This is a genomic window from Pseudoalteromonas rubra (genome assembly GCF_004212645.1).
GTDB classification, from domain to species: domain Bacteria; phylum Pseudomonadota; class Gammaproteobacteria; order Enterobacterales; family Alteromonadaceae; genus Pseudoalteromonas; species Pseudoalteromonas rubra_G.
Genome location: NZ_PPUZ01000032.1, coordinates 115,344 through 173,014 on the forward strand (window position 1 = coordinate 115,344; position 57,671 = coordinate 173,014).

Below are 57,671 nucleotides of genomic sequence, written 5' to 3' on the forward strand. Positions count from 1 at the left end.
CCAAATCTTGGTAATATCCGGACAGGTCAGCTTTGATAACTTCTCCGGCGGCATTACAATGACCGCCAGAGAAGTCTGCACCATAGCTCAGGCCCGCGAAAAGCGGATCAGTGCGATAAAAATGACCCTGAATATGGTGCAAATTGACACGAACTTCATAGATAATCTGAAAAAAGTACTGGAACCGTACAAATTCGGTACATGTCCGGTCAAAATCCAATATCAGCGCCCGGACGCGATAGCGGAAGTGACATTAGGTATGCAATGGTGTGTGACGCCCAGTGATGATCTCCTCAGACGATTATCCAAGATGGCGGCGCAGGAAATAGAACTAGAATTTAATTAAACAGGTAGTTTAGAGCATGAGCCTCAATTATCTTGAATTTGAGCTTCCGATTGCAGAATTAGAAGCAAAAATCAATGAATTACAAAACGTAAGCCGCTCTGGCAGTCTTGATCTCAGCCTTGAAGAAGAGATCAGCCGCCTCAAGGAAAAAAGCGTAGAGCAAACGAAAAAGATCTTCGACAACCTGGGTGCCTGGCAGGTATCTCAGTTGGCGCGTCATCCGCTTCGTCCTTATACACGCGATTATATCGAGCGTATTTTCACTGAATTTGACGAGTTTGCGGGCGACCGTACATTCGCAAATGACCCGGCTATTCTGGGTGGGGTTGCACGTCTAGACGACAAACCCGTTATGGTTATCGGCCAGCAAAAAGGCCGCGACACGGCTGAAAAAATCAAGCGTAACTTTGGTATGCCAAAGCCTGAAGGCTATCGTAAAGCCCTGCGTCTGATGGAAATGGCTGAGCGTTTTAAAATGCCAATCATCACTTTCATCGACACCCCGGGTGCCTATCCGGGTGTTGGCGCCGAAGAGCGTGGCCAGAGTGAAGCAATTGCACGTAACCTTAAAGTGATGGCTGCACTGAAAGTGCCGACCATCTGTACCGTGATTGGTGAGGGTGGTTCTGGTGGTGCACTGGCCATTGGTGTGGGCGACCGCGTTAACATGCTTCAGTACAGCACTTACTCTGTAATCTCACCGGAAGGGTGTGCCTCTATCCTGTGGAAGAGTGCAGAAAAAGCTCCTCTGGCCGCAGAAGCCATGGGTGTATCTGCAGCACGCGTTAAAGAGCTGGATCTCATCAATACCATTATTGATGAGCCTATGGGTGGCGCACATCGTAACTACGACACGATGGCGAAGAACCTCAAAGCACAGCTTAAGCGTGACCTGGGCGAACTGGAAGCGCTGAGCACAGAAGAAATGCTGGAGCAACGTTACCAGCGTCTGATGTCATTTGGTTATTGCTAAGCCACTGTGACACAGCAAGACTGAAAAAAGCCGCATTGCGGCTTTTTTTGTACCTGCGAAACCGGGATAATACGACCTAAGTACCGACAACGTCCGTGATTATGATTCAGACCCCGCTATATAAACGTTTTGCTGCCAGCCTGGATAACTTACTGGCTGATGAGTCAGCGCATGCTAAAACGCAGACGCTAACGCGTGGCCTCACTGTGGCGCTCTCCGGCGGGGTAGACTCTGTGGTGCTGCTGCACCTGTGCCATCATTATGTGCAGTGCAATTCTCGGCTGGCGTTGCAGGCAATTTATGTTGATCATGGTTTGTCGCCTAATTCTCTAAAGTGGCAGGCGTTTTGTAAGGCACAATGTGAGGCGCTGGCCATCGACTTTACCCCGGTTTCGGTCAAGGTGGTGGCACAAAGTCGTCAGAGCCTTGAAGCGCAGGCCCGTGCAGCACGTTACGAGGCACTGGACAGGCAGGCTTATCCGCATCATGCATTGGTACTGGGGCAGCACGCAGACGATCAGGTTGAAACCTTTCTGCTGCGCCTCAAACGGGGCTCTGGTCTTAAAGGACTGGGCGCCATGCAGGCACGCACTGAGTTGCCATCCGGTCGGGTGTGTCTGAGGCCCTTGCTCACATCCCAGCGTGCAGACATAGAAGCGTTTGCCCAGACATTTGGGATTTCTCACATAGAAGATGAGTCAAACCTCAGCGACCGCTTTGACCGCAACTTCTTGCGTAACCAGATATTGCCCCTGCTAAAATCCCGCTTTACGGGCTTTGTTCCCAGCGTTATGCGCACCATCGAGCTGTTACAAGGGCAGCAGGCATTGCTGGATGAAATCACCCGGGCCGATCTTTTGCATTGCCTGGATGAGCAAAGCTTGTCTGTTAAGCGCCTTGCAGAGTTTGCGCCATTACGCCAGCAAAACCTGGTGCGTGCCTGGCTGGCCGAGCAGGGCGTTCAGATGCCGTCGCAAAAACAGCTGGTTCAGATCCTGACACAGGCATTGAATGCCAAAGCGGACGCACAAATGGCAGTTACTTTGCCTGCCGGGCAGGTTAGGCGTTTCAGAGACAACTTATACTGGGTCTGTGAGCAGGCACCCAGGCAGTCGCACAGCAATATCGCTCTGACGCCTGTGATGCTGGATGAAAGCACGACATTATGTGTTATTGAGGGGAAGGGGGTTCGCCATCCAATGCCCGATGAAGAGGTGTCGGTGCGATTTAACTGCCTGAGCGAGAAAGTTAAACCGCTTGGGCGTAGTGGCCGTAATACCCTCAAGCACTGGCTAAAAGATTATGGTGTCCCCACCTGGGAGCGTGGCCATGTGCCGCTGATTTATTACAACGATGAATTAGTGCAGGTGGTGGGATTTTTCGTCAATGAGGCGTATGCATCGTCTCAGGGACTCAATTGGAAGTTAGAAGATGCAAGAAACACACAAGATCGGTGAATCGCTGGCAAACAAAGCTATCTGGGCAGTGCTTGGCTGCGGTGCTTTGTTTTTTATTCTGGCAATGAATGGTGGCCTGAATATCGGCAATCTTGTGCTCAGTCTGAGCGTGGGCGGGCTGAGTGCGGCGCTGTTACTGGCCTACTGGCACGGCAAGGGGGGGAGCTTTTTTATCTTTGGCCTGGGTGCCCCTATGCTGGCCGTTATTTTCAGCGACCTACCCAACTTTTTGTCACTGGCTTGGGTGATCAACAGCTTCTTCGCGGGTTTTGCACTGCTACTGTTGCTGTATAAGCTGGTTTTACTGCGTAAGTAAGGACCATATTGCGTTAGGGGACGCAATATGGTCAGGCAGTTTGTTGTTTAGATTGTCCGGGCGCAGTCTCTGCCGGCGTCCTTAGCGCGATACAGCCCCTTATCCGCCCGCGAGAAAATTTCATTCGGGCAATCCTGGCTGGTTGCCAGCGTAAAGCCAATGCTGGTGGTAACATTATGGCTCTTCATGATAGTACAGCATCTGACAGACGCCATGATGCGCTCCGCAATCACTTTATTGGTGGTAAAGGCCGGGTCGTCAATCAGGATCGCAAACTCATCGCCGCCAAAACGAAACACGGTGTCTGTTGCCCGCACGGACGACTCCAGAATGCGCGCAAATTCAATTAAAACATCGTCACCCATTTTATGGCCGTACAGGTCATTCACTTGCTTAAAGTTATCCAAATCCAGCAGCATCAGGCTAAAATTGCAGTGATGACGGCGGCTGCGTTCAAGCTTTTTGGCCAAAAACTCATTAAACTGGCTGCGATTAGACAAGCCAGTCAGCGAATCTTTGGTGGCCAGCTTGAGTACCCGCTGATACATCAAGGCGTTTCTGAGTGGATACAATAAGCAGGTATGCAGCTGAATAAGCCGTGCCTGCAACGCCTCGCTCAGGCGATATTTACTAAAATACACAATTTGACCCAGATGCTGGTTGTTTAACTCCAGATCAAAAGTATAAGGGCTCAGTTGGTTGTTGCTTTGCTGCATCTGAAACACGCCTTCACTGGAGTGAAACTGCAATCCGGCGAGGTTGATAATGCGCTTAATATAACCAGCAAAGATGTCGAGTAGTCCATTTACATCGAGCGTTGTTTGTAATTTTTCAGTCAGGCTCATTGGGTTTTCGGGGACGTGCGACATTTGCATTTGCGCGTTAAACGGCAAAAAATCCCCGCGCGTCGGTGCCCGCTGTGTCAAAATATGGACATTTTCCATCTAGTATTCCCCTAAAGTACAACATTCAGTCTGTTCTAAGCGAGTTTCATGCCAAAAATTTAAACTGGCTGAAAAACAGCTGCTTGCTATATTTAGTAGTGAATAAAAAATGCTCACCACTATTTTATTGACGCTTGGGAGGCGCTTTGCAGCAAAATTTTGCCGGGTTTTTAGGTGAGGATGTCACCAGTACGCTAGTTGCCGCCCTGGAGGGCCAGTTTACCGGGTTGATAGCCTTATTGCTCTGTGCCGTGGCGCTGGTATGGTCGTTTAAGCGGGTTGGATTGCCGCCTATTCTGGCTTACTTGTTAACCGGCCTGCTGGCGGGCAGCTATGGCTTTGGCTGGATCAACAATAGCCATGAGATCCAACTGATAGCCGAGCTGGGCATTGTGTTTTTGCTGTTTAGTCTGGGGTTGGAGTTTTCGATCCCCAAACTGATGGCAATGCGCAGCGTGGTATTTGGGCTCGGCAGCTTACAGGTGCTGGTCACCACCGTTGTGCTGGCGGTGATCTTAAAGTATCTGGGATTTAACTGGATTGAAGCCCTGATCATTGCCAGCCTGATAGCCTTGTCTTCTACAGCCGTTGTGGTGAAAGAGCTCAAAGAGCGGGGCATATTGAATATTCGCCGTGGTCAGCTGGCAGTGGGGGTTTTACTATTCCAGGACATTGCGGTGGTCCCGCTGTTGATCACCATTCCTTTATTAAGCCAGTCTGATAACCAGGTATTAGTCGGCGCGCTTATTCTAGCGCTCGCCAAAGGCGCGTTTGTCTGTATGTTGTTGTGGGCCATTGGCAAGTGGGTGTTGCCCAAAGTCTTTAACGAAGTGGCGATGGCCCGCACCGATGAGCTATTTGTACTGACCACTCTGGTGGTGGCGCTGTGTGCCGGGGCGCTGACCTATGCGTTTGGCCTTTCCATGGCGCTGGGCGCATTTCTGGCCGGAATGATGCTCGGCGAAAGCCAGTTCAGGCACCAGCTCGAAGCTGAGATACGGCCCTTTCGCGATATTCTGATGGGGCTGTTCTTTGTGACTGTGGGCACACAGCTCGATGTATCGTATGTGATCCAGTCGTTTATCTATATTGTGCTGGTTCTGGCGCTGCTGATTGTACTGAAACTGGCCATTATTTTCCTGCTGGCCCAGCTGATGGGCGAGCGCCGTAAAGATGCCTTTGCAGCCGGTGTGTTGCTGTGGCAAATGGGCGAATTCGGCTTTGTACTGGTGGCGCTGGCCGGCAAACACCAGTTGCTCAGTGCCGAGGTAGCCTCGTTCCTGATAGCGCTGGGGGTGTTGTCTATGGCATTAACCCCGTATTTGATCAGCGAAACAGATCGGCTTATCAAGCTGTTTGGTATCGACAGCGACGGGCGCCCAGAGCCACACGAGCAGGGTTTTATAGACTCCAGCAAGGTTAAAAACCATGTGGTGATCTTTGGTTATGCGCGGGTGGGGCAGACCATTGCCCGGTTTTTGCGCCCGGAAGCCATTCCATATATTGCCGTAGAGCGTAACCCGGCCATTGTTCAGGAAGCGATAACCGCCGGCGAACCCGTGGTATTTGGCGATCCAACCCAGCAGGAAGTACTGAAATCCGCCAATGTCAGTGAAGCTCGCCTGGTAATTGTGTCACTGAATGATTTCGATAAAGCCCAGGCCGTGATAGACGCCGTGAAGCGCTTTGCCCCTGAGGTAAAAATTCTGGTGCGAATGAAGGACGATACCCACCTGGAGGCACTCAAAGAGCTCGGTGCCACCGAAGTTGTGCCAGAGTCGCTGGAGGCCAGCTTGATGATGGTATCGCATGTGTTGTATATGTCTGGCGTGCCGATGCGCCGGATCCTCAAGCGGGTCAGTATTGAAAGGCAAAACCGCTACGAATATTTGCACGGCTTTTTTACCGGCGACAGCCAGGAAATGAAAGAATACGCGGGCGCAGACGGTGCCAGCTACAGCTCAGACAGGCTGGAGTATTTGCATGCCATAGCACTGCCGGACGATGCCTTTGCGGTCGATAAGTCGATTGCCGCGCTGGACCTGGCACGTCATAAAGTGGTGGTAAAAGCACTGCGGCGTAACGGCGAAGAAATCTCTATGCCGGATGAAGAGATCACCTTATGTGCCAGCGATGTATTACTGCTTAAAGGCAAGCCGCGGCGAGTGGAGCGGGCCGAGCAATTCCTGCTAGACGGCCTGCCTTAGCGCAGGCCGTGGGTTAATCCAGCTCCAGAAAGGCACGAATTTCGTCCAGCCGGGCAAGCCCGTCCTGATAACCATACTCGATCAACTCCCGGGTATAGGCTTTTTCGAACAACAAGTAACTGGTCAAACTCGATGGCGAGTGCCGCCTTACCCCGATAGAGCGCAGTAAGAGCTTAATAGCCATCGGCAACTCATCGTAATAATGTAAAGCCAGCTCATTGAAATTATGAGTGGGATTGACCACTAAGGTTTTAATGTGTTTCAGCTCTTTGTGTTTATCTCTGGCGGGCAGCAACCCGACCGTGCGGTTTACCCGCTCCAGCCGTTCCAGATCCGATTGTAAGGTATCGCTGAATACGCTATCGAGCAGGTGACCCGCAACCACCGACATGCCGGGAAAGTGCGGCTCGTAGCCAAGCGGGGTCGGAATTTTTGGCTGCTCAACACCAATGACGAAAATCTTCTCGGCCCCCAGATGGATTGACGGGCTCAGTGGCGACAGCTGGTGGATTGAACCATCACCGTAATAATGATGCCTGACCCGCACACTGGGAAACACCATAGGAATGGCACTGGAGGCCATCAGGTGATCCAGGGTGATATGGTCGGGCACACCAATGCGCTTGGCGCGTTGCCACGGGCGCGCGTCCTTTGCCTGATAAAACGCCACAGAGCGGCCGGTTGAGTAGCTGGATACGGTTACCGACAAGGCATCCAGATAGCCGCGCTGAATGTTACGGTCGATCCTTGACAGGTCGAGCACCTCGCGCAGCAGGTGGCGCAGAGGTGTGTTATCCAGCAAACTGGCTGGTGGCTGATTGATATATTCAGCCTGAAAACTGCGCATCATATTACCCAAAATGTGGCCAAACGCACCGACAAAACCACTCTCGTACACCATATCGGTATGAAAGTTTTTCCAGATTGACTCTATTTTACGGATCGCCAGATGCATATTCGAGGCATAACAAGCCAGGCCCGCGGAGTTGATGGCGCCCGCCGAGGTGCCGTTTATAATCCGAAAGGGCAGCGGGGCGGTTCTGGGCAGGCTGTGCGCCAGCGCTTTTAGCACGCCAACCTGGTAGGCAGCCCGGGCCCCACCACCGGTTAATAACAGTGCTGAACGAGGACATGAACGCGAACTGTGCTGCTGACTCATATGCTTCCTTAACCACGCAATTTACAAAGGTTGATTTGAGAAAAAATTTCAGGCCTTGAGAAGCCTAACACACTTACTATAACGATTTGTTTAACTTAGTAAAACAGCAATACATCGCGATTCAGAAACAAATTCATTGACGATTCATATTGCGCCCATATGCTCACTAAGCAGTAATTGATATTGCACCTTGTCGCGGATGCGATATCTTTTAATGAATACTCACCAATATTGGATGCATTTGTGAGTATACGCGTTTAAAGAGACTAAAAATGCCATAGGTTGCAAACGCAAAGGTCGTCAAAGGGCCCAGCGATAAGCTATAATCTTTTGTATATTATAGATTATTTTTGTTGCCTGAGACGCGGCCAAGCGCCCAATCTGGCACTTTAATCACCGTAAGTGCAACTAATTCGTTTAGCAAATTTAATGGAGCTTCCATGTCAGAGCACAACTCAGCAGAATCAAGGAACAGCAAGCCGTCTAACAGCCACTTATTGCTTGCCGTAAGCGTGGTCGTGGCCCTCGTTATTGTGGCCATATTTGTGCTTTCAAACCGGGACAATCAGCAGGAAAACGCCAAGTTTAAACAAGACGTTGTGGTGCCGGAGAAAACCCCAGCGGAAGTGGTCAACACTGCACGCCCAGAGCCAGCTACTGAGGTTGAAGAGCCCGCAGCGCCTGAACCAATTGTAGAGCCTGAGCCTGTAACGGAACCTGAGCCACTGCCACAGCGTGAACCCGAGCAACCAGTAGCTGCGCCGCTTCCGTCACTGGATGAAAGCGACGTAGCCCTGAGCGAGCAGATTAGCAACTATCTGAACGACACAGCCATGGATTTGGTGGTCACTGACGACATGATCCGCCGCAGCGTGGTATTTGTCGACAACCTGGCACAAGGTAAAGTGGCTAAAAATCACTTCCCGGTTAGCAAGCCAAAAGACAGCTTTATGGTGATTGAAGACGACATCATCATTACAGACCCAAACAGCTTTGAGCGTTACACGCCTTACGTCAACATGCTTAATGCCATGAGTACTGCGCAGCTGGTACGTACGTACAATAAATTCAGACCATTGATAGGTGAAGCCTATGAAGAAATAGGTTACGACGGCGGCGAATTCGACCTGACCCTGCAAGAAGCCATTGGCGAGCTGCTGGAAACACCTATCCCGGAAACCAGCCTGCCACTGCTGCAAGAATCCGTGACTTATAAGTACGCTTATGCAGAGTGGGAGCAACTGTCTGATGCGCAAAAGCTATTCCTGCGCATGGGCCCGGAAAACATGAAGAAGATGAAAAAGCGCCTGCAAGATCTAAAAGTTGCGCTGGCAAAGTAAGCTAACAACCCAAGAAAAAACCAACCAAAACAGCAAAGCCCGTCTAATTGTATACTCACTAAGCAGTTAGCCGGGCTTTTTCACATTTACCCTTGCAACCCAACGCGAAACTCGCGATAATTCATCCCGCGCCAAACAAGGCCCTCAATGGTAGTCTTATTGGTCCTCTCGCAACGATAGTTCGTGAACCTGGTCAGGTCCGGAAGGAAGCAGCCACAGCGGATGACTCGTGTGCCGGGATGTGGCTGGTAAGACTGCCACCCAAACTCCAAGTTTGCGGTGTCAGATTTCACTCCAAAATCAAAACTCTTATAAAGCTAAAAATATTTTCCAGTCACCCTTTTACTTTGTCCTCATATTTTCTGTGTTGGTTTCGAACATTCAGAAAGTTCATCTAGTGTAACTCAGAACCAGATCCGCGAAAAAGCAGGGATCTCGAATTTGTTGGCTGACATATGGTTGGCAGATCAAATTGCCGAAGAGTCCAATGCCTGTCTCGCATACTTATCTGCGATTAAACAGGGTAGGTTGGATGCAGAGACTCAAATTGCGTGCTCCAATCTATATCAGTAGGTTCTAGTTTGGCCAATGCTGATGACATGACCTATAACGAGACATTGTGAATCGGTGTAAGGCGCTAGGGTTCTGATGGGGCGTCCTATTAACTAGTGGCTACCTACCACATTGAATGTTGCAAAATAGTTTTTTTTTAGTTACTTTTGCATTTGTGGTTAAGCTCCCTATTTACATTTATTCCCTAGTTCAAGGCCTATGAATAGGGCTTTACTGGTCACACATGAGAGTCAGAAGGCGTTTTACTCTCATTATTGGAAAAACAATAAAAACGGGTTGATTCGGTGGCGCAAAAAGCAGATACATGAGTTTTATTTTTAGTATTAAAATCGGGACGAAGAAAGTGCACAAACCGTTTGAATTACTGTGCTCAAATAATTCACATAATGTGGTAAAAATCAAAAGTACCGTGTAAGTACTTGCATCAATAGGGATAAAGGATAGTGACAGATAGGAGCAGACCAAATATGATAACTGGAGAAGACTTAAAAAATATGCGTCTTCTCGCCGGGAAAACTCAACAGGAAATGGCTGATATGGTCGAGATTTCCAGAGATACATTTATTAACTACGAAAAAGAAGTCAGCAAGATACCATTGGAGTACTTCATTGTGTGGAGCAAGGCATGTAAGATTGACTTCACTTCTATCTTTAGACAACTAGCTGATTGCAAAATTAGCGTTGCATCGAAGGGTATTTTAGTCGGGAAAAGACGCTATAAGGGAAATCAGAATGAAGAAAAATCCTAGGCCATCACTTAAGAAGCGCAACCTAAAAAAATTAACGAGCACAGAAGTCAAGCAAGTTGCTGCTGGGACCGGAACGGGGAAACCAGATGACCCTTTTCAAGCAAGAATCAGTCCCCCACGGGTAACTACACAATGTAATATATAAGGTAAAGGAATGAATGCGTTAAATTTTCTGATTGTGGCTGTAGCTGCAACGGCATTTACAGGGATACTATTTGCGGATGCAAATGCATATGTGCTTGCTATGTTAGCTTTAACAGCAGCAGTTATGTATATAAAAAGAAAGAACATCAATGTGCTCCACATAGGTGGGATCGTATTGATAACAGCACTCTTGGAGTACGTCATCATATTGCTTGTACCACTTCGGGGTGATATACCTACGGTGTACTGGGGGACCTTTATTTTTGGGGCGCAAATTTTAATATGCTACATCACCATAAGGGTATTAGTACTCAGAACGTATCTATCAAGAAAGTACCTCATTAAGTATAATAGCGACAAAGTTGGTGATGTTAATTTGACTCATGCTGAAGGGATTCTTGCTGGAACATACCGAATAATCACGATAGTGATGTGGCTGGCACTTGCAGAATATATCCTTAGGAATCTAGACCAGTTGGGTATAAACAATGAAATATCTAATCTATTTCAAAACTGGAGGTTTGTCTATGATAATTATGAGTTCGCTATATATCCACTTCGAGCATTTGTAAGTGGTGTCGTTTTATCCATGCTATTTGTGACAAAGCTGGATACAGAGCGCCTGGAAAAGAAGCAGCCTGCATAAGGTGGGCTGTTCAATATTCTGTTTCTACTAATTTAAATCACAGATCTAGGGCGTTATTAAGATGCCCTTCTAAGTGAGTCGCAACTGAGATAGAGTAACATTCCAATTTTGGATTGGTATCGTCCACTGTCCGAAGCATTCAATATCCCACGTACAGTAGCTTTAGCAAACTGCGTTCATTGGGGAATCCTCCTTTCACTTAGGTCAACTTGCGTAATTGGCGATGTAACGCTTAAGCGGCATTGGTCGTATAGATTGCTTTTCTGATGTACTCTGGATATTTGAAGAAGACCGATAAATTCGCCCACTTAATGCGTCAAAAGCGCAGCACTATTGAGTATTGCTCATCCCATTTTTCTTCCAGCCTGCCCAGCTCAATCTCTGTCGTTACCTTGCTGACAGCTAGGTTATCTAGCTTTAAATCTGCCATGAATTCTTTTTGATGTTTTAACACAACATATTTCAGTGAGTGACGAGCTTAGTGGCTTACTACATTGCTGCACTTCGGTGTCCGGGTAAATGCTTGCAACCGTTTCAGACTGCCCACACAAGCAGTCGGACGAATTCACACTGATTTGCTTGATGTTAAATATTTTGATTCTTTTATGTTTTGAAAAAGGACCTTTATATGAGACTTAAAACATCTGGTTGGTGGCATGATGCTAGGTAGCTGTTTTACGGTTTGTGCATCCGATAACTTAGTTGCGAATGTTTCTTATGTTGGAACATATGGTAATGGTGAGCTTTTTATCAATGTAAATAGATCGATAAATCAAAGCGGGTGTTAAAGCGATCGCATTTTTGTCAGGGCAAATCATCCAGAACTTACCAATTGGCTGAATATTGCAACAAAAGCTTATTTAAATAATGTTGCGATTCAATTCAGGACAAATGGCTGTTACATGGGGAAATCTACCTTAGATAGCTCTGATAGAAGTTGGCTACATTTAGCGCCGAAGTAGTTTTATCAATTATTGACTCAGGTCCCGTTATTTGAACAGGCTCAGCCTCATATGGTCACAAGCCACAGTTTGAATTATCGACCTTTCAATTATCAGCTCAAAAAACGCACTTGCCCTCCAAAGAACAAGTGCGCCATTTAGCTCCATCAATAGAGCATATTAATCAAGTGGATCAATAACACTCAACTGCAACGGTATTCCAGGTATTCGGGCTACCATCGACGTACTTGTTACAAATGCCTTTGGCAAACAGGTTTTCCAGGTGGTAACCGAAGCTGGTGAAGTGCACCAGGTTGCCGAAGAAAGGGAACTGGCCATAGAATTGTAGCTCGACGAGCATGTCGTCGAGGTTATAATTCGTTTGCTCTGCAATAAAGCTTTGGTCAATGGCCTGCAGGTTGATGATGGTTGGATCCGGGAAGCCGGGGACGACGACATGCAGGTATTCTTCATCGTATTTACCGTCGTAAAACTTCACTGGCTTCATCATTTCAGTTGGTGACAGCTGAGTCATGGCCAGTCTGAAGTCGGTGACTTCAAACACTTCGTGCGTCAGGTTACGGTTCACGTAGATTTTGCCAGGCAGAATGTCATGCAGTGCGCGCATTACGCCTTGCTCATCGTCCGTGACGGTTTGCGCCAGTGCATAGTCTGGGAATCTGGCATTGGTAAAGCGCTCATAAGACTCTTTGACCATCCCCATAAAGAAGGCAACCGTTTGCTGGCGCGCGATGATGTGAGCCTGCTCTTCAGTAACCGTTCTGGACATCAACAGTGCGGCTTTTTTACCGGCATAAAAGCTCACCAGATTCTGAGTGATTGAATACACCGCAGCATTCGATGAGTTTTTAGGGTTACCGCCTTGGTGAATTCGGGTGCCATCGGCGTAGTCAAAAATTGTACTCAGGTCAAAACGGCCGTTTTCTTCATTTTCGCGGGCTTGGGTATTCCACTGGAACAAATCGTGTGAGGCGAGCCCCATCACACCCACATCAACAACACGGATGGGTTTTTTAGCAAAAGCCGGCAGTGAGCACAGCAAAAGCAGCAGGACAGAGAGTATTTTCATTTTGTAATGTTTCCTTTTATGCAAATGAGAATCATTATTGTATTGTGTTTGTCTGTGAGGATCAATCCAAGCGCCTGAGTAAATGCAAAGTTAATTTAGGCTTATGTATAAAGTTAATCGATCTCCTGCCTGGCTGCGGCGCTTTCTGCTGTAGTCATTGAAAAGTCTTAAAAACGTCATGCAGATAAAATTAAAGTTTAATAAAAATAAAGGTTTGTAGAAATCTGAGTGTCACTTATTGTGACTAATGTGTGCTGCGAAATTTTTTACTCACAGGTACTGATGTGCAGAAGTCAGGTGTAAAAAATTATTAACAACACAAAAATAACAATGAGATTTCGGAGACGTAAAATGAAAGCTAAGCACGCGCTGCTTTGTGCACTGATGCTGATGAGCACCCACAGTATGGCCGATTCGCTGAAGGTGATGGCATACAATATTATGCAACTTAACGTACAGGATTGGGATCAGGAGAACCGGGCTGAACGTTTACCTTCGGTGTTAGCGTCTATGAGCGACCGCCCGGACGTGATCCTGATCAGTGAAGCCTTTAACAGCGATGCCGAGCAGGCGCTGGATGCGCTTTCGGCAATATATCCTTATCAGACGCCTAACGTTGGCCAGGACTGCAGTGGCAGCGGCTGGGATGGATTAACGGGCAACTGCTCGAACAGTCCTTTTGTGATCCGTGGCGGCGTGGTTATTTTGTCTAAATACCCAATCATCACCCAAAAAGCCCACGTGTTTAAAAACAGCCTGAGCGGCAGCTGGGACTATCTGTCAAACAAAGGGTTTGCCTACGTAGTGATAGAAAAAGACAATCAACGTTATCACCTGATAGGCACACATTTGCAGGCAACTCACGACGGCGACACCGCTCAGGAGCACCGTGTGCGCATGGGCCAGTTAAGTGAAATTCAGTCGTTTATTAGCGCCGAAAATATTCCTGCCAGCGAGCCGGTCATCATTGGTGGCGATATGAACGTAGAATGGAGCAAGCAAGATGAAGTGGCCGATATGCTTGCAACGTCACGCGCAGTGCTAAACTTCGAAACACCACAGATAGGCTCATTCCCGGCAAAGTACAACTGGTTCACCAAAGCCAACGCCTACTACTTTGACTACAGCCTGGATTACAACGACACACTCGATTACGTTTTCTGGCACCGCGACCATAAACAGCCAAGCAACACACCCAGCATGAAAGTACGTTATCCCAAAGCACAGCAAAACTGGTACTGGAGCTACCTGCGCGGTAACTGGAACCTAAGCAGCGGCCACCATTATCACAACGGCTACTACAACGAGTTGTCTGATCACTACCCGGTACAAGTTAACTTTGAGTTTTAATGCATGTTCGAAACTGCCCTACTCAACGTTTTATTGAGTAGGGCAGGCCAAGCAAAGCCAAGCACACTACACTGTAGTGCCTCGTTGCAAGCAAGCCGGATAAATACAACGTAATCCCGAGCTCTTCTCAAATACAAGCCAGTTGTATCCACAAAATGCAAAACCTACAGCTTCAACCGTCATCCCGGACGCTTGCGAGCCGGGATCTACCTACAATCACGCAGTTGTAACTCGTTTTAAACGAACCTTACAAACCACTCCGTCATTCTGGACGTGTGCAAGCCCACCAAGCTGGCCGTGCAAGTGTTGCCAAACCGGGCGAGTGTACTTGATGTCGGTGTTGCTGGTTGAGAGGTGCAATGGGCGCGAAGATAACTGGCGAGAAGGAGAACCAGAGCGAACGAGATAGCGACCCGACGTGGTTGCCTGACAAATGAATATAGCGGTGAAGCGACTCTGCCAATGCAACATGCAAGGGGGAGTGAGCCGTGCTGTGTCGAAATCACAACACCTTGCCAAATAGGAAAAAAATGGGTCTAATAATAGGCATAAATAACGTTGTTCAGGCAGGGAATGAGTCAGGTTGTAACGGTTTAAGTCACAAACGGTTCAGAACAGAAGTTACTCATCAAAAGCAAATGTCCATAGCATAAACCACACCAGCCGGATACGGCGTGCAGGTAGCGGCCCAGTTCAACAAACGATTATGCGTACTGCGTACGCATGAATACTAAAGCGTTAAGTGTCCTGAAATCTGAATGCCGTAGTAAATTTAAGAAGCGATATGAGTATCAACTGGAAAGAGTACCAAGAGGAAGCCGCCGAATTCTTTAGATCATTAGGCTTGGAAGCGGAAACGGATGTCACTATTGAGGGCGTGAGAACAAAGCATGATATCGATGTTCTAGTGAAGTCACATCATGCTGGTTTTGATATTACTTGGATTGTTGAGTGTAAGCATTGGCAAAAACCAGTTTCCAAACTTCATGTATTAGGGCTTCGTGAGATAGTTTCAGACACAGGAGCAGATCGAGGAATCTTACTGTCTGAATCTGGGTTTCAAAGCGGTGCGATTGAGGCAGCCAATTTAACAAATGTTCATGTTACATCTCTTGAAGAGTTCAGATTGTCTGCAAGTAGTGATATATACTCGATGCGGCTTAGAGAGCTTTATGACCGTGTAGAGAGCTGTAAAGAGCGGTACTGGGATATACCAAAAGGAGTGAGAATTGAACATGGATTACGACCTGAGGTAGGAGCGTGGGATTTTTCAGGCGCCAGAGTTGTTGAGTTGTGCAGTGATATATTGATGAGGGCATTTAGAGGGGTATATCCACTAATAAGCGACCATTTGGCTGCTCTGGTTACTCCTGGGTTTTCCGATGGCTTCAAGTCTCCGAAGGAAGTGGCTGACGCCATTGAACCATTAGTGGTTGAGTTTGAGTCTCGATTAGATGCTTACGATGAAGCAACAAAAAACACTTAACAAACGCAAGCACGCGGACCAATTTTCCGCTGCGCTCCAATTTGTCCGGTGTTGCGGGCGTTAGCATCCGATTCATGACACTACTAGCTTTATCATTGGATAACCATGTTACAGGTAATAAGAAGGGGGAGGTTACGGTTTGGACGACATACTGAGTGAATCAAACTGTTTCAAACGGTGGTTTTACAAGTATCTGTGTAAAGGACTATATCCTAGCATTTTTGGTGCGATTTCGTTTGGTTATATTGGCATTCCCACAAATATTCAAGAGATGATACGTCGTCAATTGCCAGAGGGGTGGCGTTCTTATCTTTTGGAATTATTGAACCTCGAACAATGGTTTACATTGTTGCTGGGACTGGCGGTTTTGGGGGTAGTTTGGGGAGGAGTCGGGTCACACCTGAGGACTTCTTTGATTAAGAAACACTATGAAAAGGTCAAAGAAGAAAATAGAAGAGTTAAAGAATGTAAGGGAAGATTGAAACAGGAAATTGATAGCAAAGTTGTAAACTGCTACGATTTTTTTAGTTACTATTTGCATAACAATTATTTTTCAAAGTTAGGTTTGAGCATTGACGAACGGGTTAGTCTTTATAGGCTAGATTTAGATCTTTTTGTGTGCGTAGGTAGGTATTCTGACAATGAAGAATATAAACAAAGACCAAGCAGAGTTTACTCAAGAAACGAAGGTTGCATTGCAAAAGTCTGGCAACGAGGGGTATATCAAGATGTTATTCCTTTTGATCCTTCATTAGATCTAGAAGGTTGGGTTAGTTACAACGTTGAAAAGCATAGTTTTGATGAAGAAACGGTGAGACAAATCAACATGAAGAGTAGAGCTTTCTTGGGAATTAGAATACAAAATTCTAAGCAAGAAACGATTGCTGTTCTTATTTTTGAGTCTATAAATGATAATGGGCTAAAGTTTAGTAAGATACAAAAATCAGTCAACACTGTCGAAAAAAATAACCTATGTCACTTGTTTGAGTCTCTTGAAAGTCACATGCCTAACCTACAGATTGCTCGTGCGGAGGGCTTCTAATGAAAAATCCTACAATCAATATAATTAAGTATATTCTGCTGAACTACCCCCACAAGGACGAGCTCTCGGCCTCAAGGCTTACTAAAATGTTGTATTTAGTTGATTGGAAGAGTTCTCTTGATAGTAATCGTCAGATAACAAATGCTAATTGGTTTTTTAATCACTATGGCCCATACGTTGAAGATTTTATTGAAATGGCCAGGTTGGATAGAGATATTGTAATAGAGGAAGCCACGACGTTTTATGGTGGGTATAAGCAGATGCTAAGGCTTGAACAATATTCATCTAATGACATATACATAGGTGTATTTGAAAGGGGTGTAGTTGACTTTGTTATTAGTGCGACTAAAGACAAGCATTATGATGAGTTTATTCAACTTGTATATTCAACTTATCCCGTGGTTTCAAGCCAAAGGTATAGTCATCTTGACCTAGTTGCTAAAGCTAGGGAGTATAAAGCCCATTTGAGCAGGCAGTAAATGCTAACAAACGGCTCCAAGCGACAACCAACCGCCGCGTCATTTGTGCCTATGGCGCGAGTGCCAATTTTGGCACAAATCCCGCTCTGGTTGTTTGCGCCTGAGCCGGGCGTTAGCACCCATATTAAGTATGAAGTACCTTCTAATTATTACATTTTTGATTCCGCTGATAGCTTTGGCTGAAACTAGTACATGCTTTGGGACGACTTCCAATGGCAGTCTTACTAATGGAGTGAAACTTCCATCAGAAGGAAAAAACTATGTCGGCTACAGTACAGTGGCGAGATTGGCTGGCCGCACCTATGTTCATTCTGAAGTGAGAGATATTGTCGTATCAGCATATAAAGACTTAGAGATTGAACAGCCAACAAAGGTCTATAAATATGCACAGTATTTGAAAGAAAACATCCAGTTTTCTAAAAAAAGGTCATGGGTCAGGCATGATGAGCACTACCATGTTGATTTTGCAATACCGTGTAAATAATAATGCTAACAAAGCGCTGCAACTGACAGGCAAACTTGTCACTCGTTTTGCGTACCGCAAAACCAGCGCCATTATTGTATGCGGGCTGAGTGCCGCGTTGTAAAGATTGGAGGAATTGGTATTTTAATTCGGGGTATTAGAAGTCAGCTAAATCTAAAACCACACTTTTATGCTGAGTCTACAAAAGTAGGTGGTGTTGGTTGTTTGCTTGGTGGCAGTCTTGCATTCTATCTGATGTTTGTCATTAACTCGTATTTTGGTATAGAAAGTGATGTACCGATGAGGCAATATGAGCAATCGGTTATAGTTGTACTTTTTGTGAGTTACTTCATCACATTGCTAGTTTGCCTTTACGTATTTTGTGCACTTACAGCATTACTCTATTATCGAAATAAATACAAAAAAGGTTATATAACTAAGTCAGAGCTAAAAGACATTGCATTTAAGAGTTTATATCCGCAGCGCTGGCAAAAAGGACTTTGAAAATCTGTATAAAAAGTGCTTCACCCGAGGACGCAAAACACTTAGCTTGCTCACCGTCGTCGCCAATTTTAACCTGCAATTTTGTGACGTTTACGGAAAGAACTATATGAATGGATTGATATGAAATTGAGATTGCTACTTCTTATTATAGCCTTAAGCCCATTGGCTCTTTGGTTTGGTTACAAACCGATCCGTATATTGGCTCCTGAGCTCAATGGGTTGGACTGCGTCAGCGCCACTATCTGCATAGATGATATTTCTCAGCTTGATACTGCATCAGAGCTTTATTCTTCAGCGCATGTTTTCGTTGAGAAACATGTGGCCCCGTTTGAGACAAATCCCAGAGTTATTTTTTGTTCCAGCAAATCCTGTTTTAACTCTTTCGGTCTTAACGATATGAGAGCTGTAACGGTCAGTACATTTGGCGTTGTGCTTGGCCCCAGGGGCTGGGAATCGAGTTTTCTTGCTCACGAGTTTGTTCACCACTTACAGCATGAAAAACTTGGCAATTTGGAAGTCTGGTTTGATACGCCTCAATGGTTTATGGAAGGTATGGCTTATTCGCTTACTGATGAGCGTGAGGCTTTAGGCGAGCCATGGGAAAGCTACCGTGATGAGTTTGAGCGCTGGAACAAGGACTCTGGCACTGACAATTTTTGGCAAAGGGCGCGCTCGTTGTAGACTCACATATCGAGTCAATAAAGTGGTGTGACAAAAAACAGTTGGTTTGTTGCTCTCACCTCGTTAAAGTATAACCAGCCGATTTTTAGCCTCTTATTTGGGCTTTGGTATTAAAAGGAAGTTAAATGTATGAAAAAGAAATCTCAACGAACTTTAACCTACTGGTAACGGGTACATTGTTGTTTGTTATTTTTGTGTTTGAGTTTTTCACTATCGATGTGTCGGGTCCTTATGAAGACAACTCTTTAGTTGGACTAATGTTTACCCAAGCAGAATATAAAATTATATTTCTTTTGTTTTTACTTGTGGGGTTAGCTATAACAGCCTCTTTTATATTTAAAGAAATTTGGAATCGGTTGATTTGTGATTTATTTGAAATAAGGGAAATCAATCTCAATGAAGCTTATTCGATTTGTTTCCTTATGGTTCTTTTACTATCAACTTAGTGCTGGCAAGGCCTTAAATTCTGAACCGTAATAATTGGCTCGGTTCCTCTTTGTTTCAAATTGTCGTCAACAATCACTTATCGCTTAAGTGGTTTTTAATATGATGTCAGTTGTTTTTAAAAAGGAGTTTTCAATGTTTATTATTTTACTTAAGTTTTCAGAGAATAAGTCGCAAGCTAGTGAATATATGGCAAGCCATAATGATTGGATAAAACAGGGCTTCGAGGATGGCGTTTTCCTGTTGGTGGGCTCACTTCAACCTGGTCTAGGTGGCTCAGTCATTGCCCATAATATATCGAAGGAAGATTTAGAGGTTTTAGTTAATGCAGATCCCTTTGTAAAACATGATGTTGTATCGGCTGAAATCTTAGAAATTGATCCGAAGAAAGCTGACAACCGGTTAAGCTTTCTTGTGTCGTAGGATAAACAAACATCACAAGCAATTATGGAGTGGCTTGCAATGTACCCTTTAGATGAAAGCATAAGCTTAAGGCGTTAGGAAACCTAGCCAGCTAGTGACTTAAGGTGGTGCAGGGTATCCACTTCCATGCTCGACCACCTCGCTTAAGTCAGGAGCTTTTTAAGCTTGGTATATTCAATAGCTTATTTTTCTTTATAGTAAATGTTCGAACGCGATTATTTCTTTACGTTCGCAGCTTAACTCTACGTGCTTGTCATTATGCTGGAGGGTGTTTTAAGATGGTGCTTAAATTGAAATATGGAATAGCAGCGCTTCTGTTATCTATATCTGCTGATATTACCGCTCAACCAATTACAGATCTTCAACTCTCGCAAAGCCTAGTTGGATCATGGACAGTGTCAAAATCTGATGCTTATTATGGACAAGAAGGGCATGTTAGTACATATAGAAAAGACGGAACTTTACAGCATATTCAATATACTTCTGGAAAATGTAATTCAATCGACTCAATGACGAACGGTAGTTGGTTGATTAAAGACGGGCAGCTCACGCTCACAGTAACAGAAAGTAAAGGTAAAAACCCTTTTCCTATAGGTATAGTAGTTACAGACAAAATTGTCACTATCGATGATAATTCATTTGTTTTTATCTCAAGTGAAGGGCGTAAAGTACGCAGAACACGTAGTAATAAGTGTTTATAGCAAAAATCCTAAAAAACGATTCAACCAAGGAGAAAAAGAGCAGGCTTTGACCCTTTGGTTGAATTTTTATCTTCTATATTGTGGTCGCACGCGGTAAAAAATTATGAGTAAATCAGAATATGCAGTATGAACTGAAGTATTTGAGCGAAATTAAATTTGGCCCAGCTTATTACTTACTGACAGTTGCGGATAAAAAAGTGCCTAATTTTGTTTATGGATTCACACGCAGTGAGTTACAAGATGGACGCTATTTAGCAATCGAAGAATGGCTTACTACTGATTATCAAAAGGGGCCAATTACACGAGTAGCGATATTTGACTTGGAGAATAAGCTTGTAACTCGATTAGCAACTGTGAAAAAAGGGTTTGTCGACAGCTTTAAACTGAAAAATAATATCTTCACTTATAACAAAACTTATCATGGGAATGGCAAAGTTGTTGAGTCAGAAATCGACTGGAATTTAATTACACAGTGGAGCGATGCATACCTATAGCAAGTGCTCCAATTACGGGGCGTAAAACAGCATTCGCTGCCAATTCTAGCCAGTCAATAGTAAAGGTGCTGGGCAAACGCTTCATAATTCCGATTTTTCAAGTGTATATATTCGTGTATAGCCCAGTGCAACAGCTTCCCTTTGATAACATTATTGCTTCGTTGCTTAAACTCTTTACTAGGCCTGGCCCCTGACTGTACAAAATGATCTCTATTGGTATTTGTCTGGCACTTTCTTTGCCATGAACCTAACAGGCATTGCTGCCATATCGAGCGTCTGCGATCCGGAAAGTGTCTAAATGCAGCGGTGATGACTCTGTTACTCCCTCATAAACTGCAACAGATCTTGAGTAGAGTTTCCATCAACAAAAGAAGGAAGTTCACGAGTCACAAATTGCTGCCACGATCAAAGAAGCTGAACCGGGTATATTGGTTCCAGATCTTTGCCGAAAACACAAACATTGGATAAACCACATTTTATAAGTGGCGCTTCAAATATAGCGGCGTGTAAGTGTCGGTTGCAAAGTGAGAGAAAGAGCTTGAAGAAAAGAATCATAAGCTCAAGGACATGTTTTCAGCACTGAGTTTGAAACGCTCTATGCTGATGAAATCGTTGCAAAGAAAAGCTGCGAGCACAAGCTGGCGTAGAGTGTGGGTTGAACACTTCCTTGAGCAGTATGAGGTAAGTGCGGCACTTGCTTGTGACGCTGCATAATTCTACTAATGAGCTGTACTAGGTTGAGTGGGGTGACAAATCAGCATTTACTCCTATTTAGTGTCTCGAGTGTGCTGTTTGGCGGCCAATGACGTATGTTTGTCGTAACGCTGTCATACCCTTTTTAGCTATAAAAATTAGGTCAGTGAGGTAACTATAATGCAAGAAGCAGTTAAATCGAATTTGTCGCCAACCAAGCTCAAATCAATGCGTGTTGAAAATGGCTGGTCGCAAGAAAAACTAGCGTCCGTAACAGGGTTAAGTCTGAGGACCATTCAGCGTATTGAAAAAGACGGCAAATGTTCAGTGGAGTCAAAGCTGGCTATTGCGGCAGCCTTAAACATGACGCCATCTGAATTATTGCATGATTATCCTGAGAAAGTGGGTGATGGCACGCTTAACTACGGCGGAATGGTCGGTTTATTAAGTATTGTGGGTTTGTGCAGTTTGCTTGTTGCGTGGGAGTGGAAGAACCCGGAGATTTTCATCAATCCGATGAATGCATTATTCATCGGTTTGACGGTTTTTGGGTTGTCTATGATGAGCAGTGGTTTTAAAGCAACAGTGAATGCGTTTGGTACGATTATTTGGATATTCAAACAGCCACAAGACCAACTGCTGGTACAGGCGCATTTGCCAGTATTAAGACGTGCACTTGTTTATTGCTACACCGCTGGCGTTATTTGGACATTGACCGAAGTAGTCGAGGCTGGCTTTTACGGCAGCCAGACTTCTAACAATTCAATGTCCCTGAACGACATATTGTTCTCGATGCAAAGCCTGCTTTACGCAGTCATGCTCGCGGAATTTTTGATACGACCGTTGATGAACAGAATAACGTGGTTACTTAGCCGACAACACTAAGTGCAGCCGCCGACTGGTTATCAACCTAATTAACAAGGCGACGACATTGAAAAATGATAATCAGGGCTATGGGCAAGTAGCGAAGGTGTTTCACTGGGCAAGTGTATTTTTTATTATTCCCGCGATGGTTATTGGTATCTGGTGGATATGGGTTGATCTTGATACCGACTCAGGATGGGAACAGTTCGAACAACTTATTGGCTGGCACGCCAACTTTGGCCTAACAGTCATAATATTAATGCTTCCACGGCTTGTCTGGCGGGCATTAAATAGTCCCACAGCAAGCGCTGATAGTACAGTGCACCTCAAAAAAGTTGCTTTTGCAGCGCATTTCTCTTTGTATGCACTGGCGCTTATCACCCCTATCAGCGGGTGGCTTGGCTCGGCTTTAGATGGAGTGGCATTCAGCTATTTTTCTGTCATCACTATCCCACCGATTTTTGGCACGTATCCGGACCTTGCTGTCATGATGACATCCGTCCATATCTACGCAAGCTATGCATTGATTTTCTTCATTGCCTTGCATTTGGCGGCGGTTATATATCACCAATTCTGGTTGAAAGACCGCATCCTTCGAAGAATGACTTAATGTAATCAATCTTGATCGCTTTATTGCTCTTCACCGTTTTTCAGATTCAACAATTTAAATAAGGCTTATATATGACAAAACGTCATACATTTGCGGCCTTTAGGCCTGCGTGTTTGTCGGCGAGTATCCTGTTGTTATTCGCGCTTATGGTTACATCGTCTCTAAGGGTATCTGCGCAATCAAGCGAAGCTTGTCAAGAAAACACCTGCTCGACCAGCTACCCTGTGAGTTTTTTTGATATTTACGCCCCTGTATCTGCGCTTGACATGGTGCGTAACCTACCCGGATTTGAGTTGGATAATGGCGATTCTGAATCAAGAGGGTTTGGTGGGAGCGCAGGGAATGTGCTGATTAGCGGTGAACGAATATCGACAAAAAATGACAGTATTTCTGATATCTTAGCGCGTATTCCGGCTGCCGACGTTAAGGAGGTTGTGGTGATACGCGGGCAAACTGGCGGTCTTGACTTGGTAGGACAATCAGTCGTTGCCAATGTTGTCAGAAAAGGCAAGGGCGCCTCCGGGACATGGAACTTCTACGGTGCTATCAACGCGCCTGACACGGACTTTCAGCCGTTTTTGGAAGTGACGTTCACTGATATGATTGATGACCTCAACTACACGGTTGCCTTGTCTGGCGGCAAATATAAAGTAATTAACGAAAGTAACGAAAATATAGTTAATGGACAGGGAGGCGTGACTGAAAGACGGGAAGAAAAGTTAGATGTTGATGGTGAAGATTTTTCATTCTCGCTCAATGCAACGCTTGATAACCACCTTGGCAAATTCAGCTTTAATACTTCATTCGATTACTTTGATGAAACGGGTGGTGAAACATCGATACGTCGTCCTGCTAATGGCATAGCGTCCAGCCTATTTGAAGCATCGAGTGAGAGATCATCTTCGTTTGAGGTGGGGCTTGATTACGAAAAGACGCTCGGCAAAGAATGGAATACCAAGCTTATAGGCGTGCATACGCGCGATAACATTGATTCGACAGGGGCATTAAGTGTTGGTCAGCCAGAAGCGTTAGGCACAATATTTACACGTACAACTTTTGATACGGTCGAAACAGAGACCATTGTAAGGTTAGAGCTTGACTATACGGGGATTCAAGGACAACTCATTGAGATATTCGCCGAAGGCACAGTTAATGAGTTGGAGAGCCAATTTGCACTCTCAGAACGGGTTGATGACAAAGACAGGTTGATCGACATTGATGTTCCCGGTGCGGTGACTACCGTAAAGGAAGAGCGCGTTGATTTTGGTGCCTCTAACGCCTTTAAACTGGGAGAAATTAATCTCGATGCACTCATGGGTGCAGAGTACTCCAATATTTCGCAAACAGGCGGTTTCGCAGAAAAGCGAAACTTTTTTTTCTGGAAACCCAATCTGTCTGCCTCCTACAACGTTAATCCCTCGACGCTGATCCGTAGTCGATTATTTAGAGAGATCGGTCAACTGGATTTTTTCGACTTTGTTAGCCAAGCCGATTTAGGTGACGTCGAATTATCTTTAGGCAACCCAACGCTTGAGCCACAAACGACCATTACATTCGGCCTCGATATTGAAACTCGCTTTGGCGAGCTTGGATTAATAAGTATTTCTGCGTTTTACGATGAGATAAGTGATGTAATTGACCTATTGCCGCTAGAGGGCGTGCTCGAAATCCCAGGCAATATTGGAGATGGGCGTAGATCTGGATTCACAACTGAGATAACACTTCCTTTAGACGCAATTCTCTTAAAACAAGGACGTTTGGACGTATCAGGCCGCTGGCAAGATACTGAAGTAACTGACCCACTCACTGGTAGTAAGCGTGTGCTATCCAATGAGCGGCAATGGGAGGCAGAAGCTACGCTCAGGCAAGATATTACTGAAAGAAATCTGGCGTGGAGCATTACTGTTTCCGCTTTTGATGACCTACCGCAATTTGGTCTGGATGAAATAGACATTCAAGGCGGGTATTTCGATATTGATGCATTCATCGAGGTACGCGCATTTTCTGATATCCGCGTCCGATTCGGAGTTGAAAATGCTTTTAGGCATGGCCCCAGTAGAGAGCGAAGCGTTTTTGAAGGCTCAAGAAACGCATCGATACTAGCGTTTGTTGAAGATAGGCAGCGATCTCTATCTAGAGAATGGTTTGTTGATGTAAGCGGTAATTTTTGATGTGGATGAATCGCCCCGGGTTACTATTGCTTTGCCAACGAGACTAAGGAAATGACCGCGGACGAGAGCATGGCTTACTTTGCCGAAAAGGTGTAATGAATTTAAAGTGCAAAGTGTAGAATGTCAGCAACGCTGAGACCTCTGCTTGAGGTGTTTGTGGCTTGTAAAACCCTGGCGAAAGGTTTTACTTCACTAAGTTAGCTGACCAGTCAGGTTTCTGGTCTTGTTACCATTTTTGCAGGGAACCTATCCAAAGTCAGAGGGGTTCAAGGAAATATGCGCGTGAGCGTTTTATTCGACGAAACCAATCGGGCTTAGCTGTGTTCTTTATTAACCCCATATTTTCCTCGCGTGTTAGCCGTTAGAGCCTGTGTTTTGTCTGAGCTTTCCGTTTTTAGTTACAAATCGTGTGTTATAACGTAGCATTGATGCTTGGCAAATAGTAACCAAGGAAGCGCGATATGAAAACGATTAACAGCCACCTGGCCATGTTGCTCTGCACTGTGGTCAGTGGTCACGTGATGGCAAAGGAGTTGGTGAAACCCATAACTATCCCCATGTCTGACGGTACATTATTGAGCGGTACAGTATTTTTGCCCAATATTGATAACGCCATACCAATTAAGGCATCACCCGTTGTGGTACAGATCACGCCGTATGGGCGAGAGGAAGCCAAGAAGCGGGGGCAGTTTTTCAGTAATCATGGTTATGTATTTGTCTCAGTTGATAGTCGCGGAAGGGGCACCTCTCAAGGCCACTTTACGCCGTTTGTTGATGATGGAAAAGACGGCTACGATATTGTCGAGTGGCTTGCAAAGCAGCCGTTTAGTAATGGACAGGTGGCCACTTTAGGTGGGTCTTATCGTGGCTTTACACAATGGGCAATGCAAAAGTTTTCACCTCCATCGCTGAAGTCCATGATTGCGATTGCACCGGTATATCCTGGTAAGGATTTCCCTTTCAGAAATAACATCTTTGCGAACTACACTATGTCCTGGTTAAACATGGTCTCAAAAGCAGGTAAGGGAGCTGCATATGGCGGTGAGCAATGGAACACACTCTACCTCAAACAGAAAAATGAGGGGTTAGCGTTTGCAGATCTGGAAAAGCTGGTGGGCAATCAATCAACGGTATATAAAACCTGGTTACAGCATCCAAGCTATGATGATTATTGGCGCGAATTTGTGCCAGCTGCGGCAGATTACAAAGCCATCAATTTTCCCATTTTGTCTGTGACGGGTCATTATGACGGCGATCAGTACGGTACCCTTAGTTATTACAAGCACCACCAAAAGTGGGGAGATTCAGCGGTATTCGACCAGCATTACCTGCTTATCGGCCCGTGGGATCACAGTGGCACGCGTTATCCAGAAGCTACTCTGGGCGACTTGGCACTGGGAGAGCCTAGTATATTGGATATGAATCAGGTTTATCTCGACTGGTTTGACTGGACGTTAAAGGGCAAACCTAAACCAATATATCTTCAGGGGAAGATTAGTCACTATATGCAAAAGTCGGGCAACTGGTATACCAGCGAGCAGCTGGAGCAGGGGAACTGGCACACACTTTATTTCACCTACAATGAGCTATCGGATAATCCTAATGTGTTTGTCAAAGAGGCCCATCGGCGCTCTCAGTATGTATACGATCCGATGATAAAAGAATCGGCCCCTATTGAATTTGATCTCAGTGCAGAAATGCCGCTAAGCCCGAACAATGGCGATCAGCTTAACTTTGACAGCGCCGCGCTTAAAGCAGATTTGGTGCTGTCTGGTCAGATACAGGCAGAGCTGTGGCTCAGTATTGATGTGCCAGATACTGATTTCCACGCCAGAGTGTTTGAAGTATGCCCGCAAACGAAGCCGCTTTTGTTGGCGTTTGCAATAAAGCGCGCCAGATATAGCTCTGGTCTGCAAAATCAGTCGGTTGCTACCTCTGAACAACCGTTTAGGCTAGCTATGAACGACTTCAATTATGTGAGCAGGGTGCTATCTAAAGGCTGCAAAGTACGTTTTGTGGTTTCATCAAGTAGCTGGTATCACCAAAAACACTATAACGGGCCCGGCGCAGTTGCATACCAAACTGTAAAAGATGCCAGGGCTGCAAAAGTCACGTTATGGCATGATAATACGCACGCAAGCCAGCTACGATTGCCGGTGCTTAAATCGTTGCCGGTCTTTAACACTCAGACTTTCCCCTTATCAGACGCTGCCCAATGAAAAATGTGGGCACCTAGCAAATGTAAGGGCGCTTTTGCATTTCAATATTTTTGCCTGAGCAAAGCGTGAGTCCAAATATCGTCATTGGGCTTGAGGATAATATCATTATGTCTGACTGTGGATTATAGTAGGAAGCGGGTGTTTATAACTGATTTAAACAATGTGTTCTCTATAACTCTAAGGAAAGTAGATGCGAAAATTCATTAGTTCAGGCTCTCACCTCGAGGCGCCGATTGGCTTTTCCCGGGCAACGCGTATTGGTGATCATATTGCGGTTTCCGGCACCGCGCCGATAGACAATGGCAAAACGGTTTTTGTCGGAGATGTTTACGAGCAGACAAAATATTGCCTGACGTTGTCGCTGCGGGCCATTGAAGAGGCGGGGGGAAGTCTCAGGGATGTCATTCGCACCAGAATAATGCTCACCGATATTGCCACCTGGGAGCAAGCGGCTAAGGCGCATGGGGAGTTATTTTCCGGACAGCGCCCGGCCTGTACCTTCGTTGAAGTGAAAGGCTTTATTGATCCACAGTGGTTAGTAGAAACGGAAGTCGATGCAGTGCTATCCTAGCCAGAGCTAGTATTTAATAGTACCTGGGCTATCAATGATAAGGAGAAGCACATGCAGTTAGAAAGTTGGATAACCTTTTGCTCAATCGCGTTATTGGCGACTGCAACGCCAGGGCCCGCGGCTTTGCTGGTATCTGTGCACAGCTTAACTTTTGGTTTTAGAAAGTCGTTATGTACCGTGCTGGGCAATGTCACTGGTTTGTTTATCATGTCCGGGCTATCTGTACTTGGCTTGAGTACAATCGTGCTGCATTCTGCCGTGGCTTTTACTGTCATCAAAGTGTTGGGCGCACTCTACCTGATTTATTTAGGGGTAAAGCTGTGGCGGCATGGGCTTGGGAAGGTAGATGTGAGTGGACCTGCCAGTACCAGTGGCAATGTGCTCAGTTTATATTGCCAGGGGGTGCTGGTTGCGCTTACCAACCCTAAGGCAATCGTGTTTACCACGGCGCTTTTCCCACAGTTTATCCTTGTATCAGAGCCACTGATGGCTCAGTTTTCTGTGCTGGTGTTCAGTTTTATGTCTTTGTCGGTGCTGTGCTTGTCTAGTTATGCTTTGGCGGCGCAAAGTGTGAAAAATAAAACCCCCAAGTTGATTTCCGGCTCCTGGCTGGGAAAACTCTTTGGTTCAACCTTTATCGGGGCTGGGTGCTTTCTCGCCACAACCGCAAAGTGAGTTATAACTAACCACCCAGCGAGTTGGCTAACTTAATTATAACTATAAGAAATATAAATGAATAAGCAGTTTATCCCGCAATCATTTCAGCCGCCTGTCCGTTATGATACCGAGCATTTTCACTTTACAGTGCTGGACACCCGGGTGGCAGAGCAGGATTATGAAGCGGTGATGTCGAGCCTGCAAAGCCTGCAGGGAATTTTCGGTCCTGATTTTGACTGGCCGAGCGCGAATATGACCCTGAATGAGAGCATTGACAGCCTCAAAGTTCACAGGCACGAGTTTGATACCCGAGCGGCATTTGCCTACAGCGTTTTTGATCCCCAACAGAGCAGATGTTTGGGTTCTGTGTATATCGACCCCAGCCGCTCACCTCAGTACGACTGCGAGGTTTATTTGTGGGTTCGAGCTGATAGTCAGGCACTTGACCAAGTTTTGTATCAGAGTGTTCAAGCCTGGCTAGAGGCTGACTGGCCTTTTCATAAAGCGGCCTTTCCCGGACGTACCATTGGCTGGCAAGACTGGGCTTTACAGGTCAAGTAAAAATCATGCTCAACAGCGCCGAAAGTTATATGGCCTGCGCTATATACACTGTGACATGCCAGGTGCTTAATTGATAGTAATGAGCGCGTTTTTTACCTTAAAATGGTACGCTTTATTAAGAAAATTGGTATAAGCAAAACCAGACCTACGGGCGGCGGGTTGAGCCGGGCCACAACATTGACATCTCACAGAGGGAATCTGATGAAAACATTCACCGTTTTATTGTTAATACTACTCTCCTTTAATACCTATGCCGGGTTTAGATACTCAAATTCATCTGCTGCTGGCAGTGTCGTCGTGCCGGTTAAACTGGCTGATGAGGGGCTGTACAACTTAGTGATTGGGGTTGAGTTTATGACCCGACCTTACGACAAAAAGCCCTATGACACCGACAGCTACGAAGAGTTGATCGATCGTCTACGCATCCAGTGGCGTGAGCCAGCAATACAAACGGTACTTGAAAACCCCAATATTAAGCTGACAGAGTTAGCTGGTGTAAAAAAGGCGATGGCAGGCAAATTAGACGTGCTGATTGAGAAAACCAAGCTTAACTACGGCATTTCTAAAAATGCTGAGGTGGTTTATTCTGTCAGTCACTTTTACTTATCAAAGCCGGAATAAGCGCTTTTGTATTAGCGCATTGATTGGCTTGGCAAGCGGCCTGTTTGATATGTAATCAAAGTATCGAAAGCCTCAAATTCCAACGAAAAGGGATGCCAAATCAGGCATCCCTTCACATTGCTCACAGTTTGTCAGTTATTGCGACGCTCACTCCTGGTCGTGAAACAGATCTTCAAGTTTCAGCCCGGTGAGCTTTTTCAACGAGTTAAGCAGGTAGTAGAGCGCGATAAAAAAGACAATCATGGTGGGGACCATGATCACCGGATAACTCAGTGCGGTCATTCGGCCCAGTTCGTTATTATAGGCTTCTGTGCCCGCGGGGCTGACCACAATCATTTTTGCCAGAATATAGTTCAGAGCCGAAGACAAGAAAAACGCACTGGCAAGGATCTTAGAGGCTACCAGCTGCACCTTGGCTAATTTATCGCTGTTGCCCTTGTCAGCTAAGGCTTTTTCAATCCCTTCTATATCCATCACAGTATCGTTGAACATCAGCGTCTTCAGCAAGGGGTACTTAGTGTACTGGCTGACGATAATACCAATGCCGATAAGGCCCGGGATCAGCGCTTCTTTAATCGCTATGTACTTGGCATCCAACTCTAGCAGGCTTATCCCACCGGTGAGCAGTACCGAGACAATCCCAAGACCCGAGATAAAACTGAATTTACCGGTGTTTTTACGCTCCCACAGGCCAAACCCGAGCGGAAAAGCCAGTGCAACGACAACACCGAGTGCCGGGCCCAGATGTTGCTCACCCGAAAACTTAGTCAGGATCACCACCGGAATAATAATGTTAAAAATCATTTGGCTGAAAAAGCCGCTTTGTTTCTTATTGGACGACGACACTTTGTCCCCTGTAGTTCTAAACAACGAATGGCTTGAGTGTAAGGCAAAGCGGGTGTGCAGGGCAACTTTAGACTGAGGCGAGTATGGGGCAAAAAAGAAGCCGCATTGCGCAGCTTCTTTTTAATCTGACTGTGATTGAGGGTTAGTTACAGAAGTTCTTAACCCAGGTCAGGTCATTCACGCGGTGCGGAACATGAAATAGCTTAGTCGCTTGTGCCGTTTGCGGATCAATGGTGAAGATTGCGGCATCGGCATTAGGTTCACGGCCCGACACATACAAGGTGCCTTGTGGTGAAACAGCCAAACCAGATGCCCAGTTAATGCCATGTTTGCCGATCAGTGTCAGCTCCAGGTTTGCATCGGCGCTATACAGGGCGGTGCCTGTGAGTACGTAAAGCGTGTTGCCGTCTGCCGAGTAAGCAAGGTCACCGTTTTTGAAGTTTTCGTTTGCCGCCTTCATTTTGCCCAGCACGCGTTTTTCGCCTGTGGCTACATCGTAGTCGTAAGCATAGGTACGGCTGGTGGCTTTCAATACGTCACCCGACACATCATAGGCCAGGCGAATGATTTTGTAGCCATCAGTCACCGACTCCAGCGTTTGCGTTTGTGTTGCCAGATCATAACTGTAAATGTGCGATGCGCGGGTTTTAGCGCTTTGCTGGTCAATAAAATACAGTTTACCGTTATGAGCAGCGATATTTGATGCCGTGTTGTTCAGGTTGATCACTTTGTCGGATTTACCTGAGCGAGGGTCAATCTGGTGCACATAACCTTGTTCAGCATCGCCGTAATAGTTGATGGCATACAATCCGCCTTCGCAGACAGCGTTGTCATTAGGGAGCTGACCAATAAACGCTCCGCCACGTAGTTCCATTGAGCCTGTGAAGCTGTTTGCTACGACCGGCATAGTTGCAGTGCCATGAGGCGCTGTGATATCCGCTTTAGGTGCTAAGATCACGCCTTCAGTTTGCAGGCCTGCCAGGTTTAGCGCTGTTGCATCCGGGAAATTAAAAATGGTGCGTTGTCTGTGTGCACTTAATGTTGCGTAGCTTTTGTTGTTCAGCGGCGCAAAATTATCTCCATTGCCTGAGATATTGAATACGATGGTGGCATTGTCTGGAATACCCGAGACATCGAATGTATGGCTCGACTGCACGTCCTGACCAGACAAGTTAAATACCTGCAGCTCGCTGGTGTTGTCACCAGTCAGATAAAGGCCACCCCATTGTTTAACGGTTTCGCCTGTTTGTGGCAGTGCTGCCAGGCTCGTTGAAAGTGCCAGCATATCAGACTGAGCATCTGCAAAATCTACAGGCAGGGCAGGGGCGTTAGCAATAACCTGAGCACCGGCTTCCAAACCTAAACGCACTGCTTCACTGATTTGGGAGGTCTGACCACCGGCAATGATATTACCGACATACTGTCTGCCATTGATGTACTGAATGTCTCCGCCGGCAACCAGGTAATGGGCGTTCAGTGCACTTTGATGGCCATACCCAATAGAATAACCATTGAGGCTGACGTCATCGCCTGCGAACACGGCACCCAGTGCATTTCCTGATGTTGAATAAAAGTCATCAAAAACCAGTGCGGCATAGCCTTTATCCAGGTCGTGCTCAGATGATGCACTTACCGAAAATGCACAAGCAACCAGTGCGCTTGCGAACAGCTTTTTCTTCATTAAGTTCTCCACGAGTTAGGCCTGCACAGGTGTTAAAGTGCAGCTGCCTTGTCAAAAATTCGCCTATTCTAGTTCTTTTATACTAATTTGTCTGCACTTTTCTTTGATCTTGTACCTTATTTGTGTGTTTTTTTGGTTCTGAGCTATCCTGGGATGAATAAAAAGTGAGCGAGGTCAAAGAGCTGGAGCTGGACCTTCAAAACTGTGGTGTTGATAAATTTGCCCGGCTAGTTTGTGCAACGTATTGATGCGTATTTGTGTATAAAGTGTCTGTGTTGTTTAATCCTGTAGATCCAATACAATGCCTCAATTGGGTATAAAGTGCCCCCTAAGGACAATAACAATAATAACAGGACCTCATCATGGAGATCAGAAAACTCAATACGCTGAGAGGCCTGGCCGCCCTCATCGTCTTTTTAACGCACTTCAGTGATATCACACATTGGCTGGATGGCTTGCTGGGAGGCGGGGCAGGTGCATACGGTGTGATGTTGTTCTTTATGCTCAGCGGCTTTTTGATGTCTTACCTTTATCTGGATAAGGACTTTGGTACACACAGTGTAAAGCGCTACCTGGTGGCGCGCTTTGCTCGTGTTGTGCCGCTTTATGTGTTGGTGGTTTTTGCGTCGTATACGCTGACAAAGGCTGGCAGCGATCTGCTCTATCATATTCCCGATCATCAGGCTTTGGTCGGGCACCTTTTGTTCCTTTACGGCGACAGCGTGCTCTGGTCTATTCCACCCGAAGTTCAGTTTTATTGTTTGTTTGTGCTACTGTGGGCGCTCGCCGCGAACCGGCGTGGTTATATTTACCTGCTGATTGTCGGGGGCCTGTTGCTGCTATTTTTTACAAACTTCCCTCGTATCTATGGCTACATTTACGGTGTGCCGTATAACCAGTTCACTGTGCTGCGCAGTCTGCCTTATTTCTTTGTTGGCGTGATATGCGGGTTACATTACAAAACCCTGACCATTCCCGCATATCTGAAAAAACATCGGTTTGTGTTTGTATTGTGTTTAATTCCCCTGATGTATCCTGAATTGTCGCCCATTACGTCAGATGCTAAAACCCGCATGTGGCTCAGCTACGAGGTGCTGCTGGTTATGAGTAGTGTGTTCTTTTGTGTGGTTTTTCTGGTTCCCGACAACAATATCCTGCTGGCCAACAAGGTTGGGGACTTTCTTGGCAAGATCTCTTATTCCCTGTACTTGTTACACATGCCAGTGATCACTTTTATACATCAATTTGACTGGGCTGTTGAGGTTAAACTTATAGCTTCGTTATTGTTCAGCATTGCTATCGCATTTGTATCTTTTGTGTGTATTGAAAAGCCAGCAGCCGGCTTTGTCAGACGTTCGATTGAGGTAGGTAATTCGAAGCTACCCGTTAAAGGGTGGTCTAAAGCAGGGCGTTTGTAACCGGGTATGCCTAGAGCATTGCACAAATAGTACTACATAAGCCTTCGCAGGTTGAACACAGGCCAGCCGATTGTATTTTATACGCACCCCCTTGTATATATTATAAAAAGGGCCGCTGTTGTCGATCCTGGTGACTTTTCACAACAAAATATTGCGAAAAATTGCATAGTTTTTATTTGACCTGTACGGCGATTCAATTAGAATCGCCTCTTTTTTGTTCGAGTATCTGTTGCTGAAAGTGAGGCATGGCATAGTGGTAAACAATATCGTTGGTGTAGTGAGAAGGTCCTTGGTGATCTCGCTGCTTGGGCTGGGGCTAAGTGCTTGTGGAGGAGGTGGCGGTGATTCATCAACTGGATCCCAAACAAATACTCAAACAAGCAATGGTGGGTCTACAGTTTCTCCGGAAAACAGAGTACCTACTGTGTCAATCACCGGAGCGCAAAGCGTAAACGAAAATGAAACCTTGACTCTAACTGCCGTTGCCGATGATCGAGATGGCCAGATTAGTCGTTATGCGTGGTCATATCAGTCTGATGCTCAATTGCAGCTAAGTGGTGAAGACAGCCCGACGCTTGAGATCATCACTAAAGGTGTCGATGAAGATACCCAGGTAACAGTCTCTCTGACCGTTACTGATAACCTGGGCGCACGGGCAACAGCCACTTATCCGGTGACTATTAAGAATGTATTGGAACCATTCTCGATTGAGGTAACCGGAGAAAGCGCATATACAGAACAAACCGATTTCATACTCACTGTTGTGCCTTCTGTAGATGCCAGTCAAATCTCACAGATCACCTGGACGCACGATGCCGCGATTGAGTTGCTGCTCAGTGGAGCTGATACGCCTGAGCTCACCGTTAGCGCCCCGGATCTGACGGATAACCTGGGTGTGAATTTCACGGTCAATGTTGAGCACATTGATGGTCGGGTGCAATCTGAGTCGCATTGGGTACAGATCCAGGCGCTACCGAATGTCTCACCGACGGTTTCTGTGTCTGCGGATGAAGCAGTGACAGAGGGCGTTACCTTCATGCTGGCAGCGGATGCGTCTGATAGCGATGGTCAGATTGCGCGCTACTCCTGGTCATATAGCTCTGAGCTGCAACTGGTAGTGTCAGAGGTGACAGAACGAACCTTACAGGTAACTGCGCCCGATATTATCTCAGACAAGACAGCTCACTTTAGTGTAACAGTGGAAGACAATCAGGGGGCAACGGCGACGGCTTCGCATTCGGTCGTGGTTCGGGCATTGCCTAACGTTGCGCCAACGGCTGTCATTCAGGGCGAGTCAACTTTGCTTGAAGGGCAACAGCTAATACTCACAGCACAGGCCAGTGACAGTGATGGCCAAATTGAGCAGTATAGCTGGAGTCATACAGCATCTGTTGATCTGCTATTAGACACCACAGTTGAGGGGCAGCTTACCCTTTCAACCCCCGATATTATGGCCGACAGTACTGCCACTGTGTACCTTGAAGTCACCGATAATCAAGGCGCGGTTACCCAGGTTGCACATAACATTGAGATACAAGCGCTGCCAAACGTTGTACCCCAGGTGAGCATAAGTGGCCCTGCTCAGGCCAGCGAACGCACGGCTTTCTCTTTGCTTGGTGATGCGAAAGACTCGGATGGCGAAATCGTGGCTTATCAGTGGCAGCATGATTCTGATTTGGCGCTGGTATTGGACGGTCGCGAGCGCGCCAGCCTGTCAGTGACCAGCCCGGATATCCAGCAAGTGCAAGAGGTTACATTTACCCTGACCGTGACGGATAATCAGCAAGCGCAATCCAGTTATACTCACCGGGTAACCATTGAACCCAATAAGGTCGAACTCACCATACAGGGTAAGGTGACGGATGCGCCGATCCCATTTGCCGATGTCGTGCTGGACGTCGCACAGAATAGCTTTACCGCGCAGGCAGATGAACAGGGCGATTACCAGCTGACCTTCAGTGTCGATGAGAGTGAAGTAAATGCGCTGGGTACTTTGCGCGCCACTGACACCACAACCCAGGGGCGTGTAGAGTTGGTATCGCAGCTGGGCGCCGTGTCAGAGCTTCAGGAGGCTGCCGGAGAAGACAGCACACTCAACAGTGATGAGCTATTCGATGTGAATGTCACTAACGTGACCACAGCCGAGTACGCCTTATTGCGGCGGATGCATTCGGCCGGATTCAATGATGCGAACGAGCTGAAAGAAGCGCGCAAACACATAGCCGCAGGCGAAAAACTGTCGATTGCGTCACTATTAAAAGCGGTGATTGATCATGGGGTTGCACTACCAGAAGGAGCAACTTCGACACTGGCGCTTGCACAAAATGCCGAGTTGCTCGATCAGCTGACGGACTCTCTGGACACAGAGCAGCCTGCGTTACTGGCGCAAATTGAAGAGGAAATTAAACAGGATGATACCTTAGTTGATGTTTCCAGTTTTTCGCCTTCAGGCACTTATTACTTACTTGAAACCTCAGTGGCTGACGGTTTTGGCGCCAGCATAGAGTTTAATGAAGATCGGACTGGCTATCTCGCAGGCAGATCTCTGTCCAACTTTATCTGGGAAGTGCAGGGGCAACAAATCCACATCTACCTGAATAACGAACTTGATGTCAATACCAGTCAATTTAGCACCCGCACGGGATTTAAGACGACCCAGCTTACCCTGACTATTTTCGACAGTGCGGAGCACGCACAGGCTGTCACCATTGATTTTGTGCCAACTCAGGAACTGCCCCAGGCTCCAGAAGGCACCGTTTCTGTTAATGCTCAGTTGTTTGATAGCAACAAGATCACTCAGCTAGCAGACGATGCGTTTATTGGTCAATGGTCGCTGCTATACAGTGATGACCATAGTGAGCAAAGGCGTTTTCGTTTTGATATGAATGCCGGTAATCAGAGTAAGGTATATATAGATGGTTCAAACCTCAATCCTGGCAGAGAAGACTGGGCTGATGTTGGGACCTGGTATTACAGCTGGCCCTGGGAAGAGGTTAGAATTAATACTGAGTATTTATTCAACTTTGGCTTTGTGCCAGTCAGAGAGACTGAGTTTGGTTATCAGGGCTTGATGGTTCAGGGCTACCGCGAAGATAAGCGATTTATTCAGGCTACTCTTATCAAACATCAGGACATAAGTTTTGATGATATTGATTACCAGAAAATGTGGCGCCAGGTAGGTAACAAAGGCTCACAAAGCAAATTTAAAATAGACAGTAACGACAACTTCCAGTACCGCTGGCACAGAGACATTGAAGGCATTAAAGCAAGCGGTGCTTTGTATCAGTATGACTATGAGTTTACAGGCGCGGACGTCGCGCAATGTGATACCAGCCTTAGTGCATGCGCTATCAGTAAAACGACCCGCTATAAGCTGCTAGCGATGCATGAGGACAAAATTGCAGTGGAATTTGCTACAAGTGTAGTAAATAGGTCGGATAGCACCAGGCGTATACATTTCTATCGCCTGTCTGACAGGGACTGGAAACTGGGTCAGTTTGATAAGTCGCTCTACAAGAATGATCGCTTGAGACGAGTACTAGATCATGGTCTGGGTCTTTATCATGTAACCGATAATGGTGTGTCGCATATTGAGCGAGACCTTCATTGTCCGACTAGGCCGTCTCCAGCTCACTTATGTTCTGACACCCTAATTATCAATGGGGTTGAGTACAAGGCGCGGCTGGATGGCGCTCGAATCGAGCTTGAGCACCTTGTTACCGGAGAACACTCGCAATTACTGATCCAGGACGAATCTGAGTCTGAACTGGTATTGTGTCATGTTACAGAGGGAGAATCTTGTAATGCCAATAATACGTTCCGCTTTAGCTACACCAAGCCAGCATTAAACATTAGCTTTGCTATTGAAGGCCCGGGTGAGTTATCGCCAAGTACCTCTGACTATTATTATGGTGAAGCGTTCTTAGTTGCTGTGAACGTGCAGGAAGGTTCACGCCTGGTAAATATTGAAGGGTGTAATGGTTATCTTACTGAACTTCAGGGACAAGCTTACTATCGGGTAAATAATCCAGTTTCAGATTGTGAAATCAGCGCCAGCTTTATTGAGGATTTTGTGCCGACAGCGTCAACCTTATTGGTCGATACAAGCGCGAAGGTTATACCAACTGGCTGGTACTATGAAATGACGGGTGATAATCGTGGGGTATTTTATGGTGCAGACGCTACCGTTAATTTCTCATTGACACAATTAAATGATAATAGCTCTACTTTTACCTTTGATGATGAGACGAAAATCCTCGTACAACTCACCGACAGCGAGTTAAAGTGGGTGAATGGGTTCACACTCACTCATCAGGGCCAGGATGTGGATATTCGCTGGAGTGCGTCTTACTGGCACGGTGAGAAGGCCAGTATGACGGACGCGCGCTCGGTACACCCTAGTCGCTATCTGGCGTCACTTGACATAGAAAGAGATGACTTAATCGGCGAATGGGCAGTCACCTCTATTGAGCATGGAAAAACAATTCGACTGACTCTCAATGATGACCATACCGGAACAGTCTCAAGATTTGAGACTGGCTTGGGCACACCGTCACAGTTTACCTGGGAGTTGACCGCACAGAATGAGATCCGTTTGTATGGAGAACAGTCTGGTGATTCAGCCACAGTGAAGCTATTTGAACAAAGGGAAGGCGGCTATGCATTTGCCATCGAGCAGGTTGAATTTGACGGTAGGTCAGATGATACCGATCTAACCTGGTTGAGCTACGGAGCTGGTTTGCTGGTTCCGTTTACAGGCATGACTATGGATGACCTGGCTGGTAGCTGGCGGTACAGCATAGGTCGTATTGACTATGGTTTTGAATTGTATAAGGGGGGAGAATTGCGCTCGGGTCGCTTTAGCGGCGCCGCTACAGCCAAGTTGGACAACCATCAACTGACAGTGACTGCTTTTTACAATCGCGTTTTGAGAAGACATGATGCGTTATGTAGCGCTGACAGAGATGAATGCGAACAGCAAACAGTTGGCTCATACACCGTGTTGGCGATGATCTCAGGTCGTGCGTATGTTTACGAGCATAACGATTCGGGAGCAGTTGGTAATCTGGTAAAGGTAGATATTGATGTCCACGGCAAACTTAAAGGGCTTGATAAACCCTTGCGATCTAACAGCCATTATTATCAGAAAACAGGGTCCTCACTTCGAAAGTGGTCATTCTATCACCAAAGAGGTTATTCACATGGTACTTTGTGGATCGAAGGTAAATACCCACAGACCAAATATCTCGTCGGCGAGCAAGATGGTATTATTGAGTTATTGGATCTGAGAGGCGAGTTAATAGACCAGTATAAAGTAATCGATAATGACATTGACTCTATTACCTTGTGTCGATTAACGAATGGTCAATGCGATTCTGATGAGCACGTTATCTTGTACTACCAGCCTGCCATGGTTGAGGTGGCTATTAATGCACCACAAAGTGTAAACTTATCAAGTAACCTCACTTTACCTTATATCCAATATGGTGATCATTTTGAGGCCTATGTTTCTCTTGATTGGGACAGTGGTTTGTTTGTGTCGTCTTTCGAAGGCTGTGGTATTGAAAAGCCCAGGTATATTTCTGGCAACAGGTTAACTTTCAGAGTCGATTCGGTTACCGAGTCTTGCGATTTCAGGATAACCGTGGCACAAGAGCCGGAGTCGCACGCTGACAGGTTAGGTATCACAGATGACTACCTGCGCGATTGTATTGATGCTCAACCAGGCAATTATGTTGACTATGGTTCCGGGTTGTCTTGCTATCAACAAGAAAAACAATTAACAGATTTAACTGGCATAGAGAAGCTTCCGTACCTGGAAAAGTTGTACCTAGAAGAGTCAGTATTGAGTTCGAATGCGCTGCGAACAATTGAAAAACTGGCAAATTTAAAAGAGCTGACTGTCCGAGGTGGCGAAAAGGACGATGGGGTGTTTGAGATGGATCTAGCTAACCTACAGTCTCTTCGAACAATTGACTTGAGTCACGGTAGCTTTGGTTCGGTCACGTTGCACAATGCACACTTACTCACAGAGCTAAATGTCTCTGGGTCTGAAGTCAGCGAGCTTGATATAGCAGAAGCTACGGGACTACAAATTCTCTTTGCATCGGGAATGAACGCGACCAGTTTGGATATCAGCCACAATACGCAGTTAACTGAATTGGACATATCTTATTCTCAGGTACTAGAAGTGGTTGGTGTGACACAAGAGCACATGCTTGAATCCCTGTCGGCTATAAACTCCCAGTTAAACTATCTGGATCTAAGTCAATTCATACATCTTGAAAAACTGGATATTAGAAGGACGCAGGTTACCTCACTGGATATTACTTTTGCACAAAACCTGGCTGAGCTGAAAGCGTCAGATACGCCACTGAGTGTTCTGACACTCAATGGAGAGTCAAATATGACTCGTTTGGAAATTGATAATGCCCCTCTAACGCAACTAAATACTCAGTTCATGAAAAAATTACGCAAACTTGATGCGACGCGCTCGATGCTCTCGAGTCTCGACTTATCACTCAATTCTGAGTTGTCGTTAATCCTGCTAGCAGACGCTCAATTAACGAGCATTATCATGCCTGAAGAGGGGGGCAATATTCCAACCGTGAATTTGCTGAACAATCCCTTGACGGAGTTTATTGCCAATAAGCTTGATGCCGATAGTTTAGTCCTGAGTGGTACCAAATTGACCGCGCTCGATTTGGCAGCAGTGAAGCATCTTGACTACCTAGATATATCTGAGACTAATATTGCGCATGCAACCTTGCCTGCTAGCCTGAGTAGCTTACATGCATCCCGCATCCCAATGACAGAATTCACTATTCCTGACAATACACAGTTAGTTTACGTGACTTTTCAATACAATACGCTCAATGCGATTCATGGGCTTGATGCTTTCATCGAAAGTGGCAGGCCATTAGCTCTATATTTGCACGACACTCAAGTGGACGAAGACTTGCTGCTGCGCCTTAAATCGATAGACTCAATTTCTGTCATAGGTCAGCGATAAACTATTCGAGCGAAACTGGTCTGTGTTCCCAGTTTCGCTCAGTACTTTCTGTTCGTTATTTCTATCCGACTTGTTACCGGCAAGAATAGACGGTTGTGACACCCATAAGTTATTCACCCTCCAATCTTGTTCGTTAATCGAATTCCCTCTTACACTGTGTGAACTATTACCCTGGATCCGGGTCAGGTTTATTGGTAGCCAGTGACAATCAGGTTAACTGCTGGCGAAGCACCAAATTATACCGCGTTATTCAGGGAGTAACTTCTCAATTATGGGTTCTGACAATTCACCGGCACTGAGCCTGGGCGAGCCGCTCCAGGTATGTGATAAGCAAAGAAAGCGGGCGGTGCGCAAGCGCTGGATCTTAACCGGCTCCACCAGCGCGGTTTTAAAACAACTGACCCTGCCTATGCTATGGGCGATTTTGGCGTTATTCAGCGCAGACTTGATTGAACTCTATTTTGCCTCGCGTCTGGGTGTTGAAGAGCTGACCGCGATGAGCTTTACCTTGCCTATTCAGGCGACCTTGTTCGCTTTTGCCATTGGCCTGGGTATTGTCGTGGCAACCCGATTGACGCAGGCAAAAGAGGTAGAGCAGCTGGCTGCGGTTAGCCTGATTTTTACGGTACTGGTCGGCGCCACGCTTGCGGCTGTCATCTGGCTGGGTTTACAGCCTCTGTTGACTTTGCTTGGGTTTGCCGAATTTGCTGCGCGTGAGCAAGTCTGGCCGACGCTTGAGCGTTATATGCAGTATCGCCTCGGTGCCGTGGTGTTCTTCTTTATTGTGATGGTGGTGTTTGGGGTGCTGCGGGCATTTGGCAATATGCGCGGTGCAGCGCAGTTGCTGGTTACTTTTGCCGGATTGCAAATTGTTATTAGCGCCGGTTTGTTCACACCCTGGGCACACTCTGCGTTACCACTGAGTGGTCTGGAGCGCCTTGGGGTTGCACACTTTATTGCGGCGGTGAGTGCCAGCTTATATGCGCTCTATTTATTGCGTATCAAAGAAAATATTTCGCTCAAAGTGGGCTTACTATCACAACGCAGTCGGCAGGCATTTCGCCGCTTGTTCAGGCTGTTTGTGCCTGTTGTGGCTATGCAGCTGCTCACGCCACTGGCCCAGTCGTTACTGATGATGATTGTGGCCTCGCAAGGCAGTGATGCCGTTGCTGCCTTTGGCGTGGTGATGCGAATAGAGCCGCTTGCCTTGTTACTGCCCATGGTGCTGACTACGTCATTGCCTATCTTTGTTGGTCAAAACTGGGCGGCGAATAAATCACTGCGGGTACGCAGGGGGATCAAACAGGCACTGGCCGCTTGTCTGGTCTGGCAATCTGTAATTGCGCTGGTGCTCTTTTGGGGCGCCGACATGCTGGGAGTGGGGTTCTGTAAACAGTCTTTTGTCAGCCAATCTATTGAGCTGGCCATGTGCATTTTACCTGTGTCCTATGCGGCACTGGCAGGCGTTATGCTGTATGTGAGTTGCTGTAACGCGATTGGCCGAAGTGCTCTGGCGCTGAATGTGACCTTAGTGCGCTTGTTTGTGCTTTCCTTGCCCGGTGCCTATCTCGGTGCTCAGCTCAATGGCTTCCAGGGCATTGTCTGGGCACTGGCACTGGCTAATTTTGTGGTGGGAGCCTGGCTTGTTTACAGCACCATACAATCGCGCAAGGTGCATCAGGTGCTTGCACCCGGCTAAAATGCAGGCCCGCTGGCGCGGGCCTTTTGTTACTTAACTATTTTAGGTCGATACTCAAGGCGCAGTGATCTGCCAGCATCTTGTCTGGATCCATGTCGGCAAAATAGTGGAACTGAGCACTGCCCGATTGGTAGTGGTCTTGCATGGTTTTGGCAACAAGAATATGGTCGATAGGCGCCGGGTAGTAGGGGTGGCAACCGGTCAGCATCTGGTTGGCGTTAAATACTGGCGCCTTGTCTACATTGTTAGGCTGTGCATTTGCCGCTCCCTGCGGAAAATACAGATCCCGGCTAAGGCGGTTGTATGGGGCCGTCAGGCGGTGATTAAAGTCGCCCAAAACAATAAAGTCGGTCTTCGCTTTGGCTTTTTCCTCTACCCAGTTATCCAAAATGGGTGCCTGTTTGGACAGCAGTTTACAGGCTTCTTTGTCTGAACGCTGGTAGTCATCAACAAAACAGCCGCTTTTGAGGTGCACATTTAACAGGTGCAGTGCTTCACCCCGGTGGGTCAGCTGGATCTCAAGCCCGTTTCTGAGGCCCGGCTTTACAGCTGAAAAAGCGCCGTGCTGCACCACTTTATCAATGGTCAGTGGCTTTTTGACCACAAAGGCGATTTTTTGCTGTGTCGACTTATTACCGCTTTTGCGGCAGGTATATGTCTTGCTGTCGGCTCTGTCTGACATCACAACATGCCAGTCTTGCTCATTGAATACCTGTTGCACCGCCGCGGCAGAGGCCACTTCCTGGAGTGCAATCACATCGGCATTAAGCGACTGTGCATACTGTTTAAGGGCCTGGATGTCTTTGGCACTTCGAGGCTTACAGCCAGTGTTGTCTGATGCAGAAAGGTGTTCAATATTCCAGGTTGCAACGCGCAACATTTGCTTAGATGTTGTCTGTTCCTGGTGAGAATGCGACAGTGCGGGGGCTGTACAAAGCAGCGCACACAACGCCGCAGCAGGTTTTAGCATAGAGGGAGTCATAAAACGTCTAAATTCATAAAATTGCAATAGTGATATAGTGTATCAAGATTATTGCCATTTGATGATACAAGTTAGAACATATGCGTTAGATTCATCAAAAAATCAGACGTTCAGTTACCGGGTTTTCGAACATGCTGCTCGTCCACTGTGGGCCAATAAAAAGTCGCTCAGCACCCGTACGCGCTTGGCTGTGTTAAACTCAGCTTAATGACGAATACAAATATGATTGTGGGAGTTGGCATTAACACTACTCTGACAACCATATTTGTGCGCATCTTGCAGGAGCTGAGTGAAATACACTCGAATTTAAAACTCAGTGATTACGGTGACACCAGGTAGCCTTATTTCATCCATGGTCGTCAGGATGTTAATTGAACTGGCCAGATCAACCTTACGGCCAATCAGCTGTTCGGGCTGTAATTTTCCTGACAAGATCATCTGCAACATTGCCTCATAGCGGTATGCCTGCATACCATGACTGCCTAAGATTTCAAGCTCTTGGGCGATCACTTTGTCCATTGGCAGGTTTGGTTTCGCATGGTCAGCCATTAATAATCCTACCTGAATATGTTTGCCACGGTTACGCAGACTGTTGATTGAGTTTATGCAGGTGGTTGAATGTCCAAGTGCGTCGAGCGATACATGCGCACCACCTTGTGTTAATTCGATGATAGCTTGCGGTAGGTTTTGTGTTGTTCTTGCGTTCAATGTAATCGCAGCACCTACCTGTTTTGCAAGCAATAGAGCTTGGTCTGAGATATCGACAGCAATGACATTAGCGCCTGCTGCATTGGCTATCATTATTGCTGAAAGCCCAACCCCTCCGCAACCATGTACAACGACCCACTGTCCGGCTTGAACCTTACCTTGGTCTACAACCGCTCTGAACGAAGTAACAAATCGGCAGCCTAAACTGGCTGCTGTTGCAAAGTCTATCTGTTGAGGAAGATGGACTAGATTCGTATCTGCGTGGTCTACCGTGACATATTCTGCAAAAGAGCCCCAGTGAGTAAATCCGGGCTGGGTTTGATTTGGGCAGACCTGATGGTCACCTGCGTTACAATCGACACAGGTTCCACAGGCATTGATAAAAGGAACTGTGACGCGCTCACCTACCTTGAAATGTCTTACCTCTTTGCCCACTGCTTCAATGACACCTGAAAATTCATGCCCAGGCACATGGGGTAATTCAATACCTGGATCATGTCCCATCCACCCGTGCCAGTCACTCCGGCAAATTCCAGTCGCTTTTACTTTAACCACAACACCGTGTGAGGCTGGCTCAGGGTCTGGTACTTGAGTGAGTATCGGTAAAGCTGAAAAACTCTCGTAAACAATGGCTTTCATTTGTGGCTCCTGTAAGGACAAGCTGATTGAGTGTTTAAAAACTATACGTCAGCGATGTGAAATTACCTTGCTTTTGAAAGTGGAAAAGACATCAGTTGTGAAATACTCTTCTATTAAGATTGGTTAAATTAGAGAGTTCTTTCTATGTACGCCTTAGATAAGATAGATAAACAAATCTTGGCGCGTTTGCAGCAAGATGGTCGACTGACCAACGCTAAGCTGGCGGATGAGCTGTCACTGAGTGAAACACCATGCTGGCGTCGGGTAAAAAAGCTGGAAGAAGCGGGTGTGATCGAAGGATATCAGGCTCGTCTGAATCGACAGAGCCTGGGCTTTGGCGTTGTCGCATTCGTTCAGCTAACCTATATTGCACATGATGAGGAAACAACCTATGCCTTTGAGCAAGTTATCCGACATTGTGACTATGTACTGTCATGCCACAATACAACAGGGGAGGCGGACTTTTTGCTACACGTTGTTGCATGCGACCTTGATGATTACAGTAAGTTTGTTGATTCTGTGCTCAGAAAACTCAAAGGGGTTTCATCGATTCGATCGAGCATTTCACTCAAAGAAGTTAAGGGATCTTCACAGTTACCGGTAGTTTGATGTCGTCCTAGACCGCTTAATTACGCACTTTATTGAAAAGTAAACTGGTTAGTGCAAAAATACCCAAAGGACAGTGAGATAAAATGAACCCGCACAATGACCGTTAAAGTTACCCGCAGTATGCTGAAGCGCCAGGCCATTATAGATGGTGCTCTGAGCGCCTTTCAGCAATATGGTGTCAGTGATACCAGCATGGACAAAATTGCCGAAACAGCCCAGGTTTCAAAGCGCACCGTTTACAATCACTTTGAGAGCAAAGAGCAGTTAGTCACGCATATCATTAAAGAGATCTGGCAGCAGAATATACTCACGTGTGATATCGAATACGACGCTGACAGTGCGCTGGACGAACAGCTGACGGCGTTACTTAAAAATGAGCTGGACTTTCTGAGTAACCAAAATTTGCAGGAGCTGATCCGGGTCGCGATTGGGTATTGTCTGTTTAACCCCGATATTTTTACGGCTGAAATGAGCGAGTTTTTTGACCAGGAAACCGCGTTAATTCGCTGGATCAAACAGGCCATGTTGCAAGGCCGCCTACGTCAGGTTGACCCTAAGGTAGCGCATGCTCAGCTGATCAGCTTGCTGAAGGGGCAGGCTTTCTGGCCGCAGATTTTGCATCAACAGCCGGTGCTGAGCAGCGACCAAATAGACACGCTCGCAGCTGAAACCGTGGCCTTCTTTTTGGCCTATTATCGAGTTTAATTACGCAAACGCCTGTATTGGCGGTTTACACAGAGCTCAAGACAGAAGTGAAGTAAGCCGCTTAGCTCACCTCGGTTACACCTTCCAGTCAAAACACTGTGGGTATTATCCGGCAGTGCGCCCAGTTGTACTACACTTTAGCTCATCTGCCATTAAGGAAAAGACATAATGACATTACGTGCGTTCACTCTGATAATCACCCATGGCCTGGTTGGCTTTGCCGGCTTCGCGGGCGGCATTTATATGCTGCCTATTTTAACTGCGCCCCCAGCGCCGAATGAGGGGGCCGTTATGGCGGCCTCTCTGGGCGCCGACTTCTCAGCACAATTTCGCAAATCTCTGCAAGACAGCGATGCATTGCACTGGGGCGAGGGCATGGTGTCCATCAGCAAAGAGCACATTACCCTGCTTGGAGAGCTCGCGCCCGGGCCCGACTATCGCTTATATCTGTCTCCTAAGTTTGTTGAAACAGAAGCCGAATTTAACCGTCTCAAAGCCAGCATGGTTGAGGTGGGCGACATTAAAACCTTTAGTAACTTTGTGGTTGATGTACCTGAGCAAATCAATCCGGCAGATTACAATACGGTGATTGTCTGGTGTGAGGCTTTTGGCGAGTTTATTACGGCGGCACAGTATCAGTAGACTGCGCTTGTTGAAGAAAAGCCGGGAAAAGTTTACAGGTTACGCCGTAAACTTTTCCCACTTGAATTGTTACTTTTTCGCAATCACCCAGACTGCATGGAGCACGCCCGGGAAATAGCCTAATAGTGTCAGAAGCAAGTTGAGCCAAAACGATGCGCCCAGCCCCACTTGCAGAAATACGCCCAGCGGCGGCAGCAGGATTGCAATAATCACTCTGAGAATATCCATAATTCCTCCTAATATTGAACGAAACAGTGTGCGATTGACCCCCTGACTTAAGCAGGACTTATACCAGTTACAGGGTGGACTGAAAATTGCTCCTTACTTTGCAAGGACTCAGTAACTTTAAAGCGAGCAGGTATGTCGGGTGTAGATTTTGATCTGATCATCTATCATCTTTTTAAGATAGGCGTGGCGTTTATACTGACTTTGCCAATGGCCGTAAATCGTGAAAAAAAGTCAGACAGTGCCGGGCTTAGAACTTTTCCACTCGTCACCATAGCGTGCTGCGCCTTTGTACTGGTTGGTATTGATGTTTTTGAGCAGGGTGATGCTCAGGCTAGAGTCGTCTATGGCGTGATCACCGGAATTGGTTTTATCGGTGGTGGGGCGATTTACAAATGTGACCATCATATAGAAGGGACGGCAACAGCCGCAGGGATCTGGCTGACCGGGGCGATTGGGATCTCGGTGGCATACAGCCGCTATGAAATTGCCATTGTGCTGAGCCTGACCAGCTATTGTGTCTTTAAGTTACTCGAGCATTACAAAGTAAAACCGCAGCCTGTTCAGGGGAGTGATCATGTTTGAGTCCATTCAGCTCAGGGGCTTATACCTTAGGGTGATCAATAGCATCGGATTTTACCCGGCGCTCTTGGTTGTCATCTCTATGATTTTGTCGATTGCTTTTGTCTCCGTGGAGTACCTGGGCTTTATTCAGGCTTTAAAAGCGCGCATGGCCTTTTTCCTGGTAGACACGGAAGAAAATGCCAGAGCAATACTGACGGTGTTAATCGGGAGTGTCATTTCTCTCACTGTATTTAGTTTCTCTATGGTGATGGTGGTGCTCAACACCGCCGGTTCCAACCTGTCACCGCGTTTGATCCCCGGGCTGGTTACCAGAAAGCCACACCAGCTGGTACTGGGCTTCTACCTGGGCACGATCATCTTTTCGACGATAATGTTGATCAATCTGGATAAGCAAGGCTCTGTCTCTGATGTGGCCAAGATCCCCTCTCTGGGGATCTTGTTTGCGCTGTTGATGGGTTTAGTCTCACTGATTTTATTCGTGTATTTTATTCACTCCATTTCGCGTGAAGTACAGGTCGACAACGTACTCGACCGTTTGTTTCGCAAAACCAAGCAGGGTATTACCGAGGTGATTGCGCAGCAGGCAAAGAGCAAAGGACATGATTTACCGGATGTGAGCCACTGGTATCCGTTAACCAGCTTGTCCGATGGCTATTACAAGGGCATGGATAAATCCAGGCTGCTTAAGGTGGCAAAAAAGCACAACCTGACTTTGTATATCACCATTGCCCAATCTGATTTTGTCTTTAAAGGGCAGACCATTTTGCTGTGTAATGAAGACATCGGCGCACAGGATGAACTGCATCAGGAGATCAATGCCTGCATCATTTTTTATGTCGAAGAATACGTGAGCGATCACTATAGCTATGGACTGAAACAGATCTCAGAAATTGCCGTGAAGGCGCTCAGCCCGGGGATCAACGACCCGGGCACCGCTGCAAAAGCCATCGATATATTATGTGTGTTGCTGATCCGCGCATTGCCCCTGGCAGGCTACACCTGCATAGACGAAGAAGACAGTGAAGCACCTGCCATGTTCTGCTGTGAACCTTCCTTTGAACGTATCGTATTCGATAACCTGGTACAGATAAAATCATACGCCAAAAGTGATGTGTTTGTGGTGTGCAAGCTGATCCGCTCGGTGCACAGGGTACTGATATCTGTTGATGATCCCCAGAAGCAGGAGGTGTTGTTTCTGTACATGCAGTCTATTGTGTGCGATGCCAGCGCTGCGCTGGACAACCGATTTGAGAAAGCAAAAATTATCAGCGCCCTGAAAGAGGTGCAAAGTACAGACCCTGAATATGCTGAGCAGTTGCTCAAGGGGTTGGCTTGACCTAGGGTGCTGACAATGCACATAGGTTAAAGCGGACATTAATAAAACTATCATCCACTGTTCCCACTTCGGTAATAGAGCCCCTCTAAGGTTGTTTTCCTTAACAATAAAAACGTTTTCTTTTGGCGTAAACTTAGGAATAACAATGAAAAAAATAACTTATCTCTCTGCTGTTATGGCGGCTTTGCTGTTGACTGGCTGTGATGATGACAACACCGAAGTGGTTGAGGTAGAAAAAGCGGTCGTGACCACAGATACCAAAACTCAGGTTGTGGAAGTCGAAAAAACGGTGGTCGTCACCGACACAGTGACGGAAATCAAAACAGTAGAAGTACCGGTGGTTGTTGAAGTACCGGCTGGTGGTGCCAACAACATGCAAGTGGGTACGCGCCCGGATTTTCTGGTACAGGATATGGATGAAGGTGAGCTGAAAGACAAACTGGCCCAATGTGCAAATGGCCCGTTTTACAAAACCGACTTCTCGATTGGCCACCGTGGTGCGCCGATGCAGTTCCCTGAGCACACCAAAGAGTCTTACCTGGCGGCGGCCAAAATGGGCGCGGGTATTTTGGAATGTGACGTGACCTTCACCAAAGACAAAGAGCTGGTGTGCCGCCACTCTCAGTGCGACTTACACACCACCACCAATATTCTTGAAACCGACTTAGCCGAGAAATGTTCAATCCCGTTTGTACCGGCTGACCCTGAAAATGGAGTTGTGGCGCAGGCTAAGTGTTGTACCAGCGACATTACCCTGGCGGAATTTAAAACGCTGGAAGGCAAAATGGACGCGGCCAACTCAAATGGCACCACAGTGGCTGAGTACATGAATGGCACGTCTAAGTGGCGCACCGACTTGTATGCCAGCCGTGGCACACTGATGACCCATGCTGAGAGTATTGATTTATTTAAAGCGCTGGGTGTAAAAATGACGCCGGAACTGAAGTCGCCTTCTGTGACTATGCCGTTCGATGGCTTCTCGCAGCAGGACTATGCACAGAAGATGATCGATGAATATAAGGCCGCAGGTGTAGAGCCTAAGCATGTCTGGGCGCAGTCGTTCAACCGTGACGACATCAACTACTGGATTGCACAAACTCCGGAGTTTGGCGCGCAGGCCGTGTATCTGGATGACCGCTATGACGCGCAAAACGTGGCGAACGAGCAGGGCGTGACCGCTCAGCAGCTGGTCAACAATCCTGAATTGCTTGTACCGACCATGGCCGAGTTAGCAGCCGATGGCGTGAAGATCATTGCACCCCCTATGTGGGTGCTGGTCACCGAAGAAAACGGTGAAATGGTGCCATCGGCCTATGCCAAGGCTGCCCGTGAGGCGGGACTTGGGATCATCACCTGGACTCTGGAGCGCTCTGGTCACCTTGCAGAAGGGGGTGGCTGGTACTATCAGAGTGTTAATGGCGCACACCGTGGCGATGGCATGATCAACAACGACGGTGATACCTTTAAGCTACTGGATGTACTGGCTAAAGACGTGGGCGTAATGGGCGTATTCTCTGACTGGCCGGCCACAACAACCTACTATGCAAGCTGTATGGGTATGCCGGCGAGCATCTGATCCGACAAATTTAACCTTAACCTATAGTTAAAGCCGCAGCTTTCAGTCTGAGCTGCGGCTTTTTTGTGTTTAAAAGAACTTACTGAACAACAGACGCACGGCAAAACTGCTATCGCTGTCTACTAGGGGACTGTCGGTGATACTGTCGTCAAACCAGGTGTAATCAAACATGAGCTGAGTAAAGCCGTCAAAGAACATGGGCGTTGAGACTGAAAATCCCAGTGCCACATTGGTGGCATTGTCACCCTGGTAATAGGCGCGGGTATTGGTGACTTCGGCTTGTCTGACGCCGTAATAATAGTCTACATGATTGCTATCCAGATAACTTACCTTGAGGCTGGGCTCATAGAAAATAGGACCTGACTTAAATACTTTGGCAACACCACCCGATAACTCGTAGCCGTCCGACTTATCCAGCACATCGTGAACCGCAGAGACATTGAGCTTCCAGTTGCTTCGCTCGTACTTGATGCCGATACCGGCATCCATTGAAAAGTCACGCTCGGCCATGCCCTTAAACACATCGCTGTCTGATTCGTCAAAGCCCTGGAAACGCGGGGCGGCTTGCAGCAGGATCTCAATGTCATTGACTTCCAGCACCTCATAGCTGATGAAAGGCCCCAAAACGGAGAGTTTGTCGCCCCGATAGCCGAGGATGGGAAGCGGGATCACGCGTCTGTCGTAGCCCTGATAAATTTCTTCACTGACACCGATCCCGATGCCATATAAAAATCCTTTCGGTTCTAACTGGGCTCGTGCCGCGCCCCGTTCGTCGGTTTGCGCCTGCAGTGGCAGCGCGGCGGCCAATAAGGCGCCAATACAAAGTGCGTGTTTTAACATAGAGTGTCCTTATCTGAGTTTATTATCCGCTCATCAAGGTGACATGATGAGCGCAAGCCTGAACGATGCGTCAGGCTTCTTCTACGAACTATAGACAAGGAACGTTTAGTCTTGATGTCACTTAAATAAAGAAAGTGGACCGTTGAAGTGCGCCAGGTTGGGGAAGATACCGTTGAGCGTGCCTGTGTCCAGGCCCATCCATTGTCCCAGGCTGGCGGCATATTGATCCACAGAGGTGGTTGGAATAAGGCGTCCGCCACCGGCGTCCAGCTCATGGTTGAGCTCCGACTTAGGAATATCGCCAAAGATTGTGCCGCCATTGACTGCGCCGCCCATCACAAAATGATGCCCGGCCCAGCCATGGTCGGTACCATCGCCGTTGATCGCCAGCGTACGGCCAAAGTCCGACGCCGTAAACAGGGTAACCTGCTCACTGAGGCCGAGGCTTTCCATCGCATTATTAAAGGCCACCAGCGCGCTGTCCAGCGTGGCCTGCAACTTAGGCAGGTTTTGCGCCTGCCCCGAATGGGTGTCGAATCCGCCCATGGCAACCACATAAACCTGCCTTGATGCGCCCAGTTGCTGGCGTGCAGCAATGCTTTTGCTCACCGTTTGCAGCTGTTTGCCCAAACCCGTGGCCGGGAACTCTGGCAGGGTCACTGTAGTATTAGCCTGGGCGGCATTAAACTGACTGTTTGCCTCATAGGCGTTGTTGATGGCATTGGTCAGGTCCTGTTGCAGCAGGTTCTGTGAGTTCTGTGCCTGATTACTGAAATGGGCGATCAGCTCAGGATGATGGTCAAATTCTTCCAGTGCTTCTATGGTGGCAGCCTGACCATCACTGACATGATATGGGGCAGTTTGTTTGCCGGTCAGCCACAGGGCACCATCGGCGGTGGTGATGGCATTAAACGGCGTATTACCCGTCAAACCCTGCGTCATCAGGGCGTCATTCATTAACCCTCCCCAACCAAACTGGGCGCCCTCGGCGGCACCCGACATCCAGGTTGACTGCTGATCGTTGTGTGAGAACAAGCGGGCCGGCAACCTGGCGGTGTCCTGCGCAATCATGCTGGCGGTCACCGGGCGCAACAAAGGCCCGACGTTGCCCACCACGGCCACTTTATTTTGCTGATACAGGCCCGCCAACCCGGCTAACTCCGGGGGCAGAGCGAAACGGCGTGAGTCAAATCGACCTGGCGTTGCTATGGGTAACAGATTTGCCTGCGTGCGCGGTGTCGTATATTTGCCCAGCAAGCTTTGTCGGTGACTGGCCCACTGCGTATAACTGGGCGCATCGTAAGGAATAATGGTGTCGTGGTTGTCCATGCCGCCGTATAAAAACACGCATACCAGGGCTTTGTAATCGCTGTTTTGAGCCGGACTGTTTGCCAGTGCCTGACCTAACCGAAACATAGAGGACGCCATTAAGGAGGCCCCACCGAGTTTGATAAAATCACGTCTGTTCATGGGCTTTGCTCCTATTTCTGGACTAAATAATCAGGTGAGGTCATCACCAGTAAAACGGCCAGGTGCACCAGTCTCAGTGGCTCGGCTTCGTCGTTTTGCGCCACCGTTTGCAAGATTTGTTTAATCTCCTGTTTGCTGGTGGCACTGAGCTGTCCGGCGCAGAGTAGCAGATCCAGGCGGTCGATTAAGGCATCGGGTTCGCCCGCCAGTGCCTGCTCGGCATCGTAGCTTGCCAGAAAGCTTTCTACGGCGTTTTCGGCATTGAGCGGAATGTTTTCCTCGTCATAGCTGGCCTGTAAGTCTTCAACATCCACTTCCTGCTGTAACCCGGTAATGTAGTAAGTCATAAAGTTGGCGTAGCCGGTAATGGTGCTGGCGTTGGTGATCTGCAGCTCGGGCGCCACCATGTCACTGGCCGCACTCAGGCTGCCCGGCGCGGTGTAACCCGGGCGGAAGAAGTTGAACACACTGGGTGAGCGGTACGGGTGCTGGCCCAGCATGCTGGCGTCTCGGGTATCCCAGAGCATTTCCTGATACTCGGGGGTGATGTTTTTGACTGAGAATGCCCGTGCCCATTGAGTAAAGCGCACTATGGGTTCGCGGATCTTACCGCCGCGCTCGGTGGCCTCTGCTCTGGCTTCTGGGTCAAACAAAATGGCGGCGAGGGTTGCGGTTAAATCGCCACGACGGCCGTCTCCCACACTACTGCCATCGGGCAAAGTGGCCTGACCGTTGCTAAACGCGCCGGAAACGCGCGCGACGTAAGCGGGTGAAGGGTTAGACGTGACCAGTCTCTGGATCAGCTGCTTAGACACAAACGGCGGTACATTGGGATGAGCAAAAATATGGTCCAGCGCTTGTGTGACCGACGCTTTGGGTCCTGTGCCTGCGGCGATGGTGGTGCCCAGAAAGGTCTTGCTTTTTTCGCTGTGATTCTCCGGATAGACGGCCATGGGCAGTGCAAATTCGTTGATTTCTTTTGCGTCAGAGGTGTCATAGTCCATATCCAGGCCGGTAAATACCCGTGCCAGTCCGGTGATGTCCTGATTGGTATAAAGCTCTTTTGTTGCGCCATTGTCATCTTTTTGCTCGGTGCCGTCCGGGTTCAGAGCCACCACGCCAATGGTGAACAGTTGCAGTAGTTCGCGAGCGTAGTTTTCGTCGGGCATTCTGCCGGTAACCTCATCGCCTTTGAGGTTGCCCATATAGGTGAGGTAAAAGCCCATCGCGGGAGAGTAGGTGACTGCTTCGAGCAGCTCCCGGTAGTTACCAAAGGCATGCTGGATCAGGATATCCTGATACGAGGCAACGGCCTCTGGTATGTCGGTCAGCTCTTCGCCACCCGCATTGGAGACCACCAATAGCTCAGACAGGGCAAACGCCATGCGCTGACGCAATTGATCTTCACCGGCAATGGCATGGCGCCAGAAGGCGACACTGGTCGATTCGATGTACAGTGCATTAAAATCATCTTCTGCAGTGGGTGATGGAGTAAACTCGCTCACCACGGGCATGATCAGGCTGGGCGGTACCTTAAGCTGCGCTTTAAACCAGTTTGATGCGCTTGTTCCTGTCAGTGCGTCTAAGTCCTGTGGCCGGGTCCCAAAGGTGGCCTGTTGTAAAAAACGTGAGGTATTGATGGCGGTGGCAAAGGTTGGATCGGTTTCGGGTGCATTGTCGTCCGGTGTTTCGTTGTTATTATCGTCACTGTTGTTGTTATCGCCAGTACCGGCATCGTTATTGCCGTTGCCTGAATCTCCGGTATCCGGCGAAGGTGCTGATACCGGTGTTGGGCTATTCGTGGTGGGTTGGCTACTGTCACTGCCACCACACCCTGCAAGGCCCAGACAAACACTGAGCAGCAGTATGTTAAGCGGGGTTAGTCTAAACATGGTTTTACTCTCTTACTTAGGGATGCTTTAAGTCTAGAGCGAAACTGCTTTGAAAGGTTATACAGTTGCCATACGGCTTTAATACAAAATTGTATGCTTGGTGGTTCCCGGCTCGCAGGCCGGGATGACGGTGTTTAGAGCGACTCTGCTCCCAACGCCCCCTCGGTCATCCCGTGCTCCGACACGGGATCTGCTTACCGACACCTCTTTTGTTCCCTTTGGTATGAACGCTACGCTTGGTGGATCCCGACGCACAAGCCTGGATGTCGATATAGAGAAGTGTGCTTAGGAAGTAAATAAGTGACTCACACCAGCGATGACTAATCGCTCCGTGCAGAGCGTGTGGGGATCTCAATATTAAATACGGCACCGGGCTGCTGTTCAAGCAGGCATAGCTGCGCTTTATGTACGTCGCAAATAGCCCGCACTATGCTGAGTCCAAGGCCATTGCCAGGGCGGCCACGGCTGATATCGGCACGATAGAACTTATCAAAGACTTTTGGCTGGTCGCCCAAAGGGATCCCGGGGCCATCGTCACCAACTTGCAGCAGGGCGCTGTCGGTATGACTTTGTAGCCGCAGCCATACATGGGCATCGCTGTGGCTGTGTTCCAGTGCATTTTCCAGCAAATTACAGATCAACTGACCCAGCAAGTCTCGATCGCCATGGCAATGCACGGCGGGCACAATTGACACCTCAAAGCGTCGGCCGCTGTCTTCAAAAACCGGCTGGTAGCTTTGTGCCAGCTCGTCAATCAGGGCCGATAAATCAAAGGTTTTAAAGCCCTGAATATGCTTACCCGATTCGATGGCATTTAGACGCACCAGGTTGTTAAAGGTATTGATAACCTGCGCCAGTTCATTGTTGGCTTTGTCGATATGGCCTTCGAGGATTGCCGGGTTGTCGAGGTCCTGAACCATGCTTTGCAGGCGATTTGAAATGCGCGATAAAGGCGTTTTCAGGTCATGGGCTATCCCCACCGACATGGTTTTCAGATTGCCATGCAGCCGGGTGATTTCATCCAGCATGCGGTTAATGGCAAGGCTGAGCGCAACTATGTCCGGGTTTGAGGTGCTCACTTTGGTGCGCTTTGAATCCGGCGAGTGAGCTACCTGAGCCAGTTGCTCGGATAATGCCTGCAAAGTGCGGGTGCGCTTGTACTGCAACCAGGCAATGGCAGCCAAAATCAGCGGCAGGCTGAGCAGGGCAAACCAGTATGTTATTTGGCGATAAAATTCGGCCCTGTGGGCGTGCAATTCGTCTCGTTTTTGCCAGTAATGTAGTTGCAGCTCGTCGGATAAGTTCACCGAAGCTGACAGCAGTTCTACATTGCCTTCCTCGCCAAGTGATACACTTTGCCACTGTGGCGTTGAGGTCACGGTTAGCTTGGTATTGGCGCCCAACAGTAACCGCTCTTGCTTAAACAGCGCAACCAGCCAGCCTTCGTCGAACAAATGGGCCTGCGCTTCGTTATCGGGCCAGACTTCATCTTCCTCCAGCTCAAATTCCTCTAACACGTGTTCCAGGCCATGCTCTTCCAGTGCGCTCTCAATCTCGCCCAGAAACTCCTCAAACTCGTGTTGTTGCACCTGTTTATCCTGCCACACCAACAGCTGACCTGTGAGCCACAGCATCAACAGCAGAGTGGCCCAGAGCGCGCCGCCAAGCAGTGCTGTGTGCTTAAGATGATAACGGCTAATCATAGTGACTGCCCGTCAGCAGGTAACCGCTGCCACGAATGGTTTTGATCATGTCAAAGGCAAAGGGCTTATCCAGCTTATTGCGCAGGCGGCTGACATGGGTTTGCACCAGGCTGGTTTTGGGGTCGAAACTAAATCCCCAGACTTGTTCCAGTAACATGGTTTTGGTGATTAGCTGCTCGGGATTTTGCATCATGAATTCCAGGATCTGATATTCCTTAGGCATCAGCTCAATTTCTTGTCCGGCCCTGTATACCCGGCGCGACGTGCGGTTGAGCCGCAGTTCGCCAATCACCAGCTCCAGAGTATCAGCTCTGAGCGGCTGACGCCTGGCAAGGGCTTTTAAACGGGCATATAGCTCGGCGAATGCAAAGGGTTTGACCAGATAATCGTCGGCACCGGCTTCAAGCCCAGCGACTCGATCGGCGGTATCACTCAGTGCGGTGAGCATGATGATGGGTGTTCTGACTTTACTGGCGCGCAACACCCTGACCGCGTCCAGACCGTCCATGTTGGGCAACAAGCGGTCAAAAATAATCACATCAAAGGCAGTGGCCGAGGCGCTGAGCATAGCCTGCTCAGCATTATTGCAATGCTGCACGCGGGCATTGTGCTGCGCCAGCCCGGCGCAGATAAACTCAGCTGTATCCGGGTCATCTTCAACTAATAAAATATGCATACAAACTTGAGGTTAGCGTCACTGTATTAAAGCATATCGTATTTTTGCGCCGCTTTGGCATACAATTTTGTATTGTGCTTTTTTTGCGCCTGTGTATAAATTTAAGCCAATCTATAATGAGCATAAGGAAATACATATGACAGACAAACAAGTCGAAGCCGGGCCTAACCCGGGCCTGTATATTGGAATTGGCGCAGGTATTGGGACTGCCATTGGCGCTACGGTTGGGGTAACTTTTGATATTCTGGCTTTTTCCATTGCTCCGTGCGCGGGCGCTGGCATAGCCCTGGGTGTTGCGCTGTGGGGCGCTAACAAGCAAGCCGGTAAATAAACAGGGCCGGTAGGTCCAGCCCCGTGCGGTGCTATTCCTGATAGGCGCCTGCGCTGTAGATCAGCTCATAACTGTGGCTGTAAATCTCAACGATGTTGCCAAATGGGTCTTCCATATAAATCATCCGATAGGGCTTTTCGCCGGGGTAGTAATAGCGCGGCTTTTCCATTCTTCGTT

50 protein-coding genes and 1 other RNA gene (2 of these 51 cut by a window edge) are annotated in these 57,671 nt (G+C 47.4%); 37 read left to right on the forward strand and 14 right to left on the reverse strand.

What is annotated here, in order from left to right; genetic code table 11:
• The 4 genes from dnaE to C3B51_RS12370 all read left to right on the forward strand — a co-directional run.
• Positions 1 to 346, forward strand: partial view of a DNA polymerase III subunit alpha gene (gene dnaE / locus C3B51_RS12355; protein ID WP_130245219.1) — the 3' end only. The gene continues 3,146 nt to the left of window position 1, outside the view; the window shows 346 of its 3,492 coding nt (coding positions 3,147-3,492); its start codon lies off the left edge, out of view; the stop codon is at positions 344 to 346.
• A gap of 16 nt (positions 347 to 362) precedes the next feature.
• Entirely contained in the window at positions 363 to 1,319 is a 957-nt protein-coding gene (gene accA / locus C3B51_RS12360; RefSeq protein ID WP_046003859.1) for an acetyl-CoA carboxylase carboxyl transferase subunit alpha, read from the forward strand.
• 101 nt (positions 1,320 to 1,420) lie between these two features.
• Entirely contained in the window at positions 1,421 to 2,776 is a 1,356-nt protein-coding gene (tilS, locus tag C3B51_RS12365) for a tRNA lysidine(34) synthetase TilS (protein ID WP_130245220.1), read from the forward strand.
• On the forward strand, positions 2,751 to 3,092 hold the full coding sequence (locus C3B51_RS12370) for a hypothetical protein (RefSeq protein WP_125720889.1): 342 nt from the start codon (positions 2,751 to 2,753) through the stop codon (positions 3,090 to 3,092). Before tilS ends, C3B51_RS12370 begins: the two co-directional genes overlap by 26 nt.
• A 47-nt stretch (positions 3,093 to 3,139) precedes the next feature.
• Here the strand turns inward: C3B51_RS12370 and C3B51_RS12375 are convergent, their stop codons facing one another.
• The gene (locus C3B51_RS12375; RefSeq protein ID WP_125783235.1) at positions 3,140 to 4,036 is read right to left on the reverse strand and encodes a GGDEF domain-containing protein; all 897 of its coding nucleotides are present in this window, start codon (positions 4,034 to 4,036) and stop codon (positions 3,140 to 3,142) included.
• A gap of 206 nt (positions 4,037 to 4,242) precedes the next feature.
• On the opposite strand from C3B51_RS12375, the gene C3B51_RS12380 reads away from it, so the two are divergent.
• Positions 4,243 to 6,243 carry a monovalent cation:proton antiporter family protein gene (locus C3B51_RS12380; protein WP_130245263.1) on the forward strand — a complete coding sequence of 667 codons (2,001 nt, stop codon included), beginning with the start codon at positions 4,243 to 4,245 and terminating at the stop codon, positions 6,241 to 6,243.
• Positions 6,244 to 6,256: 13 nt separating this feature from the next.
• On the opposite strand, the gene C3B51_RS12385 is transcribed toward C3B51_RS12380, so the two are convergent.
• The gene (locus C3B51_RS12385; protein WP_125720893.1) at positions 6,257 to 7,402 is read right to left on the reverse strand and encodes a patatin-like phospholipase family protein; all 1,146 of its coding nucleotides are present in this window, start codon (positions 7,400 to 7,402) and stop codon (positions 6,257 to 6,259) included.
• Positions 7,403 to 7,842: 440 nt separating this feature from the next.
• On the opposite strand from C3B51_RS12385, the gene C3B51_RS12390 reads away from it, so the two are divergent.
• The 4 genes from C3B51_RS12390 (at position 7,843) to C3B51_RS12405 (ending at position 10,854) form a co-directional block, all read left to right on the forward strand.
• Positions 7,843 to 8,742: a DUF3014 domain-containing protein gene (locus tag C3B51_RS12390; protein WP_130245221.1), complete on the forward strand. Its 900-nt coding sequence runs from the start codon at positions 7,843 to 7,845 to the stop codon at positions 8,740 to 8,742.
• Between the two features lie 157 nt (positions 8,743 to 8,899).
• An RNA gene (gene ffs, locus C3B51_RS12395) (signal recognition particle sRNA small type) lies at positions 8,900 to 8,996 on the forward strand.
• Positions 8,997 to 9,782: 786 nt separating this feature from the next.
• A complete protein-coding gene (locus C3B51_RS12400) occupies positions 9,783 to 10,064 on the forward strand; it encodes a helix-turn-helix transcriptional regulator (protein ID WP_130245222.1) in 282 nt (93 codons plus the stop codon).
• A 154-nt stretch (positions 10,065 to 10,218) separates the two neighbouring features.
• Complete coding sequence (locus C3B51_RS12405; RefSeq protein WP_130245223.1) at positions 10,219 to 10,854, forward strand: hypothetical protein; 636 nt, start codon at positions 10,219 to 10,221, stop codon at positions 10,852 to 10,854.
• A gap of 1,134 nt (positions 10,855 to 11,988) precedes the next feature.
• Here the strand turns inward: C3B51_RS12405 and C3B51_RS12410 are convergent.
• Positions 11,989 to 12,885: a hypothetical protein gene (locus C3B51_RS12410; protein WP_130245224.1), complete on the reverse strand. Its 897-nt coding sequence runs from the start codon at positions 12,883 to 12,885 to the stop codon at positions 11,989 to 11,991.
• Between the two features lie 351 nt (positions 12,886 to 13,236).
• On the opposite strand from C3B51_RS12410, the gene C3B51_RS12415 reads away from it, so the two are divergent.
• The 18 genes from C3B51_RS12415 to C3B51_RS12510 all read left to right on the forward strand — a co-directional run bounded on the left by C3B51_RS12415 (position 13,237) and on the right by C3B51_RS12510 (position 29,919).
• Entirely contained in the window at positions 13,237 to 14,235 is a 999-nt protein-coding gene (locus C3B51_RS12415; protein WP_130245225.1) for a sphingomyelin phosphodiesterase, read from the forward strand.
• Between the two features lie 784 nt (positions 14,236 to 15,019).
• Entirely contained in the window at positions 15,020 to 15,721 is a 702-nt protein-coding gene (locus tag C3B51_RS12420) for a restriction endonuclease (protein WP_130245226.1), read from the forward strand.
• A gap of 139 nt (positions 15,722 to 15,860) precedes the next feature.
• Positions 15,861 to 16,763: a hypothetical protein gene (locus C3B51_RS12425; RefSeq protein ID WP_130245227.1), complete on the forward strand. Its 903-nt coding sequence runs from the start codon at positions 15,861 to 15,863 to the stop codon at positions 16,761 to 16,763.
• Positions 16,763 to 17,242, forward strand: coding sequence for a Panacea domain-containing protein (locus C3B51_RS12430; RefSeq protein WP_130245228.1), 480 nt, complete (start codon positions 16,763 to 16,765; stop codon positions 17,240 to 17,242). The genes C3B51_RS12425 and C3B51_RS12430 overlap by 1 nt, the downstream gene beginning before the upstream one ends.
• 130 nt (positions 17,243 to 17,372) lie before the next feature.
• The gene (locus C3B51_RS12435; RefSeq protein WP_130245229.1) at positions 17,373 to 17,726 is read left to right on the forward strand and encodes a hypothetical protein; all 354 of its coding nucleotides are present in this window, start codon (positions 17,373 to 17,375) and stop codon (positions 17,724 to 17,726) included.
• A 603-nt stretch (positions 17,727 to 18,329) separates the two neighbouring features.
• Entirely contained in the window at positions 18,330 to 18,890 is a 561-nt protein-coding gene (locus C3B51_RS12445; protein ID WP_206076629.1) for a hypothetical protein, read from the forward strand.
• A 125-nt stretch (positions 18,891 to 19,015) separates the two neighbouring features.
• Positions 19,016 to 19,336, forward strand: a complete 321-nt coding sequence (locus C3B51_RS12450) for a hypothetical protein (RefSeq protein WP_130245231.1) — start codon at positions 19,016 to 19,018, stop codon at positions 19,334 to 19,336.
• A 133-nt stretch (positions 19,337 to 19,469) separates the two neighbouring features.
• The gene (locus tag C3B51_RS12455; protein WP_130245232.1) at positions 19,470 to 19,757 is read left to right on the forward strand and encodes a YciI family protein; all 288 of its coding nucleotides are present in this window, start codon (positions 19,470 to 19,472) and stop codon (positions 19,755 to 19,757) included.
• 278 nt (positions 19,758 to 20,035) lie between these two features.
• Complete coding sequence (locus C3B51_RS12460; protein WP_130245233.1) at positions 20,036 to 20,458, forward strand: hypothetical protein; 423 nt, start codon at positions 20,036 to 20,038, stop codon at positions 20,456 to 20,458.
• A gap of 119 nt (positions 20,459 to 20,577) precedes the next feature.
• Positions 20,578 to 20,952: a hypothetical protein gene (locus C3B51_RS12465; protein ID WP_130245234.1), complete on the forward strand. Its 375-nt coding sequence runs from the start codon at positions 20,578 to 20,580 to the stop codon at positions 20,950 to 20,952.
• Between the two features lie 873 nt (positions 20,953 to 21,825).
• Positions 21,826 to 22,530, forward strand: a complete 705-nt coding sequence (locus C3B51_RS12470) for a helix-turn-helix domain-containing protein (protein WP_130245235.1) — start codon at positions 21,826 to 21,828, stop codon at positions 22,528 to 22,530.
• Positions 22,531 to 22,576: 46 nt separating this feature from the next.
• Positions 22,577 to 23,119: a cytochrome b gene (locus C3B51_RS12475; RefSeq protein WP_165389150.1), complete on the forward strand. Its 543-nt coding sequence runs from the start codon at positions 22,577 to 22,579 to the stop codon at positions 23,117 to 23,119.
• 71 nt (positions 23,120 to 23,190) lie between these two features.
• A complete protein-coding gene (locus C3B51_RS12480; RefSeq protein WP_130245237.1) occupies positions 23,191 to 25,290 on the forward strand; it encodes a TonB-dependent receptor plug domain-containing protein in 2,100 nt (699 codons plus the stop codon).
• 461 nt (positions 25,291 to 25,751) lie between these two features.
• Positions 25,752 to 27,509 carry a CocE/NonD family hydrolase gene (locus C3B51_RS12490; RefSeq protein WP_130245238.1) on the forward strand — a complete coding sequence of 586 codons (1,758 nt, stop codon included), beginning with the start codon at positions 25,752 to 25,754 and terminating at the stop codon, positions 27,507 to 27,509.
• Between the two features lie 190 nt (positions 27,510 to 27,699).
• Positions 27,700 to 28,080 (forward strand): RidA family protein, encoded by a 381-nt coding sequence (locus C3B51_RS12495; protein ID WP_046006010.1) that lies wholly within the window; start codon positions 27,700 to 27,702, stop codon positions 28,078 to 28,080.
• 51 nt (positions 28,081 to 28,131) lie between these two features.
• Positions 28,132 to 28,755, forward strand: coding sequence for a LysE family translocator (locus C3B51_RS12500; protein WP_130245239.1), 624 nt, complete (start codon positions 28,132 to 28,134; stop codon positions 28,753 to 28,755).
• 57 nt (positions 28,756 to 28,812) lie between these two features.
• Positions 28,813 to 29,298 (forward strand): hypothetical protein, encoded by a 486-nt coding sequence (locus C3B51_RS12505; RefSeq protein WP_130245240.1) that lies wholly within the window; start codon positions 28,813 to 28,815, stop codon positions 29,296 to 29,298.
• Between the two features lie 201 nt (positions 29,299 to 29,499).
• Positions 29,500 to 29,919, forward strand: coding sequence for a hypothetical protein (locus C3B51_RS12510; protein ID WP_130245241.1), 420 nt, complete (start codon positions 29,500 to 29,502; stop codon positions 29,917 to 29,919).
• A gap of 147 nt (positions 29,920 to 30,066) precedes the next feature.
• Here the strand turns inward: C3B51_RS12510 and C3B51_RS12515 are convergent, their stop codons facing one another.
• Complete coding sequence (locus C3B51_RS12515; protein WP_125719279.1) at positions 30,067 to 30,723, reverse strand: VC0807 family protein; 657 nt, start codon at positions 30,721 to 30,723, stop codon at positions 30,067 to 30,069.
• A gap of 184 nt (positions 30,724 to 30,907) precedes the next feature.
• Positions 30,908 to 32,446 carry a choice-of-anchor A family protein gene (locus tag C3B51_RS12520; RefSeq protein WP_130245242.1) on the reverse strand — a complete coding sequence of 513 codons (1,539 nt, stop codon included), beginning with the start codon at positions 32,444 to 32,446 and terminating at the stop codon, positions 30,908 to 30,910.
• A 362-nt stretch (positions 32,447 to 32,808) separates the two neighbouring features.
• Between C3B51_RS12520 and C3B51_RS12525 the strand changes: the two genes are divergently transcribed.
• The 3 genes from C3B51_RS12525 to C3B51_RS12535 all read left to right on the forward strand — a co-directional run bounded on the left by C3B51_RS12525 (position 32,809) and on the right by C3B51_RS12535 (position 42,575).
• Complete coding sequence (locus C3B51_RS12525) at positions 32,809 to 33,864, forward strand: acyltransferase family protein (protein WP_130245243.1); 1,056 nt, start codon at positions 32,809 to 32,811, stop codon at positions 33,862 to 33,864.
• Between the two features lie 424 nt (positions 33,865 to 34,288).
• A complete protein-coding gene (locus C3B51_RS12530; protein ID WP_165389151.1) occupies positions 34,289 to 40,876 on the forward strand; it encodes a PKD domain-containing protein in 6,588 nt (2,195 codons plus the stop codon).
• Between the two features lie 271 nt (positions 40,877 to 41,147).
• Entirely contained in the window at positions 41,148 to 42,575 is a 1,428-nt protein-coding gene (locus C3B51_RS12535) for an MATE family efflux transporter (protein ID WP_130245245.1), read from the forward strand.
• A gap of 37 nt (positions 42,576 to 42,612) precedes the next feature.
• Here the strand turns inward: C3B51_RS12535 and C3B51_RS12540 are convergent, their stop codons facing one another.
• Positions 42,613 to 43,545: an endonuclease/exonuclease/phosphatase family protein gene (locus C3B51_RS12540; RefSeq protein WP_165389152.1), complete on the reverse strand. Its 933-nt coding sequence runs from the start codon at positions 43,543 to 43,545 to the stop codon at positions 42,613 to 42,615.
• Between the two features lie 318 nt (positions 43,546 to 43,863).
• Positions 43,864 to 44,904: a zinc-dependent alcohol dehydrogenase family protein gene (locus tag C3B51_RS12545; RefSeq protein ID WP_130245247.1), complete on the reverse strand. Its 1,041-nt coding sequence runs from the start codon at positions 44,902 to 44,904 to the stop codon at positions 43,864 to 43,866.
• A 144-nt stretch (positions 44,905 to 45,048) separates the two neighbouring features.
• On the opposite strand from C3B51_RS12545, the gene C3B51_RS12550 reads away from it, so the two are divergent.
• The 3 genes from C3B51_RS12550 (at position 45,049) to C3B51_RS12560 (ending at position 46,860) form a co-directional block, all read left to right on the forward strand.
• Positions 45,049 to 45,513 carry an Lrp/AsnC family transcriptional regulator gene (locus tag C3B51_RS12550; RefSeq protein ID WP_130245248.1) on the forward strand — a complete coding sequence of 155 codons (465 nt, stop codon included), beginning with the start codon at positions 45,049 to 45,051 and terminating at the stop codon, positions 45,511 to 45,513.
• 96 nt (positions 45,514 to 45,609) lie between these two features.
• Positions 45,610 to 46,218, forward strand: a complete 609-nt coding sequence (locus tag C3B51_RS12555) for a TetR/AcrR family transcriptional regulator (protein ID WP_130245249.1) — start codon at positions 45,610 to 45,612, stop codon at positions 46,216 to 46,218.
• 168 nt (positions 46,219 to 46,386) lie between these two features.
• Positions 46,387 to 46,860 (forward strand): DM13 domain-containing protein, encoded by a 474-nt coding sequence (locus C3B51_RS12560; RefSeq protein ID WP_125719044.1) that lies wholly within the window; start codon positions 46,387 to 46,389, stop codon positions 46,858 to 46,860.
• Positions 46,861 to 46,929: 69 nt separating this feature from the next.
• Here C3B51_RS12560 and C3B51_RS12565 read toward each other — a convergent pair whose 3' ends face one another.
• Positions 46,930 to 47,088, reverse strand: coding sequence for a YqaE/Pmp3 family membrane protein (locus C3B51_RS12565; RefSeq protein ID WP_046006022.1), 159 nt, complete (start codon positions 47,086 to 47,088; stop codon positions 46,930 to 46,932).
• Between the two features lie 132 nt (positions 47,089 to 47,220).
• On the opposite strand from C3B51_RS12565, the gene C3B51_RS12570 reads away from it, so the two are divergent.
• From C3B51_RS12570 to C3B51_RS12580, 3 genes are all read left to right on the forward strand, one after another.
• Positions 47,221 to 47,670, forward strand: coding sequence for an MgtC/SapB family protein (locus C3B51_RS12570; RefSeq protein WP_130245250.1), 450 nt, complete (start codon positions 47,221 to 47,223; stop codon positions 47,668 to 47,670).
• The gene (locus tag C3B51_RS12575) at positions 47,663 to 49,006 is read left to right on the forward strand and encodes a DUF2254 domain-containing protein (protein WP_125719048.1); all 1,344 of its coding nucleotides are present in this window, start codon (positions 47,663 to 47,665) and stop codon (positions 49,004 to 49,006) included. Before C3B51_RS12570 ends, C3B51_RS12575 begins: the two co-directional genes overlap by 8 nt.
• 145 nt (positions 49,007 to 49,151) lie before the next feature.
• Positions 49,152 to 50,582: a glycerophosphodiester phosphodiesterase family protein gene (locus C3B51_RS12580; RefSeq protein WP_130245251.1), complete on the forward strand. Its 1,431-nt coding sequence runs from the start codon at positions 49,152 to 49,154 to the stop codon at positions 50,580 to 50,582.
• Between the two features lie 69 nt (positions 50,583 to 50,651).
• Here the strand turns inward: C3B51_RS12580 and C3B51_RS12585 are convergent, their stop codons facing one another.
• From C3B51_RS12585 to C3B51_RS12605, 5 genes are all read right to left on the reverse strand, one after another.
• Positions 50,652 to 51,422, reverse strand: coding sequence for a MipA/OmpV family protein (locus C3B51_RS12585; RefSeq protein WP_130245252.1), 771 nt, complete (start codon positions 51,420 to 51,422; stop codon positions 50,652 to 50,654).
• Positions 51,423 to 51,539: 117 nt separating this feature from the next.
• The gene (locus C3B51_RS12590; protein WP_130245253.1) at positions 51,540 to 52,892 is read right to left on the reverse strand and encodes a DUF1501 domain-containing protein; all 1,353 of its coding nucleotides are present in this window, start codon (positions 52,890 to 52,892) and stop codon (positions 51,540 to 51,542) included.
• An 11-nt stretch (positions 52,893 to 52,903) separates the two neighbouring features.
• On the reverse strand, positions 52,904 to 54,784 hold the full coding sequence (locus tag C3B51_RS12595) for a DUF1800 domain-containing protein (protein ID WP_130245254.1): 1,881 nt from the start codon (positions 54,782 to 54,784) through the stop codon (positions 52,904 to 52,906).
• Between the two features lie 320 nt (positions 54,785 to 55,104).
• Positions 55,105 to 56,487, reverse strand: a complete 1,383-nt coding sequence (locus C3B51_RS12600; protein ID WP_130245255.1) for a sensor histidine kinase — start codon at positions 56,485 to 56,487, stop codon at positions 55,105 to 55,107.
• Positions 56,480 to 57,163: a response regulator transcription factor gene (locus tag C3B51_RS12605; RefSeq protein ID WP_130245256.1), complete on the reverse strand. Its 684-nt coding sequence runs from the start codon at positions 57,161 to 57,163 to the stop codon at positions 56,480 to 56,482. The genes C3B51_RS12600 and C3B51_RS12605 overlap by 8 nt, the downstream gene beginning before the upstream one ends.
• A 136-nt stretch (positions 57,164 to 57,299) precedes the next feature.
• Between C3B51_RS12605 and C3B51_RS12610 the strand changes: the two genes are divergently transcribed.
• On the forward strand, positions 57,300 to 57,494 hold the full coding sequence (locus tag C3B51_RS12610; protein WP_130245257.1) for a hypothetical protein: 195 nt from the start codon (positions 57,300 to 57,302) through the stop codon (positions 57,492 to 57,494).
• A gap of 31 nt (positions 57,495 to 57,525) precedes the next feature.
• Here C3B51_RS12610 and C3B51_RS12615 read toward each other — a convergent pair whose 3' ends face one another.
• Positions 57,526 to 57,671, reverse strand: the 3' end of a protein-coding gene (locus tag C3B51_RS12615; protein ID WP_130245258.1) for a lactoylglutathione lyase family protein. It continues 361 nt past the right edge of the window; the window shows 146 of its 507 coding nt (coding positions 362-507); the start codon falls outside the window, past its right edge; it ends in the stop codon at positions 57,526 to 57,528.

Excerpts from the sequence above, each read along its gene's own strand:
- C3B51_RS12595 (WP_130245254.1), bottom strand. The coding sequence starts at position 54,784 with ATGTTTAGACTAACCCCGCTTAACATACTGCTGCTCAGTGTTTGTCTG.
- C3B51_RS12520 (WP_130245242.1), bottom strand. The coding sequence starts at position 32,446 with ATGAAGAAAAAGCTGTTCGCAAGCGCACTGGTTGCTTGTGCATTTTCG.
- C3B51_RS12465 (WP_130245234.1), top strand. The coding sequence starts at position 20,578 with ATGCAGTATGAACTGAAGTATTTGAGCGAAATTAAATTTGGCCCAGCT.
- C3B51_RS12590 (WP_130245253.1), bottom strand. The coding sequence starts at position 52,892 with ATGAACAGACGTGATTTTATCAAACTCGGTGGGGCCTCCTTAATGGCG.
- C3B51_RS12430 (WP_130245228.1), top strand. The coding sequence starts at position 16,763 with ATGAAAAATCCTACAATCAATATAATTAAGTATATTCTGCTGAACTAC.
- C3B51_RS12585 (WP_130245252.1), bottom strand. The coding sequence starts at position 51,422 with ATGTTAAAACACGCACTTTGTATTGGCGCCTTATTGGCCGCCGCGCTG.
- C3B51_RS12385 (WP_125720893.1), bottom strand. The coding sequence starts at position 7,402 with ATGAGTCAGCAGCACAGTTCGCGTTCATGTCCTCGTTCAGCACTGTTA.
- C3B51_RS12420 (WP_130245226.1), top strand. The coding sequence starts at position 15,020 with ATGAGTATCAACTGGAAAGAGTACCAAGAGGAAGCCGCCGAATTCTTT.
- C3B51_RS12600 (WP_130245255.1), bottom strand. The coding sequence starts at position 56,487 with ATGATTAGCCGTTATCATCTTAAGCACACAGCACTGCTTGGCGGCGCG.
- C3B51_RS12525 (WP_130245243.1), top strand. The coding sequence starts at position 32,809 with ATGGAGATCAGAAAACTCAATACGCTGAGAGGCCTGGCCGCCCTCATC.
- C3B51_RS12555 (WP_130245249.1), top strand. The coding sequence starts at position 45,610 with ATGACCGTTAAAGTTACCCGCAGTATGCTGAAGCGCCAGGCCATTATA.
- C3B51_RS12410 (WP_130245224.1), bottom strand. The coding sequence starts at position 12,885 with ATGAAAATACTCTCTGTCCTGCTGCTTTTGCTGTGCTCACTGCCGGCT.
- C3B51_RS12545 (WP_130245247.1), bottom strand. The coding sequence starts at position 44,904 with ATGAAAGCCATTGTTTACGAGAGTTTTTCAGCTTTACCGATACTCACT.
- C3B51_RS12505 (WP_130245240.1), top strand. The coding sequence starts at position 28,813 with ATGAATAAGCAGTTTATCCCGCAATCATTTCAGCCGCCTGTCCGTTAT.
- tilS (WP_130245220.1), top strand. The coding sequence starts at position 1,421 with ATGATTCAGACCCCGCTATATAAACGTTTTGCTGCCAGCCTGGATAAC.
- accA (WP_046003859.1), top strand. The coding sequence starts at position 363 with ATGAGCCTCAATTATCTTGAATTTGAGCTTCCGATTGCAGAATTAGAA.
- C3B51_RS12400 (WP_130245222.1), top strand. The coding sequence starts at position 9,783 with ATGATAACTGGAGAAGACTTAAAAAATATGCGTCTTCTCGCCGGGAAA.
- C3B51_RS12390 (WP_130245221.1), top strand. The coding sequence starts at position 7,843 with ATGTCAGAGCACAACTCAGCAGAATCAAGGAACAGCAAGCCGTCTAAC.
- C3B51_RS12435 (WP_130245229.1), top strand. The coding sequence starts at position 17,373 with ATGAAGTACCTTCTAATTATTACATTTTTGATTCCGCTGATAGCTTTG.
- C3B51_RS12460 (WP_130245233.1), top strand. The coding sequence starts at position 20,036 with ATGGTGCTTAAATTGAAATATGGAATAGCAGCGCTTCTGTTATCTATA.
- C3B51_RS12570 (WP_130245250.1), top strand. The coding sequence starts at position 47,221 with ATGTCGGGTGTAGATTTTGATCTGATCATCTATCATCTTTTTAAGATA.
- C3B51_RS12495 (WP_046006010.1), top strand. The coding sequence starts at position 27,700 with ATGCGAAAATTCATTAGTTCAGGCTCTCACCTCGAGGCGCCGATTGGC.
- C3B51_RS12535 (WP_130245245.1), top strand. The coding sequence starts at position 41,148 with ATGGGTTCTGACAATTCACCGGCACTGAGCCTGGGCGAGCCGCTCCAG.
- C3B51_RS12455 (WP_130245232.1), top strand. The coding sequence starts at position 19,470 with ATGTTTATTATTTTACTTAAGTTTTCAGAGAATAAGTCGCAAGCTAGT.
- C3B51_RS12470 (WP_130245235.1), top strand. The coding sequence starts at position 21,826 with ATGCAAGAAGCAGTTAAATCGAATTTGTCGCCAACCAAGCTCAAATCA.
- C3B51_RS12450 (WP_130245231.1), top strand. The coding sequence starts at position 19,016 with ATGTATGAAAAAGAAATCTCAACGAACTTTAACCTACTGGTAACGGGT.
- C3B51_RS12605 (WP_130245256.1), bottom strand. The coding sequence starts at position 57,163 with ATGCATATTTTATTAGTTGAAGATGACCCGGATACAGCTGAGTTTATC.
- C3B51_RS12375 (WP_125783235.1), bottom strand. The coding sequence starts at position 4,036 with ATGGAAAATGTCCATATTTTGACACAGCGGGCACCGACGCGCGGGGAT.
- C3B51_RS12575 (WP_125719048.1), top strand. The coding sequence starts at position 47,663 with ATGTTTGAGTCCATTCAGCTCAGGGGCTTATACCTTAGGGTGATCAAT.
- C3B51_RS12415 (WP_130245225.1), top strand. The coding sequence starts at position 13,237 with ATGAAAGCTAAGCACGCGCTGCTTTGTGCACTGATGCTGATGAGCACC.
- C3B51_RS12515 (WP_125719279.1), bottom strand. The coding sequence starts at position 30,723 with ATGATTTTTAACATTATTATTCCGGTGGTGATCCTGACTAAGTTTTCG.
- C3B51_RS12445 (WP_206076629.1), top strand. The coding sequence starts at position 18,330 with ATGAAATTGAGATTGCTACTTCTTATTATAGCCTTAAGCCCATTGGCT.
- C3B51_RS12370 (WP_125720889.1), top strand. The coding sequence starts at position 2,751 with ATGCAAGAAACACACAAGATCGGTGAATCGCTGGCAAACAAAGCTATC.
- C3B51_RS12565 (WP_046006022.1), bottom strand. The coding sequence starts at position 47,088 with ATGGATATTCTCAGAGTGATTATTGCAATCCTGCTGCCGCCGCTGGGC.
- C3B51_RS12540 (WP_165389152.1), bottom strand. The coding sequence starts at position 43,545 with ATGCTAAAACCTGCTGCGGCGTTGTGTGCGCTGCTTTGTACAGCCCCC.
- C3B51_RS12550 (WP_130245248.1), top strand. The coding sequence starts at position 45,049 with ATGTACGCCTTAGATAAGATAGATAAACAAATCTTGGCGCGTTTGCAG.
- C3B51_RS12610 (WP_130245257.1), top strand. The coding sequence starts at position 57,300 with ATGACAGACAAACAAGTCGAAGCCGGGCCTAACCCGGGCCTGTATATT.
- C3B51_RS12510 (WP_130245241.1), top strand. The coding sequence starts at position 29,500 with ATGAAAACATTCACCGTTTTATTGTTAATACTACTCTCCTTTAATACC.
- C3B51_RS12580 (WP_130245251.1), top strand. The coding sequence starts at position 49,152 with ATGAAAAAAATAACTTATCTCTCTGCTGTTATGGCGGCTTTGCTGTTG.
- C3B51_RS12560 (WP_125719044.1), top strand. The coding sequence starts at position 46,387 with ATGACATTACGTGCGTTCACTCTGATAATCACCCATGGCCTGGTTGGC.
- C3B51_RS12490 (WP_130245238.1), top strand. The coding sequence starts at position 25,752 with ATGAAAACGATTAACAGCCACCTGGCCATGTTGCTCTGCACTGTGGTC.
- C3B51_RS12405 (WP_130245223.1), top strand. The coding sequence starts at position 10,219 with ATGAATGCGTTAAATTTTCTGATTGTGGCTGTAGCTGCAACGGCATTT.
- C3B51_RS12480 (WP_130245237.1), top strand. The coding sequence starts at position 23,191 with ATGACAAAACGTCATACATTTGCGGCCTTTAGGCCTGCGTGTTTGTCG.
- C3B51_RS12500 (WP_130245239.1), top strand. The coding sequence starts at position 28,132 with ATGCAGTTAGAAAGTTGGATAACCTTTTGCTCAATCGCGTTATTGGCG.